General features: G+C 54.6%; 55 protein-coding genes (1 of these 55 running past the window's edge). 24 read left to right on the forward strand and 31 right to left on the reverse strand.

All coding sequences use genetic code 11. The annotated features are described in order from the left end of the window. Positions 1-393 precede the first annotated feature (393 nt). Positions 394-966 carry a D-glycero-beta-D-manno-heptose 1,7-bisphosphate 7-phosphatase gene (gene gmhB, locus FHW74_RS05025; RefSeq protein ID WP_144131565.1) on the reverse strand — a complete coding sequence of 191 codons (573 nt, stop codon included), beginning with the start codon at positions 964-966 and terminating at the stop codon, positions 394-396. A 189-nt stretch (positions 967-1,155) separates the two neighbouring features. Between gmhB and metN the strand changes: the two genes are divergently transcribed. The 6 genes from metN to proS all read left to right on the forward strand — a co-directional run bounded on the left by metN (position 1,156) and on the right by proS (position 6,730). Next, positions 1,156-2,187 (forward strand): methionine ABC transporter ATP-binding protein MetN, encoded by a 1,032-nt coding sequence (gene metN, locus FHW74_RS05030; RefSeq protein WP_183169448.1) that lies wholly within the window; start codon positions 1,156-1,158, stop codon positions 2,185-2,187. After that, positions 2,180-2,833, forward strand: a complete 654-nt coding sequence (locus FHW74_RS05035) for a methionine ABC transporter permease MetI (RefSeq protein WP_183169449.1) — start codon at positions 2,180-2,182, stop codon at positions 2,831-2,833. Before metN ends, FHW74_RS05035 begins: the two co-directional genes overlap by 8 nt. Before the next feature lie 32 nt (positions 2,834-2,865). Next, entirely contained in the window at positions 2,866-3,681 is an 816-nt protein-coding gene (gene metQ / locus FHW74_RS05040; RefSeq protein WP_183169450.1) for a methionine ABC transporter substrate-binding lipoprotein MetQ, read from the forward strand. Between the two features lie 115 nt (positions 3,682-3,796). After that, positions 3,797-4,201 carry an Rcs stress response system protein RcsF gene (gene rcsF / locus FHW74_RS05045; RefSeq protein ID WP_125293581.1) on the forward strand — a complete coding sequence of 135 codons (405 nt, stop codon included), beginning with the start codon at positions 3,797-3,799 and terminating at the stop codon, positions 4,199-4,201. Continuing rightward, the gene (tsaA, locus tag FHW74_RS05050; RefSeq protein WP_183169451.1) at positions 4,198-4,905 is read left to right on the forward strand and encodes a tRNA (N6-threonylcarbamoyladenosine(37)-N6)-methyltransferase TrmO; all 708 of its coding nucleotides are present in this window, start codon (positions 4,198-4,200) and stop codon (positions 4,903-4,905) included. The genes rcsF and tsaA overlap by 4 nt, the downstream gene beginning before the upstream one ends. Before the next feature lie 106 nt (positions 4,906-5,011). After that, positions 5,012-6,730: a proline--tRNA ligase gene (gene proS, locus FHW74_RS05055; RefSeq protein WP_183169452.1), complete on the forward strand. Its 1,719-nt coding sequence runs from the start codon at positions 5,012-5,014 to the stop codon at positions 6,728-6,730. A 41-nt stretch (positions 6,731-6,771) separates the two neighbouring features. Here proS and nlpE read toward each other — a convergent pair whose 3' ends face one another. From nlpE to FHW74_RS05070, 3 genes are read right to left on the reverse strand one after another with little or no spacing between them, the layout of a single operon-like run. Further along, on the reverse strand, positions 6,772-7,470 hold the full coding sequence (gene nlpE, locus FHW74_RS05060; RefSeq protein WP_183169938.1) for an envelope stress response activation lipoprotein NlpE: 699 nt from the start codon (positions 7,468-7,470) through the stop codon (positions 6,772-6,774). A gap of 33 nt (positions 7,471-7,503) precedes the next feature. After that, entirely contained in the window at positions 7,504-7,926 is a 423-nt protein-coding gene (gene arfB, locus FHW74_RS05065; RefSeq protein ID WP_183169453.1) for an alternative ribosome rescue aminoacyl-tRNA hydrolase ArfB, read from the reverse strand. Beyond that, on the reverse strand, positions 7,923-8,468 hold the full coding sequence (locus FHW74_RS05070; RefSeq protein WP_183169454.1) for a YaeQ family protein: 546 nt from the start codon (positions 8,466-8,468) through the stop codon (positions 7,923-7,925). The genes arfB and FHW74_RS05070 overlap by 4 nt, the downstream gene beginning before the upstream one ends. Positions 8,469-8,681: 213 nt before the next feature. Here FHW74_RS05070 and FHW74_RS05075 point away from each other — a divergent pair, with 213 nt between their 5' ends. Both FHW74_RS05075 and rof read left to right on the forward strand, forming a co-directional pair. After that, complete coding sequence (locus FHW74_RS05075) at positions 8,682-8,882, forward strand: YaeP family protein (protein ID WP_125293587.1); 201 nt, start codon at positions 8,682-8,684, stop codon at positions 8,880-8,882. Continuing rightward, positions 8,869-9,129: a Rho-binding antiterminator gene (rof, locus tag FHW74_RS05080; protein ID WP_183169455.1), complete on the forward strand. Its 261-nt coding sequence runs from the start codon at positions 8,869-8,871 to the stop codon at positions 9,127-9,129. Before FHW74_RS05075 ends, rof begins: the two co-directional genes overlap by 14 nt. Before the next feature lie 43 nt (positions 9,130-9,172). Here rof and FHW74_RS05085 read toward each other — a convergent pair whose 3' ends face one another. From FHW74_RS05085 to rpsB, 21 genes are all read right to left on the reverse strand, one after another. Then, complete coding sequence (locus FHW74_RS05085) at positions 9,173-9,487, reverse strand: cytochrome c (RefSeq protein WP_183169456.1); 315 nt, start codon at positions 9,485-9,487, stop codon at positions 9,173-9,175. Positions 9,488-9,489: 2 nt separating this feature from the next. After that, a complete protein-coding gene (tilS, locus tag FHW74_RS05090; protein WP_183169457.1) occupies positions 9,490-10,773 on the reverse strand; it encodes a tRNA lysidine(34) synthetase TilS in 1,284 nt (427 codons plus the stop codon). After that, positions 10,770-11,159, reverse strand: a complete 390-nt coding sequence (locus FHW74_RS05095; protein WP_183169458.1) for a VOC family protein — start codon at positions 11,157-11,159, stop codon at positions 10,770-10,772. The genes tilS and FHW74_RS05095 overlap by 4 nt, the downstream gene beginning before the upstream one ends. A gap of 38 nt (positions 11,160-11,197) precedes the next feature. Continuing rightward, entirely contained in the window at positions 11,198-13,333 is a 2,136-nt protein-coding gene (locus FHW74_RS05100; RefSeq protein WP_183169939.1) for a lysine decarboxylase LdcC, read from the reverse strand. A 117-nt stretch (positions 13,334-13,450) separates the two neighbouring features. Then, entirely contained in the window at positions 13,451-14,410 is a 960-nt protein-coding gene (gene accA, locus FHW74_RS05105) for an acetyl-CoA carboxylase carboxyl transferase subunit alpha (RefSeq protein WP_183169459.1), read from the reverse strand. 12 nt (positions 14,411-14,422) lie between these two features. After that, positions 14,423-17,905 (reverse strand): DNA polymerase III subunit alpha, encoded by a 3,483-nt coding sequence (dnaE, locus tag FHW74_RS05110; RefSeq protein WP_183169460.1) that lies wholly within the window; start codon positions 17,903-17,905, stop codon positions 14,423-14,425. 31 nt (positions 17,906-17,936) lie between these two features. After that, on the reverse strand, positions 17,937-18,533 hold the full coding sequence (rnhB, locus tag FHW74_RS05115) for a ribonuclease HII (protein WP_183169461.1): 597 nt from the start codon (positions 18,531-18,533) through the stop codon (positions 17,937-17,939). Next, positions 18,530-19,678 (reverse strand): lipid-A-disaccharide synthase, encoded by a 1,149-nt coding sequence (gene lpxB, locus FHW74_RS05120; protein ID WP_183169462.1) that lies wholly within the window; start codon positions 19,676-19,678, stop codon positions 18,530-18,532. Before lpxB ends, rnhB begins: the two co-directional genes overlap by 4 nt. Continuing rightward, on the reverse strand, positions 19,678-20,466 hold the full coding sequence (gene lpxA / locus FHW74_RS05125; protein ID WP_183169463.1) for an acyl-ACP--UDP-N-acetylglucosamine O-acyltransferase: 789 nt from the start codon (positions 20,464-20,466) through the stop codon (positions 19,678-19,680). Before lpxA ends, lpxB begins: the two co-directional genes overlap by 1 nt. Before the next feature lie 3 nt (positions 20,467-20,469). Beyond that, positions 20,470-20,925: a 3-hydroxyacyl-ACP dehydratase FabZ gene (gene fabZ / locus FHW74_RS05130; protein ID WP_002436969.1), complete on the reverse strand. Its 456-nt coding sequence runs from the start codon at positions 20,923-20,925 to the stop codon at positions 20,470-20,472. Positions 20,926-21,039: 114 nt separating this feature from the next. Then, positions 21,040-22,065 (reverse strand): UDP-3-O-(3-hydroxymyristoyl)glucosamine N-acyltransferase, encoded by a 1,026-nt coding sequence (gene lpxD, locus FHW74_RS05135; RefSeq protein WP_183169464.1) that lies wholly within the window; start codon positions 22,063-22,065, stop codon positions 21,040-21,042. 3 nt (positions 22,066-22,068) lie between these two features. Beyond that, a complete protein-coding gene (gene skp, locus FHW74_RS05140; protein WP_183169465.1) occupies positions 22,069-22,563 on the reverse strand; it encodes a molecular chaperone Skp in 495 nt (164 codons plus the stop codon). Positions 22,564-22,682: 119 nt separating this feature from the next. Then, the gene (gene bamA / locus FHW74_RS05145) at positions 22,683-25,079 is read right to left on the reverse strand and encodes an outer membrane protein assembly factor BamA (RefSeq protein ID WP_183169466.1); all 2,397 of its coding nucleotides are present in this window, start codon (positions 25,077-25,079) and stop codon (positions 22,683-22,685) included. 31 nt (positions 25,080-25,110) lie between these two features. Continuing rightward, complete coding sequence (gene rseP, locus FHW74_RS05150; RefSeq protein ID WP_183169467.1) at positions 25,111-26,463, reverse strand: sigma E protease regulator RseP; 1,353 nt, start codon at positions 26,461-26,463, stop codon at positions 25,111-25,113. Between the two features lie 11 nt (positions 26,464-26,474). Continuing rightward, positions 26,475-27,332 carry a phosphatidate cytidylyltransferase gene (gene cdsA, locus FHW74_RS05155; RefSeq protein WP_183169468.1) on the reverse strand — a complete coding sequence of 286 codons (858 nt, stop codon included), beginning with the start codon at positions 27,330-27,332 and terminating at the stop codon, positions 26,475-26,477. A 12-nt stretch (positions 27,333-27,344) separates the two neighbouring features. Beyond that, positions 27,345-28,103, reverse strand: a complete 759-nt coding sequence (ispU, locus tag FHW74_RS05160; RefSeq protein ID WP_183169940.1) for a (2E,6E)-farnesyl-diphosphate-specific ditrans,polycis-undecaprenyl-diphosphate synthase — start codon at positions 28,101-28,103, stop codon at positions 27,345-27,347. Positions 28,104-28,291: 188 nt separating this feature from the next. Further along, positions 28,292-29,488, reverse strand: a complete 1,197-nt coding sequence (gene ispC, locus FHW74_RS05165) for a 1-deoxy-D-xylulose-5-phosphate reductoisomerase (protein ID WP_183169469.1) — start codon at positions 29,486-29,488, stop codon at positions 28,292-28,294. Between the two features lie 125 nt (positions 29,489-29,613). Further along, positions 29,614-30,171, reverse strand: a complete 558-nt coding sequence (frr, locus tag FHW74_RS05170; protein WP_002436957.1) for a ribosome recycling factor — start codon at positions 30,169-30,171, stop codon at positions 29,614-29,616. 169 nt (positions 30,172-30,340) lie between these two features. Then, the gene (pyrH, locus tag FHW74_RS05175; RefSeq protein ID WP_183169470.1) at positions 30,341-31,066 is read right to left on the reverse strand and encodes a UMP kinase; all 726 of its coding nucleotides are present in this window, start codon (positions 31,064-31,066) and stop codon (positions 30,341-30,343) included. 138 nt (positions 31,067-31,204) lie between these two features. After that, complete coding sequence (gene tsf / locus FHW74_RS05180) at positions 31,205-32,056, reverse strand: translation elongation factor Ts (protein WP_008501911.1); 852 nt, start codon at positions 32,054-32,056, stop codon at positions 31,205-31,207. Between the two features lie 119 nt (positions 32,057-32,175). Then, positions 32,176-32,901 (reverse strand): 30S ribosomal protein S2, encoded by a 726-nt coding sequence (gene rpsB, locus FHW74_RS05185; protein WP_002436951.1) that lies wholly within the window; start codon positions 32,899-32,901, stop codon positions 32,176-32,178. Between the two features lie 319 nt (positions 32,902-33,220). Between rpsB and map the strand changes: the two genes are divergently transcribed. From map to FHW74_RS05240, 11 genes are all read left to right on the forward strand, one after another. Further along, positions 33,221-34,015 (forward strand): type I methionyl aminopeptidase, encoded by a 795-nt coding sequence (map, locus tag FHW74_RS05190; RefSeq protein ID WP_183169471.1) that lies wholly within the window; start codon positions 33,221-33,223, stop codon positions 34,013-34,015. Positions 34,016-34,345: 330 nt separating this feature from the next. Beyond that, the gene (locus FHW74_RS05195) at positions 34,346-35,893 is read left to right on the forward strand and encodes a gluconokinase (RefSeq protein WP_183169472.1); all 1,548 of its coding nucleotides are present in this window, start codon (positions 34,346-34,348) and stop codon (positions 35,891-35,893) included. A 15-nt stretch (positions 35,894-35,908) separates the two neighbouring features. Beyond that, positions 35,909-36,862, forward strand: coding sequence for a phosphoglycerate dehydrogenase (locus tag FHW74_RS05200; RefSeq protein WP_183169473.1), 954 nt, complete (start codon positions 35,909-35,911; stop codon positions 36,860-36,862). Positions 36,863-36,968: 106 nt separating this feature from the next. Continuing rightward, on the forward strand, positions 36,969-37,970 hold the full coding sequence (locus FHW74_RS05205; protein WP_183169474.1) for a zinc-binding dehydrogenase: 1,002 nt from the start codon (positions 36,969-36,971) through the stop codon (positions 37,968-37,970). Between the two features lie 40 nt (positions 37,971-38,010). Then, positions 38,011-38,769, forward strand: coding sequence for a 2-dehydro-3-deoxy-D-gluconate 5-dehydrogenase KduD (gene kduD, locus FHW74_RS05210; protein ID WP_183169475.1), 759 nt, complete (start codon positions 38,011-38,013; stop codon positions 38,767-38,769). A gap of 161 nt (positions 38,770-38,930) precedes the next feature. Continuing rightward, positions 38,931-40,250, forward strand: coding sequence for a gluconate:H+ symporter (locus FHW74_RS05215; protein ID WP_183169476.1), 1,320 nt, complete (start codon positions 38,931-38,933; stop codon positions 40,248-40,250). Between the two features lie 42 nt (positions 40,251-40,292). Continuing rightward, entirely contained in the window at positions 40,293-40,931 is a 639-nt protein-coding gene (locus FHW74_RS05220) for a bifunctional 4-hydroxy-2-oxoglutarate aldolase/2-dehydro-3-deoxy-phosphogluconate aldolase (protein WP_183169477.1), read from the forward strand. A 412-nt stretch (positions 40,932-41,343) separates the two neighbouring features. Continuing rightward, complete coding sequence (locus FHW74_RS05225; RefSeq protein WP_183169478.1) at positions 41,344-42,090, forward strand: FCD domain-containing protein; 747 nt, start codon at positions 41,344-41,346, stop codon at positions 42,088-42,090. A gap of 158 nt (positions 42,091-42,248) precedes the next feature. Beyond that, positions 42,249-44,924, forward strand: a complete 2,676-nt coding sequence (gene glnD, locus FHW74_RS05230; RefSeq protein WP_183169479.1) for a bifunctional uridylyltransferase/uridylyl-removing protein GlnD — start codon at positions 42,249-42,251, stop codon at positions 44,922-44,924. A gap of 31 nt (positions 44,925-44,955) precedes the next feature. Beyond that, positions 44,956-45,780, forward strand: a complete 825-nt coding sequence (gene dapD, locus FHW74_RS05235) for a 2,3,4,5-tetrahydropyridine-2,6-dicarboxylate N-succinyltransferase (RefSeq protein ID WP_125293606.1) — start codon at positions 44,956-44,958, stop codon at positions 45,778-45,780. A gap of 108 nt (positions 45,781-45,888) precedes the next feature. Then, on the forward strand, positions 45,889-46,275 hold the full coding sequence (locus FHW74_RS05240) for a DUF3461 family protein (RefSeq protein WP_183169480.1): 387 nt from the start codon (positions 45,889-45,891) through the stop codon (positions 46,273-46,275). Between the two features lie 39 nt (positions 46,276-46,314). Here the strand turns inward: FHW74_RS05240 and FHW74_RS05245 are convergent, their stop codons facing one another. From FHW74_RS05245 to dgt, 3 genes are all read right to left on the reverse strand, one after another. Beyond that, the gene (locus tag FHW74_RS05245) at positions 46,315-47,472 is read right to left on the reverse strand and encodes a CdaR family transcriptional regulator (RefSeq protein ID WP_183169481.1); all 1,158 of its coding nucleotides are present in this window, start codon (positions 47,470-47,472) and stop codon (positions 46,315-46,317) included. Between the two features lie 126 nt (positions 47,473-47,598). Further along, the gene (gene degP / locus FHW74_RS05250; protein WP_183169482.1) at positions 47,599-49,029 is read right to left on the reverse strand and encodes a serine endoprotease DegP; all 1,431 of its coding nucleotides are present in this window, start codon (positions 49,027-49,029) and stop codon (positions 47,599-47,601) included. Positions 49,030-49,167: 138 nt separating this feature from the next. After that, positions 49,168-50,682 carry a dGTPase gene (gene dgt / locus FHW74_RS05255; RefSeq protein ID WP_183169483.1) on the reverse strand — a complete coding sequence of 505 codons (1,515 nt, stop codon included), beginning with the start codon at positions 50,680-50,682 and terminating at the stop codon, positions 49,168-49,170. Positions 50,683-50,774: 92 nt separating this feature from the next. Here dgt and mtnN point away from each other — a divergent pair, with 92 nt between their 5' ends. The 3 genes from mtnN to FHW74_RS05270 are packed head-to-tail and all read left to right on the forward strand — an operon-like array spanning position 50,775 to position 52,899. Further along, positions 50,775-51,473 carry a 5'-methylthioadenosine/S-adenosylhomocysteine nucleosidase gene (gene mtnN, locus FHW74_RS05260; protein WP_183169484.1) on the forward strand — a complete coding sequence of 233 codons (699 nt, stop codon included), beginning with the start codon at positions 50,775-50,777 and terminating at the stop codon, positions 51,471-51,473. Beyond that, positions 51,466-52,269, forward strand: a complete 804-nt coding sequence (btuF, locus tag FHW74_RS05265; protein WP_183169485.1) for a vitamin B12 ABC transporter substrate-binding protein BtuF — start codon at positions 51,466-51,468, stop codon at positions 52,267-52,269. The genes mtnN and btuF overlap by 8 nt, the downstream gene beginning before the upstream one ends. A gap of 9 nt (positions 52,270-52,278) precedes the next feature. Further along, on the forward strand, positions 52,279-52,899 hold the full coding sequence (locus tag FHW74_RS05270) for a TRIC cation channel family protein (RefSeq protein WP_183169486.1): 621 nt from the start codon (positions 52,279-52,281) through the stop codon (positions 52,897-52,899). 50 nt (positions 52,900-52,949) lie between these two features. On the opposite strand, the gene erpA is transcribed toward FHW74_RS05270, so the two are convergent. Together erpA and clcA are read right to left on the reverse strand one after the other, a co-directional pair. After that, a complete protein-coding gene (gene erpA, locus FHW74_RS05275) occupies positions 52,950-53,294 on the reverse strand; it encodes an iron-sulfur cluster insertion protein ErpA (protein WP_125293614.1) in 345 nt (114 codons plus the stop codon). 132 nt (positions 53,295-53,426) lie between these two features. Then, entirely contained in the window at positions 53,427-54,836 is a 1,410-nt protein-coding gene (gene clcA, locus FHW74_RS05280; RefSeq protein WP_183169487.1) for a H(+)/Cl(-) exchange transporter ClcA, read from the reverse strand. A 177-nt stretch (positions 54,837-55,013) separates the two neighbouring features. Here clcA and hemL point away from each other — a divergent pair, with 177 nt between their 5' ends. Further along, entirely contained in the window at positions 55,014-56,294 is a 1,281-nt protein-coding gene (gene hemL / locus FHW74_RS05285; protein ID WP_183169488.1) for a glutamate-1-semialdehyde 2,1-aminomutase, read from the forward strand. Between the two features lie 39 nt (positions 56,295-56,333). On the opposite strand, the gene FHW74_RS05290 is transcribed toward hemL, so the two are convergent. Beyond that, a complete protein-coding gene (locus tag FHW74_RS05290) occupies positions 56,334-57,113 on the reverse strand; it encodes an NAD(P)H-dependent oxidoreductase (protein WP_183169489.1) in 780 nt (259 codons plus the stop codon). Between the two features lie 86 nt (positions 57,114-57,199). On the opposite strand from FHW74_RS05290, the gene FHW74_RS05295 reads away from it, so the two are divergent. Beyond that, positions 57,200-57,671: the 5' portion of a LysR family transcriptional regulator gene (locus FHW74_RS05295; protein WP_183169490.1), read on the forward strand. 431 nt of this gene lie beyond the right edge of the window; 472 of the gene's 903 nt are visible here — the first part of the coding sequence; its start codon is at positions 57,200-57,202; its stop codon lies off the right edge, out of view.

Below are 57,671 nucleotides of genomic sequence, written 5' to 3' on the forward strand. Positions count from 1 at the left end.
CCATGATCAAACTCTTCAATTTAAAAGTTTGATGCTCGTGAATTAAACTTCGTAATGAATTACGTGTTCACTCAGAGACTTGATAATTCTTTGTGCATCCGGAGATGCTGAGATATCAATCCTGCGAGTGCCCACACAGATTGTCTGATAAATTGTTAAAGAGCAGTGCCGCTTCGCTTTTTCTCAGCGGCGCGGGGTGCGTATATTACGACTTCCCGCTTCAGAGTCAAGCGTTAATTTTCGCTTTTCTCCGCCGAACTCCCCGGAGGGACTTCGCTGACCGGCCGGCCTGTTCGCCGTTGTTCCGTGTCAGTGGTGGCGCATTATAGGGAGTAATCAGAATCTGACAAGCCTATTTTTAAAAATAATTGCTGACCGCTCACATTTTAATCATTACGCCGTTTTTTGCCGCGTTTTGATCGCTTCAGGCAGCTTTGCAAGGCTATCCACGACCCAATCCGCTGCTTTTTCCGCCTCTTCTGTCACCGGTTTACCAGAACGCACCAGCACTTTGGTACCTACGCCTGCCGCCTGTGCCGCCTGCATATCTTCCAGCTTGTCGCCGATCATATAAGAAGCGGCCATATCAATGTGCAGATAGTCACGCGCAGAGATCAGCATACCCGGCTGCGGCTTGCGGCAATCACAGCTCTGGCGAAACTCGTCCACCGCCCCTTCAGGATGATGCGGGCAATAATAGATGCCATCCAGATCAACACCGCGATCGGCCAGCGACCAGTCCATCCATTCGGTCAGGGTTTCAAACTGCGCTTCGGTAAATTTACCGCGCGCGATGCCAGACTGGTTTGTCACCAGCACCAGTGCGAATCCCATTTCTTTTAATTCGCGCATCGCGTCGATCACGCCATCAATAAATTCGAACTGATCAATTTCATGGACGTAACCATGATCGACATTAATGGTGCCGTCACGGTCGAGAAAAATAGCGGGCATGGATTTAGCCACCGATAGAACTCCTGCATATAAAGTAATGCGCGTAGTATCGCATGTTTCCCTCTGTGAGAAACAACTCATCACGCACAGCAGATTGATTTAGACGTCTGGATGCCTTAACATCCATTTCATGTACGGTCATCCGCCGTATCTGGCAAGACAAAATGCCACGGCTCACTCTCATACGATAATAAATAGCTAATGATCAAACTTTCGAATATCACCAAAGTGTTCCAGCAGGGGAGCCGCACCATTCAGGCGTTGAATAACGTCAGTCTGGACGTTCCGGCCGGGCAAATTTATGGCGTGATTGGCGCTTCCGGCGCAGGCAAAAGTACGCTGATTCGCTGCGTGAACTTACTGGAGCGCCCCACTCAGGGCAGCGTTCTGGTTGATGGACAAGATTTAACGGCGCTTTCCGAGTCGCAGTTGACCAAAGCGCGCCGCCAGATTGGCATGATTTTCCAGCACTTTAACTTGCTCGCTTCGCGCACCGTTTTTGGCAACGTTGCGCTGCCGTTAGAACTGGATAACGTTCCGCGTGAAGAAATTAAGCGCCGCGTGACCGAGCTGTTAGATCTGGTTGGTCTGGCCGAGAAGCATGACGCCTACCCGGCTAACTTGTCTGGCGGACAAAAGCAGCGTGTCGCCATTGCCCGTGCGCTGGCCAGCAATCCGAAGGTACTGTTGTGCGATGAAGCCACCAGCGCACTGGATCCGGCGACGACCCGTTCTATCCTCGAACTGCTGAAAGACATCAACCGTCGCCTCGGTTTAACCATTCTGTTGATCACCCACGAGATGGACGTCGTAAAGCGCATCTGCGATTGCGTCGCCGTGATCAGCAACGGCGAGTTGATTGAGCAAGATACGGTGAGCGAAGTCTTCTCTCATCCGAAAACGCCGCTGGCCCAGCAGTTTATTCAGTCCACTTTGCATCTGGATATTCCGGAAGATTACGCCCAGCGCCTGCAGGCGACCGCGCAGGCGGATTCGGTGCCGCTGCTGCGTCTGGAATTTACCGGCCAGTCAGTGGATGCGCCGCTGCTTTCTGAAACCGCGCGCCGTTACAACGTGAATAACAATATTATCAGCGCTCAAATGGATTATGCCGGTGGCGTGAAGTTCGGGATCATGCTGGCTGAAATGCATGGCACTTCCGAGGAGACGCAGGCGGCTATCGCGTATTTGCAACAACATCATGTAAAAGTAGAGGTTCTGGGTTATGTCTGAAGCAATGATGTGGTTGCTGGTTCGCGGCGTATGGGAAACGCTGGCGATGACCTTCGTTTCCGGCTTCTTCGGCTTTGTGCTGGGCCTGCCGGCGGGCGTACTGCTGTATGTCACCCGTCCAGGTCAGATTAATGAAAACGCCAGCGTTTATCGCATCCTGTCCGCGTTGGTGAATATCTTCCGCTCCATCCCGTTCATTATCTTACTGGTATGGATGATTCCCTTTACCCGCGCCATTGTCGGCACGTCTATCGGCCTGCAAGCGGCGATTGTTCCGTTGACCGTCGGCGCTGCGCCATTTATCGCCCGTATGGTGGAAAACGCCCTGCTGGAAATCCCGTCGGGGCTGATCGAAGCGTCGCGCGCGATGGGCGCCACGCCGATGCAGATTGTCCGCAAAGTACTGCTGCCGGAAGCGTTGCCGGGTCTGGTTAACGCCGCCACCATTACGCTGATTACCCTGGTCGGTTACTCCGCCATGGGCGGCGCGGTCGGTGCGGGTGGCCTGGGGCAGATCGGCTATCAGTACGGTTATATCGGTTATAACGCTGCGGTAATGAATACAGTATTAGTATTGCTGGTTATCCTGGTGTATTTAATTCAAATCTCCGGCGATCGTATCGTCCGGGCTGTCACGCATAAGTAACGAACACAACATCAAAAGAGTAAGGAATCGCTATGTCTTTCAAATTAAAAACTTTCGCAGCAGTAGGCGCATTGATTGGTTCTCTGGCGCTGGTTGGCTGTGGTCAGGAAGAAAAAGATCCGAACCACATTAAAGTAGGCGTGATTGTCGGTGCGGAGCAGCAGGTTGCTGAAGTCGCCCAGAAAGTCGCAAAAGAAAAATATGGCCTGGATGTTGAGCTGGTGACCTTCAACGACTACGTTCTGCCGAACGAAGCGCTGAACAAAGGCGATATCGACGCTAACGCTTTCCAGCACAAACCGTATCTCGATCAGCAGATCAAAGACCGCGGTTATAAACTGGTTTCCGTCGGCAACACTTTCGTTTACCCGATTGCCGGCTATTCCAAAAAAATCAAATCCCTGGATGAGCTGCAGGCAGGCGCACAGATCGCGGTGCCTAACGATCCGACCAACCTGGGCCGTTCCCTGCTGCTGCTGCAAAAAGTGGGTCTGATCAAACTGAAAGACGGCGTGGGCCTGCTGCCGACCGTGCTGGACGTGACTGAGAACCCGAAAAACCTGAAGATTGTTGAGCTGGAAGCGCCGCAGCTGCCGCGCTCTCTGGATGATGCGCAGATTGCCCTGGCCGTTATCAACACCACCTATGCCAGCCAGATCAACCTGACTCCGGCCAAAGACGGTATCTTCGTGGAAGATAAAGACTCCCCGTACGTGAACCTGATCGTGACTCGCGAAGACAACAAGGACGCGGAAAACGTGAAGAAATTCGTTCAGGCTTACCAGTCTGACGAAGTGAACGAAGCCGCTAACAAAACCTTTAACGGCGGCGCTGTTAAGGGCTGGTAATTCGTTTCATCAATACTTACGACATAAATATTCAGGACGGGCGCACGCCCGTCTTGTTATTTGTGCAGGCACCTGATTCAATAACCTACGATTTAATTATGATTGAGGATAAATTATGCGTGCTTTACCGATCTGTTTGCTGGCGCTCATGGTGAGCGGCTGTTCAATGATAAGCAGATCCCCTGTTGAACCTGTTAAAAGCACGGCAGCCCCGGCAAAAGTCGAGCCCGCGAAGCCGCAGGCCCCGCGCCCTGCCCCCGTCAGAATTTATACCAACGCAGAAGATCTGGTCGGCAAGCCGTTCCGTGATTTAGGTGAAGTCAGCGGTGAATCATGCCAGGCGTCGAATCAGGACTCACCGCCCAATATCCCCACCGCACGCAAACGCATGCAAATTAATGCATCAAAAATGAAAGCCAATGCCGTATTGCTGCACAGTTGTGAAGTGACCAGCGGGACGCCGGGTTGCTATCGCCAGGCCGTTTGCGTAGGTTCAGCGTTAAAAGTCTCTGCCAAATGAGTCAGTTCTGCCTTGAGCAGATAGGCGTTATCCGTTCGCCCTATAAAGAAAAATTCGCGGTCCCCCGTCAGCCAGGCCTTGTCACCAGCGGGGGCGGCGAACTGCATCTTCTTCCCCCTTACAACAACCCTGACGCGGTGCGGGGCCTGGAAGACTTCAGCCATATCTGGATAGTTTTTATTTTCCATCAAACCATGGAAGGCGGCTGGCATCCCACCGTGCGCCCTCCCCGTCTTGGCGGCAATGCGCGGATGGGCGTATTTGCGACCCGCTCTACATTCCGCCCCAATCCGGTCGGCATGTCGCTGGTTTCGCTGGAAGGGATCCGCTGCCATAAAGATGAGGTGATACTGCAATTAGGCGGCCTGGATCTGGTTGACGGCACGCCGGTCATTGATATCAAACCCTATCTGCCGTTTGCGGAAGCGCTGCCGGATGCCCGCGCAGGCTATGCGCAGCAGGCACCCGATGCCGCGATGTCGGTCTATTTTACCGACGACGTGCAAAATCAAATGCGCCAACTTCATGGGCGCTATCCTCGTCTGGAACAGTTTATCCGTGAGGTGCTGGCCCAGGACCCGCGCCCGGCCTATCGTAAAACGGAAGATCCCGGTAAAACCTACGCCGTCTGGCTGCTGGATTTCAACGTGCGCTGGCGCGTAACCGCTACGGGTTGCGAAGTCTTTGCACTCGAAGCGCGTTAATTTCGCACCCTTCTCTTTTGGCAATCCGGCCTCGCTGGTAAACTAATTTACTTTACTTAAGTCAGGCCATTTGCCTGTATCTGAACCATCTAATGGAATCGTAATAATGCGTACTAGCCAATATATGCTCTCCACTCTGAAGGAGACACCCGCCGACGCCGAGGTTATCAGCCATCAGCTGATGCTGCGCGCCGGGATGATCCGCAAGCTCGCCTCCGGGTTGTACACCTGGCTGCCGACTGGCCTGCGCGTCCTGAAAAAAGTCGAAAACATCGTGCGTGAAGAGATGAATAACGCCGGTGCTATCGAGGTGTCGATGCCAGTGGTTCAGCCAGCGGATCTGTGGCAGGAGAGCGGGCGCTGGGAGCAGTACGGCCCGGAATTATTGCGTTTTGTCGATCGCGGCGAGCGTCCGTTCGTCCTCGGCCCGACTCATGAAGAAGTGATTACCGATCTGATCCGTAATGAACTGAGCTCGTATAAGCAGTTGCCGCTCAACTTCTTCCAGATCCAGACCAAATTCCGTGATGAGGTCCGTCCGCGTTTCGGCGTGATGCGTTCGCGCGAGTTCCTGATGAAGGACGCTTACTCTTTCCATACCTCTCAGGAATCCCTGCAGGCGACTTATGACGCCATGTACGAGGCGTACAGCAAAATCTTCACCCGTATGGGTCTGGATTTCCGTCCGGTTCAGGCGGATACCGGCTCCATTGGCGGCAGCGCCTCGCACGAGTTCCAGGTGCTGGCGCAGAGCGGCGAAGACGACATCATTTTCTCTGATACCTCCGATTACGCCGCCAATATCGAACTGGCCGAAGCCGTCGCGCCGAAAGCGCCGCGCGCGCCTGCCACCCAGGACATGCACCTGGTTGATACGCCGAACGCTAAGACCATCGCCGAGCTGGTTGAGCAACATAATCTGCCGATTGAGAAAACGGTGAAAACCCTGCTGGTGAAATCCGTTGAAGGCAGCGCTTATCCGCTGGTCGCGTTGTTAGTGCGTGGCGACCATGAGCTGAACGAAGTCAAAGCAGAGAAGCTGGCCCAGGTGGCAAGCCCGCTGACGTTCGCAACCGAAGCGGAAATCCGTGCGGTAGTCAATGCAGGTCCTGGCTCACTCGGCCCGGTGAACATGCCGATCCCGGTGGTTATCGACCGTTCCGTGGCGGCGATGAGCGATTTCGCCGCCGGTGCCAATATCGACGGCAAACACTACTTCGGCATCAACTGGGACCGCGATGTGGCGACGCCGGAAGTGGCGGATATTCGCAACGTGGTGGCAGGCGATCCGAGCCCGGACGGCCAGGGCACGCTGCTTATCAAACGCGGTATCGAAGTGGGTCATATTTTCCAGTTAGGCACTAAGTATTCCGAAGCGCTGAAAGCCGCCGTTCAGGGCGAAGATGGCCGCAACCAGACGCTGACCATGGGCTGCTACGGCATCGGGGTGACCCGCGTGGTGGCCGCGGCGATTGAACAGCATCACGACGATCGTGGTATCGTATGGCCAGACGCCATCGCGCCGTTCCAGGTCGCGATCCTGCCCATGAACATGCACAAATCTTTCCGTGTTCAGGAACTGGCTGAGAAACTCTACAGCGAACTGCGCGCGCAGGGTATTGAAGTGCTGATGGACGATCGTAAAGAGCGTCCGGGCGTGATGTTTGCCGATATGGAGCTGATCGGTATCCCGCACACTGTGGTGATTGGCGACCGCAACCTCGACAGCGACGAGATCGAATATAAGTATCGTCGTGAAGGCGAGAAGAAAATGATCAAGACCGGTGAGATTGTGAATTACCTGGTCAGCCAGATTAAGAAGTAAACCTGACGCCCTGCATCCGCAGGGCGTTTTTTTAACGGCGATTACTCATCGCAATCGGCGCCGGGCTTGAACGTGCCTGCCTTATCCGCCACCAGCGTTTTCTGCATTGCCCCACTATCCGGATTCGCCTGCAACACGAAATGCGCGTCGATATGCAGCAAGACAGGTTTCATCTCCCCGTGCTGTGCGGCAGCAAACTCCCGTTCCAATTGTACATTATTCACCACCGGGAAGCGTTTACCGGTCACACAGTCCGTGAACACGGCCGCATCGGCCATATAGAAATACATGCCTTTCATCGCCATCGGCGTGGCGGGCAGCGCGGCTGTAGACGGCGTTAATGTGTAATTCAGTGGCGATTCAATGGGGTTGCCCTCGAGGTCGAGCATCTCCAGATTGTCTCCCTTCACGCGGAAGTAGCGCTTTTCACCATTAGTATCGGTGAGCACCAGCTTGTCAGCGGTACGCGCCCATTTCCCCCACGACGCAAACTGGGCCGGCTGCGGCGCGCCCTGATAACGCTGGTTCATCACCCAGGTACCGTCTTTCTCCAGAAACAGTGACGTGTCGATGCCTTCGCAGTCGGCGCAGGGCAACAAGCCGCGAAAGCTTTGCTGCATCGCTTTGGCTTCCAGCGGTTGGACCGCCTGTAATGGCTGGCTCTCGCTGCGGTTATTACAGCCAATCAGTAAAAATACCCCGCAGGCAATGGCGGCGGAGATAAGCGGGGTTGTTGACATCATATCCCTGATTTTCATTGTTCTTTGCCTCAGTTAGTCTGACGTGCGGCGGATCTTCGCGCGTAGCGATTTGGTGGTAGATTTTTGCGCTTTTGACGTCAGGCGTCTCTCTTTTGACGCACGTGTGGGTCTTGTTGCCTTTCGATGCTTTTGTTCAGCAGTAAGTTCCCGTACCAGCGCAATAAAGCGAGCAAGCGCCGCTTCGCGATTCATTTCCTGGCTGCGGTACTCCTGCGCTTTGATGATGACGATCCCTTCCGCGGTAATTAAATGGTGGCTGGCTGCCAGCAAACGCGTCTTATAACTTTCTGGCAGACTGGAGGCGGCAATATCAAAGCGCAAATGGATCGCTGTCGAGGCCTTATTGACATGCTGCCCGCCCGCGCCCTGGGCGCGTATCGCGCTGAAGCTCACTTCATCATCGGGTATAGAAACGGTACGCGAAAAAACAATCATTCGGGCTGATGCCAGTTATCCAGCGTAATTTCCAGATTATTCTCACCTTCCGATAGCCAGATCAATCCATCCTGTAACGTGGCCTGTATCACCATGCTGCGTGACGCCAGCGCGCTCAGCTTTGCCAGCTGCGCGTCATCCAGATACCAGATGGTCAGATTATCGTAAGTGCGAAACTTACTCTGGTTCTGCTGCCGCCAGATGTCGGCCGCCCGGCTGTTGTAGGTAAACAGCGCCACCTGGCCCGCCTGGCTACAGGCTTTCTTCAGGCGTCGTTCATCCGGCAGGCCGAGCTCAATCCACAAATCGATACCCAGATAGTCGTTGCGCAACCACAGTTCGGGCTCCTCTTCCGCGCTGAGTCCACGGGTAAACTGCAGCCGTTCGTCGGCATATTTAGTCCATGCCAGCAGGCGCAGCATCAAACGCTCTTCGGTTTCCGACGGATGGCGCGCCAGCGTCAGGTTGGCGTCCAGAAACTGGTTTCTGTCCATGTCGGCAACATTCACGGTTGCTTTATAAATCGTTGCTTTTAAAGCCATAGGTCCCCCGAAAGACAATCGGCGGCTATTGTAGCGAAATTAGCGCGCCCGCGCCCGCCTCACCCACCGCCTCGAACAGAATTCCCTGCTATGACAGTTAATGCCGCCAGAGCGAGTATGGTATAGTCACCTTGCTAAACAGAGTTAATATTCGTAGGCTTAGACTTGCATCCCACGATTCAGTCTGTAGTCAGGACTCTGACAGGAGGGCATGTGGAAAAGTATTGTGAGTTAATACGCAAGCGATACGCCGAGATCGCCAGCGGCGACCTGGGATACGTCCCCGACGCGCTGGGTTGCGTATTGAAAGTATTGAATGAAATGGCCTCAGATGAAGCCCTTTCTGAGTCGGTCCGGGAAAAGGCGGCGTATGCCGCCGCGAACTTACTGGTGAGCGATTATGTCAATGAATGAAACCTATCAACCCATCAATTGTGATGACTATGACAATCTCGAACTCGCCTGCCAGCACCATCTGGTATTAACGCTGGAATTGAAGAGTGGGGAAGTACTAAAGGCACAAGCCAACGATCTGGTTTCTCGAAAAAACGTCGAATATTTGATAGTCGATGAAGCCGGCACCTCACGTGAAGTTCGTCTCGATAAAATCGCCAGCTTCAGCCATCCGGAAATTGGTACCGTGGTGGTTAGCGAAGGGTAGTGAACATCCCAAACAACGAGGGCAGCCCGATGGCTGCCCTTTTTTATGGCTTCTGGCTGGCGTAGTACGCCGCCAGGTTATCGATATCCTCGTCAGACAGGCCGCTAACATAGGCTTTCATCACTTCCGCCTGGCCGCCGCTGCGCTCGCCTTTTTTATACGCGCGCAGCGAATGCGCCAGATACTCTTCATGCTGCCCCGCCAGGTTCGGGTACAGCGGGACAGAGACATTGCCCGTCGCGCCATGGCAGGAAACGCACATCATCGCTTTTTGCTCGCCCGCTTTCGGGTCGCCTTTGGCTAAAAGCGGCAGGCTACAGGCCAGTAATCCCACTAAAGCCGCACTACGCATCGTCATTGTTATTCTCCTTTCTGCCAGTCGATATGCCAGCATGCATGATCCTGAGCCTGCCCCTGACGCGTAACGAAGATGCCTGGAGCGGCAATTAATTGCTCACCGTAAAACAGCAGCGGCGTGGTATCCCGTCGCCAGGGTGGCACGGACAGCTCCTGCCACAATTTTTTAAGGCTTCGGCTGCGCTCACGTCCAACGATATGCCAGTTGCCTGGCGCATGAAAGCGCACCGAAACCTGTTCATCCTGCTCGGGAGCCCGAACAGCATAGCCTGTCTGCGCCACGCGTAATATCCCTAATTCGAGTGGCAGCTTTAAGGGTGTATAGGGCGGTTGCCAGACAACAATCTGTTTTCCCGGCGCGGCCTGACGTTTGATCCACCACAACTGCCCCTGATAGCGCCGTACATCATACGCGCCGATTTGCAGGCGCGGCGCGGCGTCGTCCCGGCTCAGCGCGACTTCCTGCCAGACTCGCTCCAGCATGGCGCGCGACGGCGGCGGCGCATCCCGTTGAGTGAGCCAGCGGCGCAGCAGCGCATTGCGGCGGCCCTGGCTCGCTTCATGCAATGGCGCAATCGTCAGGCTGCCTTCAGGCGTTATCAGCGAGGCAATTTCGTCGGCTAACAGTTCATCAAGCAGCGCTTCCTGTTCGCCGCACAGCGCCGCGCTGCGGGCTACGCTGCGGGCAAAATGCGGCCAGCGGGCCTGAAGCAGCGGCAGAACGCGCAGGCGCAGGAAATTACGATCGTAGCGATCGTCCTGATTGCTGTCGTCATCAATCCACGTAAGTTGATGCGCATGGGCGTACTCTTCCAGCGTTTCACGAGAAATACTCAAAAGCGGGCGCAGCAGGACGTTGTCACCGAACGGCAACGTTTCCGGCATAGCCGCCAGGCCCGCTGGCCCGCTGCCACGCTTCAGGGCCAACAGCACCGTTTCGCACTGATCGTCGAGGTGCTGCGCGGTAACCAGCGCCTCATCTGGCTGGATAATCTGCGCAAAGGCGGCATAACGTGCGGAACGGGCCTGCGCCTCAATTCCCGAACCATCGTTATGCAAAGTGACGTGAACCACATCCAGCGGCACCGCCCAGCGCTCGCAAATCGTCTGGCAATGCGTCACCCACGCATCAGCAAAGTCGCTAATACCGTGGTGGATATGCACAGCCCGCAGTTGAAGAGTGAACTGCGAGCGCAACGCCGCCAGTTGGTGCAGCAACACGGTAGAGTCCAGCCCGCCGCTGAATGCCACCAGCACTTTGCTAAAGCGATTATCCCACTGAATCATTCCTCATACAGCTCCAGCGGCAACCCATCGGGATCGTTAAAAAAGGTGAAGCGCTTATCTGTGTAAGGATCGACGCGGATCGGCTCACAGGGAACGCCCTGCTTTTCCAGATGCGCCACCGCCTGGTCCAGATCCGCAACGCTGAAGGCCAAGTGGCGCAGCCCGCAGGCTTCCGGGCGGCTTGGCCGCTCAGGGGGGAACGGGAACGAAAACAGTTCGATGACGTATTGTCCGTTCAGCGCCAAATCCCCTTTCCAGGAATCCCGCGCTTCGCGATACGTTTCGAATTGCAGCGTGAAGCCCAGAGTATCGCAGTAAAATGCCTTACTGCGCGCATAGTCGGTCGCGATAATAGCGATGTGATGAACCCTGGTTAAACCCAGCATAATATCTCCTTGTCGGCTGTTCTGGCTGCGCGCCATCGTTACTGTTTTAAAACTCTGACTCGGTAAACGCCATCTTCTCCGAGCTTCGCGCCATGAATATCGGTTTCGAAGCCGGGGTAATGGCGGCCAATCGAGCACAGCATCAGCAGAAAATCGAGCACCGCCCGGCTTTCCTGGGTCACCCGCTCGCCGGGCATCACCAGCGGTACGCCGGGAGGATACGGCAGGATCATGTTGGCGGAAACCCGATTAATCAGATTATCCAGCTCCACGGTTTCGATATTGCCTTTCACCTGCTGCTGATACATCTGGTGCGGTGTAAGCTGCATTTCCGGCAGTACGTCGAACGCCTTGAGCATCAGCTGCGGCAGGTCGTGCTGTTTGATCAGCCGATGGATCCCCTGCGCCAGATCCTGAATGCGCATATTGCGGTAAAAGTCCGGATCTTCAGCATACAGATCCGGCAGCATGTTTTTCACCCGCAGATTTAAATCATAGGCGCGCTTGAATTCCATCAGCCCGCGCAGCAACCCCATGGCGCGGGTTTTGTCGATGCCGATGCTAAACAGAAACAGCAGATTGTACGGGCCGGTTTTCTCCACCACCACGCCGCGCTCATCAAGAAACTTCGCTACCAGCGCAGCAGGAATGCCCTCTTCCGCCATATTGCCGTGTTCGTCCATGCCCGGTGTCAGGATGGTGACTTTCACCGGGTCGAGGAACATGTGGTTTTCATCGGCATGGGTAAAGCCGTGCCAGTCTTCGCCGGGGGCAATCGGCCAACAGTCCGCTTCTTCAATCGCTTCAGGCTGCCAGATATCGTAAAACCAGCCGTCGGCCTCTTCACGCAGCCGTTGGACTTCTTTACGGAAATGCAGCGCGCGCTCCACGGAACGATTAATCAGCCGTTTTCCCGGATTGCCGCGCAGCATCGCCGCCGCGGTTTCAATGGAGGCCACCAGCGGATAGCTCGGCGACGTGGTGGTATGCATCATATAGGCTTCGTTGAAGGTTTCTTCGTCGTAGTCGCCTTTAATATGGATCAGCGCGGCCTGGGAAAAGGCCGCCAGCATTTTATGAGTCGACTGGGTTTCGAAGATCACTTTGCCCGGCGTGCGCTCGCCGCTCATGCCGCCCTTACCGCTATAGATGGGATGAAAATGGGTATAGGGCACCCAGGCGGAATCAAAATGAATCGACGGCACATCAAGAGTCTGTTTGATCCAGTTGGTGTTATACAGCAGGCCATCGTAGGTGGAGTTAGTGATCACTGCGTGAACCGGCCACTGGGCGTTTGGCGTCTCACGCACTTTTTGGGCGATGGATTCACTGGAAAATTCGCGCTTCGGAATGCCGCCGAGGATGCCCAGCGCGTTACGCGTCGGCTTCATCCACAGCGGAACGATGTCGCTCATCATCAACAAATGGGTCAGCGATTTATGGCAGTTGCGATCCACCAGCATGGTGCTGCCGGACGGCGCGGCGTACATGCCGACGATTTTATTCGAGGTAGAGGTCCCGTTGGTCACCATATAGCTTTGCTCCGCGCCAAAGGTGCGGGCCACGTACTCTTCCGCCTCCAGATGCGGGCCGGTATGATCGAGCAACGACCCCAGCTCGGTAACCGAAATTGACACGTCGGATTTCAGCGTGTTGCCGCCGAAAAAGTCATAAAACAGGCAGCCTACCGGGCTTTTTTGATAAGCTGTCCCGGCCATGTGCCCAGGCGTGCAGAACGTATATTTCCCCTCATGGACATACCTGAACAGCGCCCGGGTAAACGGCGGCGTGATGTTATCGATGTATTCATCGGTGTACTGGCGGATGCGCTGGCCGATATCCTCAGCGGCACCCAGCCCATATTCGAAAAACCAAATCGCCATGCGCATTTCGTGGGCGCTGACGTCCATGGTTGAGTGGGTATTGATAAAGGCGTAGAGCGGCAGGTATTCATTAAGCTGATTTATATCGCTGCACAGTTCAATACCATGCTCGTCCCAGTCAAAGATCACCCCGCAAATGCGCGGGTTATGTTCAATCAGCTTCAGGAGATCGAGATTGTTCTTTGGCCAGATAAGCTGGAAGCCCTGCCCTTGCAGCGCCTGTTCCAGTTCCTGCATCGGCTCATCTTTATAAAAGACCCCTTGCGGCCCCATGATGGCAATAATATTCAACACTCACCTCCTGGCAAAAAATTCATCCTTAAGCATAGTTTACGCATCCTGCCCGCCGTGCGGCGAATAAAAAAAGGGCCGCTTCCGCGACCCTTTTCAGAATGTGTGACCCGCAAATCAGGCGTAGCCGTAGCTCATCAGACGCTGATAACGACGATCCAGCAGTTCGTCTTTGCTCAATACGTCGAGATCCGCCAGATCCGCCAGCAATTGCGCTTTAAGAGATTCTGCCATCACTTCCGGATTACGGTGTGCGCCGCCGAGCGGCTCCGGGATCACGGTATCGATCAGCTTCAGCTCTTTCAGACGCGGCGCGATAATGCCCATCGCATCGGCGGCAATCGGCGCTTTGTCGGCGCTTTTCCACAGAATGGACGCACAGCCTTCCGGCGAAATCACCGAATAGGTGCTGTATTGCAGCATGTTGACTTTGTCGCCTACGCCAATCGCCAGCGCGCCGCCGGAACCGCCTTCACCGATCACGGTGCAGATGACCGGCACTTTCAGGCGCGACATTTCACGCAGGTTGCGCGCGATGGCTTCAGACTGGCCGCGTTCTTCCGCGCCCACGCCCGGATACGCGCCCGGGGTGTCGATGAAAGTGATAATCGGCATGTTAAACCGTTCAGCCATTTCCATCAGACGCAGCGCTTTGCGGTAACCTTCCGGCGCTGGCATACCAAAGTTCCGACGGATCTTCTCTTTGGTTTCGCGCCCTTTCTGATGGCCGATAACCATCACCGGACGATCGTCGAGACGCGCAATACCGCCGACAATGGCTTTATCGTCCGCGAATGCGCGGTCGCCAGCCAGTTCGTCGAAATCGTCAAAAGCTAAACGCAGATAATCGAGGGTATAAGGACGTTGTGGATGGCGCGCCAGCTGCGCAACCTGCCATGCCCCCAGGTCGGCGAAGATCTTACGCGTCAGTTCTACGCTTTTTTCACGCAGACGATGCACTTCTTCGTCGATGTTAATATCCAGTTTGTCATCCTGACGGCTTACCGCGGTCAGGGAATCGATTTTCGCTTCCAGCTCGGCAATCGGCTGTTCGAAATCAAGGAAATTCAGACTCATAATATTCCTGTATTAGTCAAACTCCAGTTCCACCTGCTCCGAACCTATCAGGCCACGCAGATCGTTAAGTAAACGATCGCTCGGAGAGACACGCCACGTTGCGCCAAAACGCAACCTCGCGCGCGCATCCGCCCTCTGATAGTAGAGATGTACTGGAATGGTTCCCGAACGATGGGGTTCCAGAGACTGACGGAGTCGGTTTAAAAGCTGGTCATCAATTTGCCTGTCCGTCAGCGAGATAGCAAGCCCACGCGCATACTTTTCGCGGGCGTCTGCAATGTCCATCACTTCGCGAGCGGTCATTTTAAGGCCTCCGCTAAAGTCATCAAAGCTGACCTGTCCGCTGACGATTAGGATCCGGTCTTGTTCCAGCAGATGCTGGTATTTCTCCAGCGCATCGGTGAATAACATCACCTCAAGACGCCCGGAGCGGTCATCCAGGGTACAGATGCCGATACGATTGCCGCGCTTGGTGACCATAACCCGCGAAGCAATCACAAGCCCCGCAGCCGTGATAACTTTACCACGCTCTGTCGGGTGCATATCTTTGAGACGCATGCCGCCGACATAGCGTTCGATCTCTTTCAGGTACTGGTTGATGGGGTGCCCGGTCAGGTAAAGACCCAGGGTTTCCCGCTCGCCGTCCAGTACGGTCTGCTCAGGCCACGGCTGGCAATTGGCGTAGGATTTTTCAATCTGCTCCGGCTCTTCCGCCAGTACGCCAAACATATCCGCCTGACCGATAGCTTCGGCTTTGGCGTGCTGATCTGCCGCTTTCAACGCATCGCCCAGCGAGTTCATCAGCGCGGCGCGGTGCGGGCCAAGGCGGTCGAATGCCCCGGACATGATCAGCTTTTCCAGCACCCGGCGGTTGAGCTTTTTGGTATCGGTGCGCGCGCAGAGATCAAACAGCTCGCGGAAATAACCGTCCTTGTTACGCGCTTCGATGATGGCTTCAATCGGCCCCTCGCCTACACCTTTAATCGCGCCGATGCCGTAAACAATCTCCCCGTCATCGTTGACGTGGAAATGGTACAGCCCGGAGTTGATGTCCGGCGGCAGGATTTTTAGCCCCATGCGCCAGCACTCATCCACCAGCCCCACCACTTTGTCGGTGTTATCCATATCCGCCGTCATTACCGCCGCCATAAACTCCGCCGGGTAATGCGCTTTCAGCCAAAGCGTTTGGTAGGATACCAGAGCATAGGCCGCCGAGTGCGATTTGTTAAATCCATAACCCGCGAATTTCTCCACCAGGTCGAAGATTTTCATCGCCAGTTCGCCGTCGACGCCGTTATTTTTCGCGCCTTCTTCAAACACCGAGCGCTGTTTGGCCATCTCTTCAGGCTTCTTTTTACCCATGGCGCGGCGCAGCATATCCGCGCCGCCGAGGGTATAACCGGAGAGCACCTGGGCAATCTGCATCACCTGTTCCTGATACAGGATGATGCCGTAGGTCGGCTCCAGTACCGGTTTCAGGCTCTCATGCTGCCATTCGACATCCGGATAGGAGATTGCTTCGCGGCCATGTTTACGGTCGATAAAGTTGTCTACCATGCCCGACTGCAGCGGCCCCGGACGGAACAGCGCCACCAGTGCGATCATGTCTTCAAAGCAGTCCGGCTGCAGGCGCTTGATCAGATCTTTCATGCCGCGGGATTCAAGCTGGAATACCGCGGTGGTTTCCGAGCGTTGCAGCATGTCGAAGCTTTTCTTGTCATCCAGCGGGATGGCGGCGATATCAATCGGCTCCAGCCCCTGCTTCGTCCGGCGCGGGTTGATCATCTTCAGCGCCCAGTCGATGATGGTCAGCGTGCGCAGCCCGAGGAAGTCGAACTTCACCAGGCCCGCGTATTCCACGTCGTTTTTATCGAATTGCGTAACAGGGTTATGGCCGGATTCATCGCAATACAACGGCGCGAAGTCGGTAATTTTGGTCGGCGCGATCACCACGCCGCCCGCATGCTTACCGGCGTTACGGGTGACCCCTTCCAGTTTGCGCGCCATATCGATCAGCGCTTTAACTTCTTCGTCGGCCTCGTAGATTTCCGGCAATTGTGGTTCAGCTTCAAATGCCTTCGCCAGGGTCATGCCCGGATCGGGCGGCACCAGCTTGGAAATGCGGTCAACAAAGCCGTAGGGGTGGCCCAGCACGCGGCCCACGTCGCGGATAACCGCTTTTGCGGCCATGGTTCCGAAGGTAATAATCTGCGAGACCGCCTCGCGCCCGTACATCTCCGCCACATGATCGATAACCCGGTCGCGCTTCTCCATGCAGAAGTCGACATCGAAGTCGGGCATCGAGACACGCTCCGGGTTGAGGAAGCGTTCAAACAGCAGGTCAAATTCCAGCGGATCGAGATCGGTGATTTTCAGGGCGTAAGCCACCAGTGAACCCGCACCGGAGCCACGGCCTGGGCCTACCGGCACGCCGTTGTCTTTCGACCACTGGATAAACTCCATGACGATCAGGAAGTAGCCGGGGAAGCCCATCTGGTTGATCACCTGGAGCTCAACATCCAGGCGCTCATCATATTCCGGACGACGCTTCGCGCGCTCTTCCGGGTCCGGGAACAGGAATTCCAGACGCTCTTCCAGGCCCTCTTTTGACTTCGCCACCAGGAAATCCTCGGTGGTCATGTCGCCGGTGGGGAACTGCGGCAGGAAATACTCCCCGAGGCGCACCGTCACGTTACAGCGACGGGCAATCTCAACGCTGTTTTCCAGCGCTTCCGGGATATCCGCGAACAGCTCGCACATCTCCTCTTCGCTGCGCATGTATTGCTGCGTCGAGTAGTTGCGCGGGCGTTTTGGGTCGTCAAGCGTAAAACCGTCATGAATGGCGACGCGGATTTCGTGGGCATCAAAATCGTCGGCATCGATAAAACGCACGTCGTTGGTGGCGACAACCGGCACGCCCTTTTCTTCCGCCAGTGCGACGGCAGCGTGCAGATAGCGCTCTTCATCGGTGCGCCCGGTGCGGATCAGCTCCAGATAAAACCGGTCGGCAAAATGCTGTTGATAGAAGCTCAGACACTGATCCACTAACGCCATATTGCCGCGCAGCAAACTTTTACCGACGTCGCCATTACGCGCGCCGGAGAGCAGGATCAGCCCGTTGTTGAGCTCCGCCAGCCATTCGATGTCGATAAACGGCCCGGCGGCACCGTAGCCGCGCTGATAGGCGCGGGAAATGAGTAGCGTAAGATTCTGGTAGCCGTCGTTATTCGCGGCCAGCACGGTAATCTCGTTCAGCTCGTCGCCCATAATCGGGTTACGGACGTTAAAATCCGCGCCGATAATCGGCTTCATGCCCGCGCTGTGCGCGCCCCCGTAAAACTTAACCAGACCACACAGGTTGGTAAAGTCGGTGATCGCCAGCGCAGGCATCCCCAGCGAGGCCGCCTTTTTTACCAGCGGTCCCGTCTTGGCAAGCCCATCGATCATGGAATAGTCACTGTGCACCCGCAGGTGCACAAAACGAGGTTCAGCCATCTCAGTATCCGAATAACTCTGTGCGTGGTGCTTAAGACACCAGATTGAGAGCGCGTTTCACCGGCGCGAAACTGCGGCGATGATGTTCTGTCGCGCCATGCTCAGCCAACCTTTCCAGATGAAAGGCGGTAGGGTAGCCCTTGTGTTGAGCAAAACCGTATTGCGGGAAGCGGATGTCCAGCGCCGCCATTTCCGCATCGCGGGTAACTTTGGCAAGTATTGATGCTGCGCTGATTTCTGCCACCCGGCTATCGCCCTTGACCACCGCCATTGACGGCATCGGCAACGACGGGCAACGGTTTCCGTCGATGAGCACGTATTCCGGCGTTACCGAAAGCCCGGCAACCGCGCGCTGCATCGCCAGCATGGTGGCGTGAAGAATATTCAGCTCGTCGATTTCATGCGGCTCCGCCCGGCCCAGGCTCCAGCACAGCGCTTTTTCAGTGATTTCATCGAACAGCGCCAGGCGGCGTTTTTCCGATAATTTTTTCGAGTCAGCGAGCCCGAGGATTGGGCGGCTGGGATCTAAAATGACCGCCGCCGTGACCACTGCGCCCACCAGCGGGCCGCGCCCTACTTCATCCACACCCGCCACAAGATGGGTATGCGGATAGATAAATTCGATCATTGGGCTAACTCCAGTACCGCATCCGCCGCCTGCTCGTCGGCATTGCAGCGAATTTGCTGATGCAGCTGGCGGAAGGTTTCATGCATCTGTTCGCTCTTCGCGCCACGATCTAACAGCGGCAGCAATGCGGCGTACAGGTTTTCCGGGGTGCATTCATCCTGAAGCAGTTCTTTAACCAGTTCACGTCGCGCCAGTAAATTGGGCAGCGAGACATAATCGGTTTTTACCAGCCGCTTCGCCAGCCAGAAGGTGAACGGCTTCATGCGATAGCCAACCACCATCGGGCATTTCGCCAGCATACACTCCAGCGCGGCGGTACCAGAGGCCAGCAGCGCGGCATCGCTGGCGATCATCGCTTCGCGCCCCATGCCATCCAGCAAGTGGACAGGCATATCTGGCGCGACCTCCTGCTTAATTTTTTCAAACTGCTCGCGACGCTTCGCATTCACCAGCGGGACCACCACCTGCAAATCGGGGAAGCGTTCGCGCAGCAGCTGCGCGGTTTTCAGGAAATCAGCGCTGAGCATTTCCACTTCCGCGCCACGGCTGCCCGGTAACAACGCCAGACAGTGGGCATCCTGAGGAATGCCGAGCGCGGCGCGGGCCGCCTGTTTATCCGGATCCAGCGGCATCGCGTCGGCCATGGTGTGGCCGATAAACCGACACGGGACATTGAATCGATCGTAAAACGCTTTTTCGAAAGGCAGAAACGCCAGCACCAGGTCGGTGGCTCTGCCGATTTTGAAAACCCGTTTTTGACGCCACGCCCACACTGACGGGCTGACATAATGAATGGTTTTAATGCCCTGCTTTTTCAGGTTCCCTTCGAGGGTAATGTTGAAATCCGGCGCATCAATGCCGACGAACACGTCAGGCTTAAGCTCGGTGAAACGGCGGGTAAGATCGGCGCGAATATGCAGCAGGCGGCGCAGGCGGCCCAGCACTTCCACCACCCCCATCACGGCCAGCTCTTCCATTTCGTACCAGGCTTCGCAGCCTTCTGCCTGCATACGCGGCCCGGCAACGCCCACAAAGCGCGCGTCCGGTATCCGCTCTTTTAATGCGCGGATAAGACCTGCACCAAGAATATCGCCGGAGGTTTCTCCGGCGACGAGGGCAATCGTTAATGGTCGTTTTTCAGCCATTAACGAATCAGACCGCGCGTTGAACGTTCAAAAAACTCGGTGAACGCCTGCACTTCGGGATGTTGTTCCGCCAGCGCAGCGATTTCCGGTTTTGCTTCATCCAGCGTTTTGCCGCTGCGGTACAGCAATTTGTACGCGTTGCGGATCGCGGTGATCGCTTCACGGCTAAAGCCGCGGCGCTTAAGCCCTTCGATATTGACGCCAAACGGCGTCGCATGGTTACCCTGGGCAATGACATACGGCGGGACGTCCTGCGCTACGCCAGAGCATCCGCCGACCATCACATGGGCGCCAATGATGCAGAACTGATGTACTGCGGTCATGCCGCCGATAATGGCGAAATCACCCAACGATACGTGACCGGCCAGCGTTGCGTTGTTGGCCAGGATGCAGCGGTCGCCCACTGTGCAGTCATGCGCAACGTGCGCGTTGATCATCAGCAGGTTATCGCTACCTACCTTCGTCAGGCCGCCGCCTTGCTCGGTTCCACGATGAATGGTGACGCTTTCGCGGATGCGGTTACGGTCGCCGATCTCCACACGGGTTGGTTCGCCAGCGTATTTTAAATCCTGGTTTACTTCGCCAATGGATGCGAACTGATAGATCTCATTATCACGGCCGATTTTGGTATGGCCATTAACCACGACATGAGACTTCAGAACAGTACCTTCACCGATCTCAACATGTGGACCGACGATGCAAAACGGACCAATGTGAACGTTAGCGCCGAGAACGGCACCGTCTTCCACAATGGCAGAGGGATGAACAAAGGCAGTTTTATCAATCACGTATCAGCTCTCCCGGCTGCGCGCGCACATCATCGTCGCTTCGCAGACAACTTTGCCATCGACCAGCGCAACGCCTTTAAAGCGCGTCAGGCCGCGGCGGGTTTTCTCAAAGGTGACTTCCATAATCATCTGGTCGCCCGGCACCACCGGACGTTTAAAACGTGCTTCGTCGATACCCGCAAAGTAGTAAAGCTCGCCCGGCTCCAGTTTACCCACGCTTTTGAATGCCAGGATACCGGTGGCCTGCGCCATCGCTTCCAGAATCAATACACCTGGGAAAATCGGTTTACCAGGGAAGTGGCCCTGGAAAAACGGTTCGTTTACCGTAACGTTTTTGACTGCCCGCAGGAAGCGACCTTCTTCAAAATCCAGCACGCGATCCACTAAAAGAAACGGAAAACGGTGCGGCAGAAGCTCTAAAATCTCTTCGATGTGCAGAGTATGAGTGTCAGTAGTCAAGATACTGGTCCTGTCAAAATATACTAAATGGCAATAATAACACGGCCTGCGGCAATCCAGAGAATGCCAACAGGCCGATTAACGTTGTCGCTTGCAGGCGCTAGCCAGGGAGCATTAGTCTTCTTTAATGACTTTCCGCTCAACAGCTTTCAGGCGTTTATTCATTTCATCAATGTTCATTACCAACGCTGCTGTTTTACGCCAAACCTTATTAGGCTGTAGCGGAATACCTGAAGAGTACACGCCAGGCTCGGAAATAGGACGCATCACCATACCCATACCGGTCACGGTGACTTTGTCGCAAATTTCCATATGACCGTTGATCACGCTGGCACCGCCAATCATGCAGTAACGACCAATTTTCAGGCTGCCCGCCATGATGACGCCGCCCGCAACTGCGGTATTGTCGCCAATCACGACGTTATGCGCAATCTGGCACTGGTTATCAATAATCACGCCGTTGCCGATAATCGTATCATCCAGCGCGCCACGGTCGATGGTGGTGCAGGCGCCGATTTCAACGCGATCGCCAATAATAACCCGGCCAAGCTGGGGGATCTTAATCCAGTTACCACGATCGTTAGCGTAGCCAAAACCATCCGCGCCGATCACGGTGCTGGACTGGATCAGGCACTGTTCGCCGATCTGGATCTCATGATAGATAGTGACATTCGCCCACAGACGCGAACCCGCGCCAATGCGTGAATTTTTACCCACGAAGCAACCCGCGCCGATAATGACGTTATCGCCCAGCTCTACGCCGGATTCGATTACCGCATTCGCGCCAACGGAGACGTTGTTGCCCAGCTTCGCGCTGGCGTCAATCACTGCGCTGGGTGCGATATTCTGCGCAGGCTGAGGCGTGGTATCAAGAATTTGGGCCATACGCGCATAAGTCAGGTAGGGGTTTTTCACTACCAGCGCCGCGCTTTTGGCGAAAGGAAGATCGTCTGCGGTCATGACAACGGCAGACGCCTGGCATGCAGCCAGATGTTCACGGTAACGAGGGTTTACCATGAAGGTGATTTGCCCCTCACCCGCAGACTGCATTGAAGCAACGCCGGTGATGACGATATCGCCATCACCGCGCAGCTCTGCATCCAACTGTTGGGCTAAATCAGCCAGTCGAATTGAAGGCATTACTTATTTAACCTGTTTCAGCACATCAGCGGTGATGTCTTTCACATCGCTACCGTTGTAAACAACGGTATTGGCATCCAGCACCAGATCAACATCCTGATCGGCTGCAACTTTCTTCACTGCCGCCTGAATACGGGAAACCAGCTTGCCACGTTCTTCGTTAGAACGGCGCGCGCGGTCCTGCTCGAACTGCTGGGCTTTAGTCCCGAAAGCCTGGCGCTGAGCCATGATGTCTTTTTCCAGCTTAGAACGATCGCTCGCTTTCATTGTGGAACCATCACGCTGTAAACGCTGCATTTTGGCTTGCAGATCGCTTTCCTGACTTTGCAGTTCGCTGCCACGGCTTTTGAACTCATTTTCCAGCGTTTTAGATACGCCAGTATTCTGAGCAACCTGCTGAAACAGACTTTGCATGTTCACAACCGCAACTTTATCAGCCGCCTGAGCGGATGCTGCCATTGCTAAACCGAGACCTGCAGCACATAACCACTTTTTCACAATAAACTCCTTACCATCCCATTAGTACCTGAAGGTACCGTTCTTTGCGTGGCCTGGCGGGTGTAACACCCGCCAAAAGTCATCGCTACACTGCTAATGCATTCCTTCGCGTCAAACAATTACCAGGTTTTACCGATGTTAAACTGGAACTGTTCTGCACTGTCTCCATCATACTTTTTAAACGGCTGCGCATAAGAGAACACCAACGGACCCAACGGTGACATCCATTGCAACGCGATACCCGCAGACATACGGATGTTGCCTGGATCGCTGTAGTCCGGAACGCCCGCCGCACGCATATCCGCGGTGTTGTCCCAGTTGGTATCCCACACAGTACCCGCATCAACAAACAGCGAGGTACGTACCGAGTTCGCATATTTATCGCTGAGGAACGGCGTCGGGGTGATGAATTCCAGGCTGGCGACACCCATCGCGTTCCCACCTACCGCATCGTCAGATGAACAGTATGCGCTATTTTCGCAATTATCTTCGCCCGGACCTTTATAAACAGCTTTAGGACCGATGTTGTTCGACTGGAAACCACGTACGGTGCTGGAGCCGCCCGCATAGAAGTTTTCATAGAACGGCATCTCTTTGCCGCTCAGACCATCGCCATAACCCCAACGGGTACGTCCCAGAACCACCCACTTATGGTCATCATCAATCGGCACATAGGTTGCCGTATCGAGAGTGACTTTATAGAACTCGTTATCCGAGCCAGGGATGGTGACCTTACCGTTCAGGTTAACGCGCGAACCTTCAGTCGGGAAGAAACCGCGGTCCAGCTTGTTATAGGTCCAGCCGTAGTTGAAGGTGAAATCGTCGGCGGTAAAGCCACGTTCGCTACCGTCTTTCTGACCGAGCGAATCAAGATAACGATCCATCGCAACCTGCGGCTGCATGTTAGACAGGTCGTTATGGACGTAGCCTAAGCCTGCGCGCAGCGTATTGTATTCGTTAATCGGGAAGCCCAGCGTGCCGTCTACACCATAACTTTTGTTGGTGTACGAGGACAGATCGGCGTCGTCCGCTTTAAAGTCATTATAGAAAATGCGTCCGCCAAGACTAACACCATCCACGGTGAAGTACGGGTTAGTGACGGAGAATTCAGAATAGGTCTGATAGTCGTTTTTGGTGCCGTTAATACCGACAGAATAGCCAGTACCTAACCAGTTATCCTGTTGCACACCCACCTGGAAGCTGACACCGCTTTCGGTACCGTAGCCCACACCGAAGTTGAAACTACCGGTGTTACGCTCTTTAACCTTATACACCACGTCAACCTGATCCGGCTGGCCCGGCACGCGTTGGGTGTCGGTGTCTACGGTTTCAAAGTAGCCCAGGCGATTCAAACGCTCTTTACCCTGATCAACCAGATCGCTGCCCAACCATGCGCCTTCCATCTGACGCATTTCACGGCGCAGCACTTCGTCTTTCGAGGTGTCGTTGCCTTCGAAACGGATTTTGCGCACGTAGAAGCGGTTACCCGAATCCACGTTTACATGCAGTTTGACCGTTTTGTCATTCTCGTTAATTTCAGGCTGGGTTTGCACGCGCGGGTAGGCGTAGCCGTAGCGACCAAGAAGCTTTTTAATGTCGTCTTCCATTTTGGTCACTTTGGTGCCGTTGTAGAGCTCGCCCGGCTGCATTTTGGTCAGTGTTTCAATTTCTGCGGAGTGGCCGGCCAGGTTGCCGCTCACTTCAACGCCGGAAATTTTGTACTGATCGCCTTCGGTGACGTTAACGGTCACGTAGATGCTCTTCTTATCCGGCGTCAGGCTGACCTGAGTCGAATCAATGTTGAAGCGCGCATAGCCGCGATCCAGATAGTAGCTGCGCAGAGTTTCAAGGTCGCCCTGCAATTTTTGCTTCTGGTATTTACGGTCGCCCACCACGTTCCACCACGGTACTTCATCGCGCAGTTGGAAGTTGGAGATCAGCTCTTCAGTGGTGAACGCATGGTTGCCCACGATGTTGATTTGCTGAATGGTGGCGGATACGCCTTCCTGGAAGACCAGTTTCAAATCCACGCGGTTACGCGGCAGCGGGGTCACAACGGCTTTTACGCTGGCGCTGTATTTACCCACGCTGTAGTAGAAATCTTCGAGACCTTTTTCGATATCGGAAAGGGTCGTGCGGTCGAGAGATTCGCCGACGCGAACGCCAGAAGCCTCCAGGTTTTGCTTCAGCATATCGTCTTTAACCGACTTGTTGCCGGAGAACGTGATGCTGGCAATGGTCGGCCGTTCTTTTACCTGAACAAGCAGCGTATCGCCGTCGCGCAGTACGCGGACGTCTTCAAAGTTGCCTGTGGCAAAGAGCGAACGGATCGTGTTACTGATGTCTTCATCATTAACCGTATCACCGACGCGGACCGGCATGCTGAGGAGGGCCGCACCAACGGCGACTCGCTGCAGCCCTTCGAAATGAATATCTCTCACTACGAAACCGTCTGCACCGTATACAGTAGCGCTGCTGAACAGCAGCGACGCTATGAGCAATTTTTTAATCGCCATCGTTGTAATGCGCTCTTCCTAACCTGGCTCTCTATAACCGAGAGAAATCATTGAAAAGTGCAAGCCCCATTAACAGCACCAGCAAAATCGAGCCAATGCGATAACTAAAGTCTTGAACTCGCTCGGAAACCGGCCCGCCCTTTAGCTTCTCTATCGCTAAAAAAAGCAAATGCCCACCGTCCAATACGGGTAACGGGAACAGGTTGATTATCCCTAAGTTCACGCTTATCAGCGCCAAGAACATCAGGTAATAGATCAACCCATACTCCGCTGACATCCCTGCCCCTTGAGCAATCGAAATTGGCCCACTGAGGTTGTTCAGTTTGACATCACCGGTTATCAATTTCCCCAGCATATTGACCGTCAACTTCATCAACTGCCAGGTTTTATCCGTGGCTTCGATGATAGCGGCAAACGGCCCATACTGGCGCACTGTTTTATACTCATCTGGCAGCGGGATCACTTTCGGCACCACGCCGGCAAACCCTTCCGCCTTCCCGTCACCGGCTTTTGTATCCGGAATCAGGGTTACTGACAAGGGATTCCCTTGCCGTTCAATCTCTACCGCCAACTTCCGCGCCGGGTTGTCGCGCACCAGCGTGACGAAAGCCATCCAGTTCGCCAGCGGCTGACCATCGACTTTAACGATCCTGTCGCCTGCTTGCAAACCCGCTTTGCTGGCGGCTGAATCAGCCTGGACTTCAGCCAGCACCGGTTCAATCTTCGGTCCGTAGGGTCTGATGCCTAAAGAGGCCACCGGATCTTCTTTATCAGGCTCAAAATGCCAGTTCTTGAGATCCAGCGTTTTATTGGTTTGTTGCGTACTGCCGAACGGCCCCACACCCAACGTCACGCTGTCATCGCCGATTTTCGCCACCAGCTCAAGACGAACGCTATCCCAGTCAGGCGTTTCGATACCCTCAACGGATTTAAGTTCCATGCCAGGCGCAATTTGTGCCTGCGCCGCGATGGAGTTGGGCGTTATTTCACCAATTACTGGCTTAACGCTGGGAATACCGATCATGAAAACCAGCCAATAAGCGACGATAGCAAACAGGAAGTTGGCTATCGGACCTGCGGCAATGATCGCCGCGCGCTGGCCGACGGTTTTGTTATTGAATGCCTGGTGGCGCATTTCCGGAATTACCGTTTCAACGCGCTCATCCAGCATTTTGACATATCCCCCAAGAGGGATAACGGCGATAACGTATTCTGTGCCCTGGCGGTCGGTGCGCCGCCACAGGGCTTTACCAAAACCGATGGAGAAGCGTTCAACACGAACGCCCGCCTTGCGAGCCACCCAGAAATGGCCAAACTCATGCACGGTAATAAGAACACCCAGCGCGATGATGAAAGCGGCCAAATTCCAGAGAATGCTCAGCATAAATTATTCCGTTAAATCGTTCTGAAAACTAACAGCATCAGACACGCGAACACCGGCACGGCAGCCGTCAGGCTGTCGATACGATCGAGGATACCGCCGTGGCCGGGTATAAGATTCCCACTATCCTTAATACCCGCTTCGCGTTTAAACATACTTTCGGTGAGGTCGCCCAGCACCGAAGCCAGCGCGGCAACCACAGAGCATATCAGCAAGGTTGACGGCGCGACTTCAAGATTCACCACCACGCCGTAAATCCAGGAAATCACCGCGGCGGTAAACAGGCCGCCAATAAAGCCCTGCCAGGTTTTACCGGGCGAAACCTTTGGCGCAAGCTTATGTTTACCAAATAATTTACCGAACATGTAAGCGCCGGAATCCGCGCCCCACACCAGAATCATCACATACAGCAGCCAGATGGCGCCGTAGTAATGATTGGCGTCGTAATGCCAGCCGCGCAGCGCCACCATGCCCCAGAAAAAAGGCACGATAGTCATTAAACCAAACGCCAGACGCAAGGCTTTAGAATTGCGCCAGAAAGCGGCGGAAGCCGGATAAAAAAGCACCAGCAACAAGGCGGCAAGCCACCAGAAAAGAGACAGCCACAACGCGCCCTCGACAACCGCGATATCGACGCCATAGTGATATTCGGGCAGCGTGAACAGCATCAGCGCAAGCAGCAGGCCACAAAGCACCGCCAGCCACACCCGTTGAGTACGGTTAACAAACCCGCTCAGTTGCCCCCACTCCCAGGCTGCCAGCATGCACACCACCAGAGTAGTGATGGCGAAGCCAATCAGCGGCAAGAAGAACAGTGCGGCAATGACGACCGGAATTAAAATGAAAGCAGAAATCAGGCGATACTTCAGCAAAAGCTACCCCCATCAGGCTTCATTGTCACCGGACACAGTCCCACCAAATCGACGCTCACGATTGGCAAAGGCATTCAATGCACCTTCAAAGTCTTGTTCATCAAAATCAGGCCAAAGAACATCGGTAAAATAAAGTTCTGCATAGGCGATCTGCCAAATCAGAAAGTTACTGATACGATGCTCTCCCCCTGTCCTAATCACTAAATCTACGGGAGCCAGCTCATGCATGCAGATCTGCTCGCTGAGCAAATCTTCGCTAATCTGATCCGGGCGCAATAGCCCTTCCTGCACTTGCTCAGCTAAACGCCGCACTCCCTGAATAATATCCCAACGTCCGCCATAATTCGCGGCGATGTTGAGCGTAAGGCCGGTATTTTTACTGGTTAAGGCTTCGGCTTTATGAATACGCTCTTGCAAACGGGTATTGAATCGACTGATATCGCCAATGATGCGCAGCCGGACGTTATGACGATGTAAGTTCTTGACTTCACTATCTAACGCCCAGACAAACAGCTCCATTAAGGCGCTAACTTCCTGAGCCGGTCGATTCCAGTTTTCACTGCTGAATGCATACAGAGTCAGCGCATCGATACCATGATTTGCAGCAAACGAAACGGCGCGGCGAACCGACTTCGCCCCCGCTTTATGGCCAAAGGCGCGGATTTTTCCTTGCCGTTTCGCCCAGCGCCCGTTGCCATCCATAATAATAGCGACATGGCGGGCCCCGGAAGCAGGCAGATTTTCGTTTACTGGTTGATTCGCAGACAACATAACGCGTTCTTTTTCCCCGATAAGGAGTAAACGGTACTCAGAAATACTGAAGCCTCTACACAAAAACGCCGTGTTTACCACGGCGAACCCGGCCTTGATAGCCTTTTACCCCCAGTTAGGGTGGCGCAGACTATATCACTGAAGCCAGACGCTAACAAATAACATGGCTTTTGTGGGATGAATAATCATCAGCTTGCGAAGCGCATCACTTCCTGATGCGCAACCTTGCGCGCTTCCTCATCAACGGCTAATACCTCGTCCACCGAGCGTGGTTCAGACAAGATCATCATGCCTAATACCTGGGCATTCAGCGCAGCAATGTCAGTGAAACGGATCTGCTGATCGAGGAAGGCCTGAACGGTAATTTCATTCGCAGCATTCAGGGCGGTGGTTGCCGCCTGGCCTTGTTCAAACGCGTCCATCGCCAGCTTCAGGCACGGGTAGCGCTGGTAGTCTGGCTCAATAAAGCTCAACGGGCCCGCTTTACAGAAATCCAGCGGTTTCACCCCGGAGCTCACACGCGCCGGCCAGGCCATAGTATGGGCGATAGGCGTACGCATATCCGGTTCACCCAGCTGTGCGAGTACGCTGCCATCCACATAGCGAACCATTGAATGAATCACGGACTGAGGATGAATCAACACTTCCATACGGCTGGCTGGCGCATTGAAAAGCCAGCGGGCTTCAATATATTCGAGACCTTTGTTCATCATCGTGGCGGAATCGACGGAGATTTTACGCCCCATCGACCAGTTCGGATGCCGACAGGCTTGATCCGGCGTCATACCCGCCAGTTCAGCCAGTGCGGTCTCGCGAAAAGGTCCGCCCGACCCGGTGAGGATAATCGACGAAATGCCGTTTTCCTCAAGGTCAGCGTACCCCAGCTGACGCTGGATTGTTTCCGGTAAACTCTGAAAAATAGCGTTATGCTCGCTGTCTACCGGCAGAAGGCGGGCGCCGCTTTGCTTCACGGCATCCATAAACAGACGGCCACAGGTGACGAGTGATTCTTTATTGGCCAGCAGGATCTGTTTACCGGCGCGAATAGCGGCAAGCGTGGGCAATAATCCCGCCGCGCCGACAATCGCCGCCATAACCTGGTCGACGTCATCGAGCGCCGCCATATCGCAGGCCGCCTGCCGTCCGGAAAGCACCTCGGTCGCACTCCCCTTTTCACGCAGCAACGATTTCAGCGCCGAGGCGCTGGCGTCGTCATCCATCACCGCAAAACGCGGAGTGAATTCGAGGCACTGCTCAGCCATGCGCGTTACGTTTTTGCCCGCCACCAGCGCGGTGACGACATACTGTTGTGGATTGTGGCGAACAACGTCAAGTGTGCTGCAACCGATAGATCCGGTAGAGCCAAGAATGGTCAAATGCTTCATCAGGCGCTCGGTGAGGAAAAGGGAAAAGTCATCACGCGTTTCAGGCGTGGATTAAATGCAAAACGCCGTAAGAAAACACCGCTAAGCGGCTTTCCTGTACGGCGTTCACATTCGCAAGGCGAGAATTAGAACTGCATTAACTCAGTTTCTTTCTCTGCCAGCGCGGCATCTACTTTCTTGATAGCGGCATCAGTCGCTTTCTGAACGTCGTCCTGGGAGCGGCGGTCATCATCTTCGCTGATTTCTTTATCTTTCAGCAGCGCTTTTACTTTATCGTTAGCGTCACGACGCACGTTACGCACCGCAACACGCGCCTGTTCAGCTTCGCCGCGCACTACTTTGATCAGATCTTTACGGCGTTCTTCGGTCAGCGGAGGCAGTGGAACACGGATATCAGAACCCGCAGAACTTGGGTTCAGACCGAGGTCAGACGCCATAATCGCTTTCTCAACCGCCGGGCCCATCGAACGATCAAATACGTTGATCTTCAGCGTGCGGGTGTCTTCTACCGTCACGCTCGCCAGCTGACGCAGCGGCGTTGGCGTGCCGTAGTATTCAACGATAATACCATCCAGCAGGCTTGGGGAAGCACGGCCAGTACGGATTTTGCTGATTTGGTTTTTGAATGCTTCGACGCATTTTTCCATACGCACTTCAGCATCTTTTTTGATTTCGCTAATCACGTTACGAGTCCTTGAAAACTGATAGTTGGGCAGGCCACACACGCTCGCCTGACGACGTGAAACGCAGTGTGATAAGTATAGCCCGATTAATTCATGGCACCCGGCAGATAATCCGCCAACTGAACCGACAATGAAACGGAATTTTACCCCGAATTGTCGCTTACGGAAATTATTCCGTGATTAATGTGCCTTCTTTTTCGCCCATCACAACCCGACGCAGCGCGCCCGGCTTGTTCATATTAAACACGCGGATCGGCATTTTGTGGTCACGGGCCAGGGTAAACGCCGCTAAATCCATGACTTTCAATTCTTTTTCCAGCACTTCCTGATAGCTCAATTGATCGTACAGGGTTGCTGTCGGATCTTTCATCGGATCGGCGGAGAACACGCCGTCCACTTTGGTGGCTTTCAGCACCACGTCGGCTTCGATTTCGATGCCGCGCAGGCAGGCTGCGGAATCGGTGGTGAAGAAAGGATTGCCGGTCCCCGCAGAGAGGATCACCACGCGGTTGTTGCGCAGCAGGCTGATCGCCTCCGCCCAGCTGTAGTTATCGCACACGCCGTTCAGCGGGATGGCCGACATCAGGCGCGCGTTAACATAGGCGCGGTGCAGCGCATCACGCATCGCCAGGCCATTCATCACGGTCGCCAGCATCCCCATATGGTCGCCGACCACGCGGTTCATCCCCGCTTTCGCCAGGCCTGCGCCACGGAACAGGTTACCGCCGCCAATCACCACCCCAACCTGAATACCGAGTTCAACCAGCTCTTTAATTTCCTGAGCCATGCGATCCAGTATGCTCGCATCAATACCGAAGCCTTCCGCACCTTGCAGTGCTTCGCCACTCAGTTTGAGCAGAATGCGTTTATAGACGGGTTTTGCATTGGTAGCCATGTTTCTTTCCTGGAACTGTCAACGAATGGGATGGTTTGGAGACGACATGATATGCCGCTTTTCAGTTCGCGCGCATTGGGAGCAAACTGAATGTTCAACTGATAAAACAGAGCCGCCCTCAGGCGGCTCCTTACTGCATTAAGACTGCTTGGACATTGCAGCAACTTCTGCTGCGAAGTCAGTCTCAACTTTCTCGATGCCTTCGCCCACTTCGAAGCGGATGAAGCCAGTCACGTCAGCGTTGTGCTCTTTCAGCAGCTGAGCAACGGATTTGCTCGGATCCATTACGAAAGGCTGGCCAGTCAGAGAAACTTCGCCGGTGAATTTCTTCATGCGGCCTTCAACCATTTTCTCTGCGATTTCTTTCGGCTTGCCAGACTGCATAGCGATGTCCAGCTGAACCTGGTACTCTTTTTCTACCACTTCAGCAGACACGTCTTCCGGCTTAACGAATTCCGGCTTGCTTGCAGCGATGTGCATAGCCAGCTGTTTAACCAGCTCTTCGTCAGCGCCTTTCGCAGCAACCAGAACGCCGATACGCGCGCCGTGCTGGTAAGAACCCAGAACGTCGCCTTCCAGGGAAGCCACGCGACGGATGTTGATGTTCTCGCCGATTTTCGCAACCAGAGCAACACGCTCTTCTTCGAACTGTGCTTTCAGAACTTCAACGTCAGTGATTTTGCCAGCAACCGCTGCGTCCAGAACTTTGTTCGCGAACGCCTGGAAACCACCGTCTTTAGCAACGAAGTCAGTCTGGCAGTTAACTTCCAGAATGATGCCGTAGTTGCCGTCGATCTTGGTGATGATCACGCCGTCAGCGGCAACGTTGCCTGCTTTCTTAGCGGCTTTGATCGCGCCGGATTTACGCATGTTTTCGATTGCCAGCTCGATGTCGCCGTTCGCTTCAGTCAGCGCTTTTTTGCAATCCATCATGCCTGCGCCAGTACGCTCACGCAGCTCTTTTACCAGGGATGCGGTAATTTCAGCCATTCTTAAATCCTCGGGAGATTTGATCTACCCGGCGGCTAACGCCAGGCAAATATAAAAGAGAAAAAGGGGCCATAAAAAGGCCCCTATCTATACACGGTCAAATAAGGGCTAAAACCTTATTATTCAGCTTCTACAAAGCTTTCTTCAGCCTGAGAAGCCAGGTCCTGAGAGCGTGCTTCGCGAACGGTGGTCGCTACCGCGTTCAGGTACAGGGTCACAGCACGGATTGCATCGTCGTTACCCGGGATAACGAAATCAACGCCATCCGGATCAGAGTTGGTATCAACGATAGCAAATACCGGGATACCCAGGTTGTTTGCTTCTTTAATCGCGATGTGTTCGTGGTCAGCATCGATAACAAACAGAGCGTCCGGCAGGCCACCCATGTCTTTAATACCGCCCAGGCTGTTTTCCAGTTTTTCCAGCTCACGGGTACGCATCAGCGCTTCTTTCTTGGTCAGCTTGTCGAAAGTACCGTCCTGAGACTGAGTTTCCAGATCTTTCAGGCGTTTGATGGACTGACGAACGGTTTTCCAGTTAGTCAGCATACCACCTAACCAACGGTGGTTTACGAAGAACTGGTCGCAGCTTTCGGCAGCTTCTTTCACAGCTTCGCTTGCAGCGCGTTTAGTACCAACGAACAGGATTTTGCCTTTGCGAGCAGCAATTTTGTTCAGCTCAGCCAGGGCGTCGTTGAACATCGGTACAGTTTGCTCAAGGTTGATGATGTGAACTTTGTTACGCGCACCGAAGATGAACGGCTTCATTTTCGGGTTCCAGTAACGGGTCTGGTGACCGAAGTGAACACCAGCCTTGAGCATGTCGCGCATGGAAACAGTTGCCATGTTTAAAACCTCTATATAAAAGTTGGGGTTATGCCTCCACGTATCCCATATTACCGACCCCGAAGGGCACCCCGGAATATGTGCCGATACGTGTGTGTTGTTACACATAGTGAGAATGTCGCTTCTGCGCCGCAGCGTGTAGTAAATGCGGAACAGAAGTCCGGCGCGCTTTATACCATAAAACCCGTTAAGACACCAACAGTACTTCACGCTGCGTTAGCCAGATTAAATCTCAATTTGGCTCAGCCCTGCCGCCCTGTTAACATTGTTATTACTTGCTTAAATCTTGTCGACGTAACGACATTAGCGGACGTTATTCATGGCTATTTCTATTAAAACTCCTGACGAAATCGAAAAAATGCGTGTCGCCGGCCGTCTTGCCGCCGAGGTGCTGGAGATGATCGAACCTCACGTTAAGCCAGGCATCAGCACCGGCGAACTCGACCGGATCTGCAACGATTACATCGTGAACACCCAACACGCGGTATCCGCGTGCCTTGACTACCACGGTTTTCCGAAATCGGTCTGTATCTCGATTAACGAAGTGGTGTGCCACGGCATTCCGGACGATGAAAAACTGCTGAAAGACGGCGACATCGTCAACATCGACGTCACCGTGATCAAAGACGACTATCACGGCGATACCTCGAAAATGTTTATCGTCGGCAAACCGACCATTCTGGGCGAGCGCCTGTGCCGCGTCACCCAGGAGAGCCTCTACCTGGCGCTGCGCATGGTGAAACCGGGTATTCGTCTGCGCACCCTGGGCGCGGCGATCCAGAAATTCGTCGAAGCGGAAGGCTTCTCCGTGGTGCGCGAATATTGCGGACACGGCATTGGCCGCGTATTCCACGAAGAGCCGCAGGTGCTGCACTACGATGCTGATGACGGCGGCGTAGTGTTGCAGGCCGGGATGACCTTTACTATTGAGCCGATGGTCAACGCGGGCGATTACCGCATCCGCACCATGAAAGACGGCTGGACAGTAAAAACCAAAGACCGCAGCCTGTCAGCGCAGTACGAGCACACGATTGTGGTGACCGAAACCGGCTGCGAGATCCTGACGCTGCGTAAGGATGACACTATCCCGGCTGTACTGACCGCCGAATCCTGAACAGCAATCTCAGCCCTCAATTTTTTATGGCCCTGATTCAGGGCCATTTTTATTTCTCGCTCCCTACCCTTCATTTATCTTCTGCATATCTTGCCCCGACCAAATTCCGCCTTTTAGTCGAAATTGACCCTACCAATTTTAGAAATAAGCTTGAACACATTTGGTAGAGCCAAAATAATCACTCAATCAACTCATTGATATAAATACAAAATAAAAAAATGCAATTCACAACGTGACTCGCTGCACAGTTTTCACTCAATTTATTGGTAGTATCACAACCAGATTATTGGCCAACCAATACTAAAAATAGCACAGGTGAGAAAGCAAATAATGACCATTAGAATCATAATAGGAATAGATATTGGTACTACCGGAGTAAGATCTGTTGCTTACCAACATGGCCAGTCAACTGGCGCCGCCATTGCCACCGTGGAATACCCGCTATTCACTGACCAGACCGGAATTGCGGAACAAGACGCCCATTCGATTCTGCTGTCTACGATGACGGTAATAAAAAGAACCGTCAGTGAACTGGGTGAAAAATCTAAATATATCAAAGGAATATCGATAAGTTCAGTATTGCACAGCTTTCTGGCCGTATCGGAAGAAGGAGTGCCTCTGACGCGTTTAATGACCTGGGGTGACTCTCGTAGCCAGATTTATCTTGATGAAGTTAAAGCGCTCATCAACATTGAGAGCCTGTACCATCGCACTGGCTGTCCCATCCATCCGATGTATTCACTGCTGAAAATGTACTGGCTGAAGAAAAAGCAGCCAGATGTTTTTTGCAAAGCGGCCAGATTTGGCACGATCAAAGACTTTGTCTTTCACCATTTAACCGGTGTACGCGTCGTGGATCGTTCTATCGCCAGCGGCAGCGGCTGCTACAACATTCAGACGCTGGAATGGGATAAAGAGATCCTCGCGCTGCTGGGACTGGATGAAGATCGCATGGTGAAAGTGGTTTCCACCACGCATTACGAGTATTTGACTGAAGCAGCGGCGAAGCGTTTAGGGCTGGAGCATCGGGTTCCGGTGATCATAGGCGCAGGGGACGGCATGATGGCCAATATCGGCGTCGGCGCGATCCGGCCAGGCCAGATTAATATCACCATCGGCACCAGCGGCGCGATCCGCATGGCTTCAAAAGATCCGCGCACCGATAATAAACGTCGCACCTGGTGCTACAACGTGACCGACGATCGCTGGATGCTCGGCGGAGCTATCAACAACGGCGGCGTATCGTTCCGCTGGGCCAGAGATAAATTTGCCGAAACTGAGCAGCGCGTGGCGGACAAACTCGGCCTCAATCCCTACGCCCTACTCACCTCCTATGCCGAGAAAGTTTCTGCCGGCGCAGATGGCCTGATTATTCTGCCCTTCTTTACCGGGGAACGCGCACCTTACTGGAACGCCAACGCACGAGGCACGATGCTTGGCCTGACGCTTAACCACGATAAACGCCATATTATTCGCGCCACCCTGGAAGGCATTTGTTATCGGATGCGCAGCGTACTGGAGTCACTGGAAGAACTGACCGGCGCGGTAGAGCAAATTCGCGTCAGCGGGAGTTTCACCCATTCACCCATCTGGCTGCAAATTCTCTCAGATGTGCTGGGGCGGGAAATTAATGTTCCCGACGTGGATGAAGGCGCAGCTTACGGCGCCGCGATTATGGGATTCTATGCATTGGGCGATATTGAGAGCCTTGATAACGCCAGCGATTTAATTGGTATTCGTAAAACTTATTATCCCAATGGCAATAATAAAGAAGCCTACGATCGGCTTTATGCGATTTACCTCAATACTTACTGGAATCTGCAAGAACAATTTAAAGCCATCGCCGATTTCCAACGCGAACAACATCAATCTATGTAACAGGAGTTTTGCAACATGGCTGTGGTATTAACAACCTCAAGAGCGTTCCCTGATTGCGAACAGGCACAAAAAATATTAACCGATGCGGGCCACGAATTAAAAATGGTCACCCCGCAAAAACCGCTAAAATCCAGTGAACTGGTTCCCATGGTAAAAGGAATCGGTGCCATGCTGGCGGGTCTCGATGAAATTAATGCCGATGTTATTCAGGCCGCCGCACCGACGTTAAAAATAATTGCCCGCAATGGGGTCGGTTACGATAAAGTCGATTTAAAAATGGCCCGCGAGAAAAATATTCGCGTCACCATCACCCCTGGCGCAAATAGTTTATCAGTATGCGAACTGGCATTTTCATTTATTACCGGATTATCCCGCCGTATCCATTTAATGGATAAAAGCGTACGGGAAAAATCATGGCAACGGGTATCAGGTATTGAATTGCACGGCAAAACGATAGGCATTCTGGGAACCGGTGCAATCGGACGTCATCTGGCCGTGCGCTGCCGCTCGTTTGGCATGAGGGTTATCGCTTACGATCTGCATCCCTCTCAGGAACTGATCGAGGATCATGGCGTTAAATACATCAGCAATCTGGACGAGATTTATCGTCAGGCAGATTTTATCTCACTACACCTGCCTGCCAACCCGGACACCTGGCATATGATCAATCGCGACACCATTGCGAAAATGAAGCCTGGAGCATTTATTATTAATACCGCACGTGGCGAGTTAATTGACGACGATGCCCTGTATGAAGCCTTGAATAATCATTATCTGGGTGGTGCCGGATTAGACGCCTTTGCTTCCGAGCCATTTTTAGATGAGCGTTTTTTTGAACTGGACAACGTCATTATGACGCCGCACACCGGCGCATTTACCAAAGAAGCCGCCGATAAAACATTAATTATCGCCGCAGAAGAAATCGTTCGCGCCTTATCCGGGGAAGATAATTTATACCAAATTAACTAACCATTAATTTTACTAAAAAATAGTATCACTGACGCTGCAAATTATCGCAGTCAGGGCCTGCTCATACTTATTTTAAAAGATAGACAAATCTCACTAAGGAGAGGATATGAAAGCTATTGTGTATCATGGCAGTAATAAAATATCTCTGGACGATGTTCCCGTACCTGAAATAAAAAGTAATGAAGTTTTAATTAAAGTCCATTACGCCGGTATTTGCGGCTCCGACCTGAATATTTACGTCGGCGCTCACCCACGCGCAAAAGCGCCGCTGGTGCCAGGTCACGAGTTTTCCGGCGTAATAGAAGAAGGCAACGGCCATTTTAACAAGGGTACAAAAGTCACTGTTCGGCCACTGATCTCGTGCGGGCATTGTCACGCCTGTCAAAGCGGCAACAGCCACGTTTGCGCGACCTTAAAACTGTACGGCATCGATACCGATGGCGGCATGGCCCAATACGTCAAAGTTCCTGCAGATGTGGTGCACGTGTTGCCTGAAGACATGCCGATGACCATCGGCGCGTTCGTCGAACCTTTAGCCGTAGGCGTGCACGCTATCAGCCGCGCCAACATGAAAGCGGGCGACAGCGTTGTAGTCTTCGGCGCGGGAACCATCGGTTTCTGCGTGGCGAGCGTAGCCGCTTCCTGCGGCGCGAAACAAATCATTATGGTGGAAACCAATCCCTACCGTATTGGCCTGGCAAAAGAGTGCGGCTTCACGGCGTTAAGCCCTGCTGACGGCAATGTAGTGGATAAAATCCTCGCACTGACGGGTGGAGTGGGTGCCGATGTGGTGTTCGACTGTGCAGCACATCCGTCTGTCGCCGCAGTGCTAACCAAAGTTGTTAAGGTCCAGGGCACCATCGAAATTGTCGGCTCCTATAAAAAACCTGCCGAAGTGGCGCTGCTGGATATCGAATTCAAAGAGCTAACGATTGTCGGTACTCGGGTCTACGTCAAACGCGACTTCGAAACCGCCATCAAATTAATCCGTTCCGGTTTCCCCTATCACAACCTGATCACTGTCTACCCACCAGAAAAGGCGCAGGAAGGATTTGATACCTGCCTGAACGGCGGCGATGTCATCAAAGTGATGTACCAGTTTAGCTAATTCGACTTACTCAAAGAAATGTACCTACAAGGACCCACTCATGAAGAATAACGTTTTTGATCTCTCTGGAAAAAATGCCGTCGTGACAGGCGGTTCGCGCGGCTTAGGTAAATCATTTGCCCTAAGCCTGGCGAACGCAGGCGCGAATATCATTATCGTTGATATCGATCGCAACGAGCAGACCGAAAAAGAGATCGCCGCCCTGGGCGTAAACTGTGAGACCGTGGTGTTCGATCTGGCGAATTTCGCCAATTACGACGAACTGGTCGCCAGTATTTTAAGCAAGTATCAGAAAATCGATATTCTGGTTAACAATGCCGGTATTCAGCGTCGCCACCCGTCCGCGAATTTCCCGAAAGCCGACTGGGATCTCGTCCTTGATATCAATCAGAATGCCGTGTTCTTTATGTGCCAGGCGTTTGGCCGCCATATGATTGAAAAAGGCTACGGCAAAATCATCAACATCGCCTCGCTGCTTTCTTTCCAGGGCGGACTCACCATTCCGGCCTACGCCGCCGCAAAATCGGCAGTGCTGGGCTTCTCAAAATCACTCTCCAATGAGTGGGCATCAAAGGGGGTGAATGTAAACTGCATCGCACCCGGCTATATCGCTACCGAAATGAACACCGCGCTGATGAATGACGAAGTACGCAATCGGCAAATACTTGAGCGCATCCCGGCTGGACGCTGGGGCAATCCGGAGGATTTGGGCGGCGCGGCGGTTTTCCTGGCCTCTCCGGCTTCTGATTACATTAACGGCCACGCGATTGTCGTCGATGGCGGCTGGATGGGACGCTGATCCCTTAACAGAAACTTCCCCTACCCAATGGCGTTATGTCGTGGTCGCGCTACGGCATAACGTTGGCGGAAATAAAAGATGCGCAGTCGCAAAGAATACCTTCAGGTTATCGACCCTGGCTGCGCGTTTAATTAATTAAAAATGACTCAGGATGACGGCTTATGCCTCTTATATATGTTGCCTTAGGTGTTGCTCTGCTTTTGTTCTTAATGCTTCGGTTAAAGATCCACTGTTTTGTGGCATTAATTCTGGTCGCGCTATTTGTTGGATTGATTCAGGGAATGAGCGTTTTGGGGGTACTGGACTCCATCAAGCACGGCGTCGGCGGTACGCTAAGCAATCTGGCGCTGATCATGGGCTTTGGCGCGATGCTGGGTAAATTGCTTGGCGATAGCGGCGGCGCGCAACGTATTGCTATGACGCTGGTCGACCGGTTCGGCGAGAAAAATATACAGTTAGCCGTTGCCGCTACGGGTTTTATCGTCGGCTTCGCGCTGTTCTTTGAAGTTGGGATTATTCTGCTGATGCCGCTGGTGATCACGCTGGCATTGAGACTGCGTATTTCATTGCTGTACGTCGGTATTCCAATGGCGGCGGCTATTTCGGTTACCCACTGTTTCCTGCCGCCGCATCCCGGCCCGACGGCTATCGCCAATATCTTTAACGCGGATATGGGACGGACGCTCATTTACGGTGTCATTATCGCCGTCCCCAGCATTATTATTTCCGGGATATTCTTCTCGCGTATTCCCTATATTCGCCATATGAACCCGGAAATCCATATGGGTTTCGCCAACCGCGAATTTAGCGAAAATGAAATGCCGGGCTTTGGTATTAGCGTATTTACCGCGCTGATCCCGGTCATTCTTATGGCCTTGCGCGCTATTCTCGAGATGACGCTCGTTAAAGGCCATCCGGTACTGCCATATGCGGAATTCTTCGGCGATCCGGTTATCGCCACCCTGATTGCCGCTATCGTCGCGCTGTATACATTCGGCTTCAAACGCGGCAAAAGCGTGGCTGAAATCACAGCCAGTATTGAAGCTTCTGCAAAGCTTATCGCCATGATGCTGCTGATCATTGGCGCAGGCGGCGCATTTAAACAAGTGCTCATCGACAGCGGAGTAAAAGATTACATCGCCAGCCATATGAATGCGTTCTCCTTCTCCCCGATTATTCTCGCCTGGCTTATCGCGGTGATCCTGCGCCTGGCGCTGGGTTCAGCAACCGTAACGGCGCTGACCACTGGCGGCATCGTATTCCCGCTGATTCAGGCCACCGGCGTAAGCCCGGAACTGATGGTGCTGGCGGTGGGTTCCGGTAGCGTGTTTTTCTCGCACGTCAACGATCCGGGGTTCTGGATGATTAAAGAGTATTTCAATCTGAGCGTGGTAGAAACCCTCAAATCCTGGTCGGTGCTGGAAACCATTATTTCTGTTTGCGGCCTGCTTGGCTGCCTGGCGATTAACGCGTTTATCTGACGCGCTGCGTAATACATTTATGAGTGAAAAAAGGGTATTGCTATGAAAAACTGGAAAAGATCTGCTGAAGACATTTTATCGTTAAGCCCGGTAGTCCCGGTTATCGTTATCGAAAATATTAACGATGCGGTGCCGCTGGCTAAAGCACTGGTCGCGGGTGGTGTACGCACGCTGGAAGTCACGCTGCGTACGGCTTGCGCACTGGACGCCATTAAACTGATTATGGAACACGTACCGGAAGCGGTGGTGGGCGCAGGAACCGTGACCACCCTTGAACAATTCAAAAAAGTTTCCGAACTGGGCGTGGAATTTATTATTACTCCAGGCCTCACCACCTCGTTATTGAGGGCTGCGGTTGAAGGCTCTATTCCTGTGATCCCGGGTATTGCTACTCTCGGCGAATTGATGACGGGCGCAGAAGCCGGATTAACCAGTTTTAAATTCTTCCCGGCGGAAATCAACGGCGGTGTGGCCGCGTTAAAAGCGTTCGCAGGCCCAATGCCGGATGTGAAATTCTGCCCGACCGGCGGCATCAGCCTGAAAAACTACCGTGACTATTTGCAGTTGAAAAATGTCATCTGCGTGGGCGGTTCATGGTTTGTGCCAACGGATGTGATTGCAAAAGGTGATTTCGCTGAGATAACTCGCCTGGCGCAGGAAGCCGTCGCAGGCGCACGCTAAGAGCGCGGGCGCAATCAACACCGGCGCACCCCGGCGTGATGGGGTGCGCCAAATGTTGAGCCTGGCGATTAGCAAACCAAACGGTTTAATTATTTCTATTTTTATTAAACAGAATAGTTATCATTTCACGAAAAAATATATACCCTCGAAATGTACAATATATTTCCTACCTAAATACCCCTCCCAACCAGGCGGCAGTTATTTATTAAATAAACCCGTACTGGCTTTATCCAGCCAATTAACGCCTGCTGTTTTCAAAAAAGAAACATTGCCGTTGCATATTTAAATTGTTAGCTTGTCGCCGCTGTTGCCCGATACGGCGCTACGTACCCGGCAGCGCAGCGGGTGCCGCCGCCGCTTGACGGGCCTGTAGAATGTGCTGATAATTAAGAAAAAAACAGGATTGCTCCACATGACCGATAAACGTTTATACAAAGAGATTGCAACAGCAATAAAACAACAGTTATCTGAAGGGGTTTATAAAGTAGGAGATAAATTACCTACTGAAAGAACCCTGTCAGAGACTTTTGGCGTCGGTCGTGCCGTTATCCGGGAATCAATGATTTTATTGGAAGCTGAAGGCTTCATCGATATTAGAAAAAGCTCCGGCGTCTATGTTTTAAAAACAGAATTGTTCACCAATTCTTTCCTCAATGATAAAGCGGGCCCGTTTGAACTTTTGCAGGCAAGACAGCTGATTGAAACCAATATCGCCGCCTTCGCCGCGACGCAGATCGTCAAAAGTGATTTGGCTAAACTGCATGAAATTCTTGAGCAGGAAAAAAAATTGCTTAATAGTCCACCGGATCAATCACTGGATACTCTGTTCCACTGCACCATTGCGGCATCCACTCAAAATGCGCTGCTGGCGGAAATTGTCCGCTATATCTGGGACGTACGTAATCGCGATCCGCTCTGGCAAAAGCTGACGAAAGAATCCGATCAGGAAGAGTACAGCCGTAAAGGTTATGCAGAACATGAAGAGATCGTTGCCGCCCTGCAACGTAAAGACCCGGTTGCGGCCCGGCAAAGCATGTGGCAACACCTGGAAAATATCAAACAGCGCGTTACCAGCCAGTTGGACGTTAGCGAACAACCGACTTTTGACCGTTTCCTGTTTGAATCCATTCCGCTGGATCTTCCCAGAGAAAAGTCCTGATCGGCCCTCGTCCGCTCACCTGCCAGGGTGAGCGGTTTTGTCCTTACACCGCCTATCACAAAATGATCCTTTCTATTTGCGCGTAACTTTTTTACTTTGTTGTCACAGACCCGCGTTTCCTGAATCGTTGGGCAAACTTATTTCTTTAGGGTGGCGCCATGAGTAATACCTTACCTGAACCTTTTGTCAGCACCATTATCCCCACCCTGCCAGGCCAGCCTGATAACCCTGGCGTCTGGCCGCAGGCGGATCTGCACTGCCAGGCCATCAAAGCGCATATCGACGAGTTCCAGCAGTGGCTGGCCAGTGCTTTTGACAGCGGGCTGTCCGCAGAAACGCTGATTGAAGCACGCACCGAATTTATCGACCAATTGCTACAGCGCCTGTGGATTGAATACGGCTTTGGCGATCTGAGCGAAGCGGCGCTGGTCGCAGTAGGCGGCTACGGGCGCGGCGAACTGCATCCTCTGTCCGATATCGATTTGCTGATCCTGAGCCGCAAGCGGTTGAGCGAGGCGCAGTCTCAGAAAGTCGGCGAGCTGCTGACCCTGCTGTGGGATGTGAAGCTGGAAGTGGGCCACAGCGTGCGCACCCTGGAAGAGTGCTTGCTGGAGGGGTTATCCGATCTCACCGTCGCCACCAACCTGATTGAATCCCGCTTGTTAACCGGCGACGTGGCGCTGTTCCTGGAGCTGCATAAGCATATTTTTTCAGAAGGTTTCTGGCCATCCGAGCGTTTTTTCGCCGCCAAAGTCGATGAACAGCAGGAGCGCCATAAGCGCTACCACGGCACCAGCTATAACCTTGAGCCCGACATAAAAAGCAGCCCCGGCGGCCTGCGCGACATCCACACCTTACAGTGGGTAGCGCGGCGGCACTTTGGCGCGACGTCGCTGAGCGAAATGGTCGGTTTCGGCTTTCTGACTGAAGCCGAACGCGATGAACTGGATGAATGCCAACACGTGCTGTGGCGCATTCGCTTCGCGCTGCATCTTGAGCTTAACCGCTATGACAACCGTCTGCTGTTTGATCGCCAGCTCAGCGTGGCCCAGCGCCTGCACTACCAGGGCGACGGCAATGAGCCCGTTGAACAGATGATGAAGGATTTTTACCGGGTGACGCGCCGGGTTGGCGAGCTCAACCATATGCTGCTGCAACTGTTTGATGAGGCGATTCTGGCACTGCCCGCCGATGAAAAACCGCGTCCGCTGGATGATGACTTCCAGTTGCGCGGCACGCTTATCGATCTGCGCGATGAGAACCTGTTTATCCGCGAGCCGCAGGCCATACTGCGCATGTTTTACGCCATGGTGCGCAACCGCGACATCACCGGCATTTACTCCACCACGCTGCGCCATCTGCGCCACGCGCGCCGTCATTTAACGGAGCCGCTGTGTTATATCCCTGAGGCGCGCAGCCTGTTTTTATCGATGCTGCGCCATCCGGGCGCAGTGAGCCGCGGGCTGCTGCCAATGCACCGCCACAGCGTACTGGGCGCCTATATGCCGCAGTGGTCGCATATTGTCGGCCAGATGCAGTTCGACCTGTTTCACGCCTATACGGTGGATGAACACACCATCCGGGTGATGCAGAAACTGGAGAGCTTCGCGCTGGAAGAGACGCGCCAGAAGCACCCTTTATGCGTGGAACTCTGGCCGCGCCTCACCCACCCGGAGCTGATCCTGATCGCCGCGCTGTTCCACGATATCGCTAAAGGCCGGGGCGGCGACCACTCGGTACTGGGTGCGCAGGACGTGCTGAAGTTCGCCGAACTGCATGGCCTGAATTCGCGGGAAACGCAGCTGGTGGCCTGGCTGGTGCGCCATCATTTGCTGATGTCGGTCACCGCCCAGCGCCGCGATATTCAGGATCCGGAAGTGATCAAGCAGTTTGCCGAAGAGGTGCAAACCGAAAACCGCCTGCGCTTCCTGGTATGCCTGACGGTGGCAGATATTTGCGCCACTAACGAAACCCTGTGGAACAGCTGGAAGCAGAGTCTGCTGCGTGAACTCTATTTCGCCACCGAAAAACAGCTGCGGCGCGGGATGCAGAACACGCCGGACATGCGCGAGCGGGTGCGTCATCATCAGCTTCAGGCGCTGGCGCTGCTGCGCATGGACAACATTGACGAAGAGGCGCTGCACCGCATCTGGGCCCGCTGCCGGGCCAACTATTTTGTGCGCCACAGCCCGAATCAGCTTGCCTGGCATGCGCGCCACTTGCTGCAACACGATCTCAGCAAGCCGTTGATCCTGTTGAGCCCGCAGGCCACGCGCGGCGGCACCGAAATTTTCATCTGGAGCCCGGACCGTCCTTACCTGTTCGCCGCCGTGTGCGCGGAACTCGACCGGCGCAATCTCAGCGTCCACGACGCGCAGATCTTCACCACCCGCGACGGTATGGCGATGGATACCTTTATCGTGCTGGAGCCGGACGGCAAACCGCTGGCGGCGGATCGCCACGAAGCGATTCGCTATGGCCTGGAACAGGCCATCACCCAGCGCACCTGGCATCCGCCGCAGCCGCGCCGCCAGGCCGCTAAACTGCGCCACTTTACCGTGGATACCGAGGTCAATTTTTTGCCGACCCATACCGATCGAAAATCGTTTATGGAGCTGATTGCCCTCGATCAGCCCGGGCTTTTGGCGCGCGTCGGCCAGGTGTTCGCGGACCTGGGGATTTCGCTCCATGGGGCTAGAATTACAACAATTGGTGAGCGAGTAGAAGATTTATTTATAATCGCGAATGCGGACCGGCGTGCCCTTAATAATGCGCTGCAACAAGAGGTGCAACAACGGTTGACAGCCGCCCTCAATCCAAACGATAAAGGGTAACGATTTTTTTTACGCAATATGGATAGAGACAATGCAGCAGTTACAAAACGTTATTGAAGCCGCTTTCGAGCGTCGCGCCGACATCACTCCCGCGAATGCGGATACCGTAACCCGTGAAGCGGTGAACCAGGTTATCGCGCTTCTTGATTCCGGCGCGCTGCGCGTGGCAGAGAAGATCGACGGCCAGTGGGTGACGCATCAATGGCTGAAAAAAGCGGTGCTGCTTTCTTTCCGCATCAATGACAACCAGGTGATCGATGGTGCCGAAAGCCGCTACTTCGATAAAGTGCCAATGAAATTCGCTGACTACGACCAGGCGCGTTTCCAGAAAGAAGGCTTCCGCGTGGTGCCGCCCGCTGCGGTGCGCCAGGGCGCGTTTATCGCCCGCAATACCGTGCTGATGCCGTCCTATGTGAACATCGGCGCATACGTGGATGAAGGCACAATGGTCGATACCTGGGCGACCGTGGGCTCCTGCGCGCAGATCGGTAAAAACGTTCACCTGTCCGGCGGCGTGGGCATCGGCGGCGTGCTGGAGCCATTACAGGCTAACCCGACCATCATCGAAGATAACTGCTTTATCGGCGCACGTTCTGAAGTGGTGGAAGGCGTGATCGTGGAAGAAGGTTCGGTGATTTCCATGGGCGTGTACATCGGCCAGAGCACCCGTATTTACGACCGTGAAACCGGCGAAGTGCACTATGGCCGCGTTCCGGCGGGCTCCGTGGTGGTCTCCGGCAACCTGCCTTCGAAAGACGGCAAATACAGCCTATACTGTGCGGTAATCGTCAAAAAAGTCGATGCTAAAACCCGCGGCAAAGTGGGCATTAATGAGCTGCTTCGCACTATCGACTAAAGATGAAGGAAAAAGGCGGGATAACCCGCCTTTTTTGTATCCGGTTGTGGCATTAACGGGTTATTTCATTAATTATTTCTGGGTTAACGTTTCGCTAAGGATACCGCTATGTACGATAATCTGAAGAGTCTGGGGATCACTAATCCTGAAGAGATTGACCGGTACAGCCTCCGGCAGGAAGCCAACAACGACATCCTGAAAATCTACTTCCGTAAGGATAAAGGCGAGTTTTTTGCCAAGAGCGTGAAATTTAAATATCCACGCCAGCGCAAAACCGTGGTGGCTGATGGCGTAGGGCAAGGTTACAAAGAAGTGCAGGAGATCAGCCCGAATCTGCGTTACGTGATCGACGAGCTGGATCAGATCTGCATGCGCGATCGCACGGAAGTGGATCTGAAGCGTAAAATCCTCGACGATCTGCGCCATCTGGAAAGCGTGGTCGCCAATAAGATCAACGAAATCGAAGCCGATCTGGAAAAACTCACCCGGAAATAATTCTCTCGGGGCGGGTTCTCCCCCGCCCTGCTTTACCGGTTAACGTTGCTCATCAAGCTGAAGCGCGATGTACAACAGCAGCCTGTCGTCAAAGTTCCCTAAATCCAGCCCGGTCAGTTCCGAGATCCGGTTCAGGCGATATTCCAGCGTATTGCGGTGGATAAACAGCGCCTTTGAGGTCGCCAGCGGCTGTACGTTGTGACGAAACCACGCGGTCAGGGTACGGCGCAGCAGGCCGTTGTTGTCCATCGCTTTCAGCTTCGCCAGCGGCCGCGCCAGTTCGTTGGCCTGCCAGCCGCCGCGCAAACTGTCCAGCAGCACCGGCAGCATCAGATCCTGATAGAAATAGCTGCGCACGTCCGGCATGCGCTGTTTGCCTACCATCATGGTCGTGCGCGCGGTACGCCAGGAGCGGGCAATGCTGCCGGGGCCAGTAAAATAGTTGCCGAGCGCCACGCGAAAACGCAAATGCCCGCTCTCTTTCATACGAGCGATAAGCTGCTCGACGCGGCGACGATGATCTTCCGCATCCCAGCGGCCAAAGGCATTAAGCGCGGGCTTCAGCACCACCATTTCGGTCAGCGACACAATCGCCACCAGGTTATTGCGTTCGGGGGTAGTGAGCGCGGTTTGCAGTTGTTGCAACTCCGCCATGGCGCTGTCGACGCCGAGCTGGCCGCTGTCTACTTCCACCACGGCGACCACGCGCGGCTGGTTCAGATCGATGCCTAAACGCTGCGCCCATTCCATCAGCGCCGGGGTGTGCTCTTCGGTCTGGATCAGGTTCATCACCAGCTCTTCGCGCAGACGGGTATCCTGCGCCAGCATATGCATCAGACGCGACTGCTCCAGCATCATTTCTGCCGTCATGCACACCAGCTCGCCATACTTGCGCAGATGCGCCGGATCGCCCGTCAGGCCGATCACGCCGACAATTTCCCCTTCAATACGCAGCGGCAGGTTAATCCCCTGGCGCACGCCATGCAGGCTGCGCGCCACCGCATCGTCGATATCCACTACGCGGCCCTGAGAAAGCACCAGCAGCGCGCCTTCGTGCAATTCACCAATACGCTCCTGGTCGCCGCTGCCGATGATACGCCCGCGGGCATCCATAACGTTGATATTGGTATCAATGATTCGCATCGTGCGTGACACGATATCCTGCGCCATTTTGGTATCAAGATGCCAACCCGCCATTGTGCCCCTCCGCTCTGTCGATGATTCAGAATAAGGCACAAAAAAAACCCGCGCATTGGGCAATTGCACAATGCGCGGGGTCAGACTATGGAGTTGTGGAAAGGGTCACAAAAAACCCTTCAACAATTACTGCATCAGCAGGTAAAGCGTGGTATCGCCGCGTTTCACGTTCAGCGCCAGTACTGACGGCTTGCTGTCGAGAATTTTGCGCAGTTCAGCGATGTTTTTCACCGGCTGTTGGTTAGCGCCCAGGATGATATCGCCTTTTTTCAGGCCGATACGCGCGGCCTGAGAACCGGTTTTCACGCTGTTCACCACCACGCCCGGCGTATTGCCGGTCTGGTTGCTCATCTCCGCGCCTTCAATCCCGTTGAAGATGGAAGAAGAATCCACCTGGTTCTGGCTGCTCTGCTGGAGTTCCAGGGTTACCGACGTCGGCTTGCCGTCACGCAGCAGCCCCAGGGTGAGTTTACTGCCCACCGGCATGGTGCCTACCTGAGCGCGCAGCGCCGCGAAGCTATTAATCGGCTTGTCGTTCAGCGAGACAATCACGTCGCCCGCCTTCACGCCCGCTTTAGCCGCAGAGGAGTTCGGCATCACCTGGCTGACGAACGCGCCACGCTGGGCGTCAACTTTCATGGCTTTCGCCAGTTCGGAGTTGAGCTCGGTTCCCATAATACCCAGCTCACCGCGCTTAACCTGACCGTATTCCACCATCTGGCTGGTCAGGTTTTTCACCATGTTGCTCGGAATGGCGAAACCGATACCGATGTTGCCGCCGTCCGGCGCGAGGATCGCGGTGTTAATCCCGATCAGCTCGCCGTTCAGGTTGACCAGCGCGCCGCCGGAGTTACCCCGGTTGATCGCCGCATCGGTCTGGATAAAGTTTTCGTAGTTTTCAGCGTTCAGGCCGCTACGGCCCAGCGCCGACACAATACCGGATGTCACGGTCTCACCCAGGCCGAACGGGTTACCGATCGCCACGGTGTAGTCGCCGACGCGCAGCGCGTCAGAGTCGGCCAGCTTGATCGCTGTCAGGTTTTTCGGATCCTGGATTTGGATCAGCGCGATATCGGAACGCGGATCTTTACCCACCATTTTGGCGTCCAGCTTGCGGCCATCGCTGAGCTGAACTTTGATGCTGGTGGCGTTATCCACTACGTGGTTGTTGGTGACCACATAGCCTTTGGCGGCATCAATGATCACACCGGAACCCAGCGCCATAAATTTCTGCTGCTGGCCGCCTTGCGGACCGGCACCGCCGCCCTGGCAGAACGGCGAACTCTGGAACGGCGAACCGTCCTGGCAGAACGGCGAATCGTCGCCAAAGAACTGCTGGAAGTTACGCGGAAGGCGCGGGTTGTTCACCTCCGTGGTTCCTTCCACATTAATGCTCACCACTGAAGGCATCACTTTTTCAAGCATCGGCGCCAGGCTTGGCATCGGTTGAGCAACCGGTGCCGCCGAGGCGGTTTCAGCAGCGACAGCGGAGACAGGACTTAATGCCAGGCCCATGCTCAGAGCCAGCGCACTCAATGCTAACGTGGTTTTTTTCATCTGTTTCATTCTCAATTAATTAGTCAGGCAAAATTGCTGTGAACGTGACTATCAGAGTGATTTTAGCGCGTGAAGTTCCACGCCTGAATTTCTTGAAAAGTAAAAATTTATTGGCCGTCTTTACAAAACTTTCGGATATTATTCGACTGCCATCAGCTTGCGGTATTCATCCCACGCATAAAGATCGGTCATACCGCTAATATAATCCTGGATAAGACGGCAGCGATAATAATATTCCCAAACAGGAAAACGGGCGTCATTGCGATTAACATGACTCATCACTTCAATATAGGCCAGGCGGTGTCGGCCCGACAGCTTATGAAATAACCGGGTTTCAATAGGTAACCGTCGCCCGCTGGCCTCTTCCACTAATAACCGAAAGTCGTCTGCGCCCAGCAGCAACAGCGGTTGATATATATCTAACAGTCCCTTAATCACCCGGTAACCCTGCAATTCGAGCTGTTCAACATCCGGATGGCTAAATACGTGGCGCACCGCAACGTTTTTATAAAGTTTCAGAAGACGACTATATGGGCTGTCATCTTCCAGCAGCGCGTGATTAAAACAACCAGGGAAAATAGTCGGCAAATTATCAATAAAACGCTGGGCCGCATAGGGCACCAGTTTATTCAGCGTATTCACCCGTAAATACATAAAGAACTGATCTTCCACGCTGCGCTGCATGGAATTGGTCATCGATTTATCCCAGGCGTTTTGCACCACCTGGGCAAACAGATCGCCGGCCTGATGATCGCCCCAGGCGTCGCGCAAATGCTGGTAAAGCTGCTCGGCGCTGAAGATGCGCTTCTCCACCGCATCTTCCAAATCCGCAACGCAATAGGAGATGTCATCAGCAGCTTCCATAATCCACGTCAATGGAAAGCGGCAGTATTCATCCAGTGAAAGTTCTTTACGTAACCGTACAATGTACTCTTCTTCCGAGAGGTAAAAGCCCGGTTTTTTCATCAAATAGCTGTGGCTTTCCGGCGTGGGGCCGGTAAACCAGGCGGGGCGGGTATATTTTAAAATCCCGCCGACCTGCGCCCAGGTCAGATTCATGCGCAGCAGCGTATGCACCAGCCGGATGCCCTGGGCGTTGCCTTCGAACTGGCAAATGTCATTGCGTACCTTACGCCGCAACTCATTAAGCGCGTCCTCGCCTTCATGCAGTTGCAGGACCGCCACCTGGCAGCGATCGCCGCTAAGCGGCTGGCTGGTGGCATCGGCAGGCACCAGCCGCTGGCGAAACCAGTCATTAATCGCCGCTTCGCCAAAGTGCCCAAACGGCGGATTACCGATGTCATGCATCAGGCAGGACATCTCGACAATGCTTTCGAATGGGCCGGTGAGCTCATCTAACCCGTATTCCGCCAGCAGCCTGCGCTCTTTCAGGCGGCTGAGCACCTCTTTAGCGATATAGCGGCCCACCTGTTGTACTTCCATGGAGTGCGTCAATCGGGTGCGCACCGCGGCGTTACGCTCAAGGGGAAACACCTGGGTTTTCTGCTGGAGACGACGAATGGCGGGAGAGTTAACGATGCGTCCGCGATCGCTTTCAAAAATGCGCACAATCTCATGCTCGCTTTTCACGCCCTGCGGCGAGCGGTAGCGGCGACGCCAGTTAATCTTATTGCGAAAGTCGAACTCAGCCATAAGCCCTCCAGCTCTTAATCAGAAGCGAATTATTTCCCTGCCCTTGCCATGATAGACTATGCCCCTGAATCTAACATTTAGCGAGTATCTCTATGAAAGCAGGCATCATTGGCGCAATGGAAGAAGAAGTCACCCTTCTGCGCGACAAAATCGAAAACCGTCAAACGTTGAATATTGCCGGTTGCGAAATATATACCGGAACCTTAAACGGAACCGAAGTGGCGCTGCTGAAATCGGGAATTGGTAAAGTGGCGGCGGCAATGGGCGCGACCCTGCTGCTGGAACACTGCAAACCTGACGTTATCATCAATACCGGCTCCGCGGGCGGCCTGGCGCCGACCCTGAAAGTGGGCGATATCGTGGTGTCAGAAGACGTGCGCTATCATGATGCTGACGTCACCGCATTCGGTTACGAATACGGCCAGTTGCCGGGCTGCCCGGCAGGCTTTAAAGCCGATGAAAAACTGATTGCCGCAGCCGAAGCCTGCATTCAGAAACTGGATCTCCACGCGGTGCGCGGCCTGGTGGTGAGCGGCGACGCGTTTATCAATGGCGCGGAAAACCTGGCGAAAATCCGCCAGCACTTCCCGAACGCCATCGCCGTTGAAATGGAAGCCACCGCCGTGGCCCACGTATGCCATAACTTCGGCGTGCCGTTTGTGGTGGTGCGCGCCATTTCCGACGTGGCGGACCAGCAATCCCACCTCAGCTTTGACGAGTTCCTGGCGGTGGCGGCGAAGCAGTCCAGCCTGATGGTTGAAACGCTGCTCCAACAGCTCCAGCATGGCTAAGTTCAAACGCTTCGGGGCGCTGTGCGCCCTTTTTCTGTTCCCGGCGTGGCTGTTTGCCGCGCCGCGCGTTATCACCCTTTCGCCGGGCAATACCGAACTGGCGTTTGCCGCAGGCATCACGCCCATCGCCGTGAGCAACTATTCCGACTATCCGGAAGCCGCCAAAAAGCTTGAGCAGGTGGCCAACTGGCAGGGCATGAATTTCGAACGCATCGTGGCGCTAAAGCCAGATCTGGTTGTCGCCTGGCGCGGCGGTAACCCAGAGCGCCAGGTTAACCAGCTAAAAGCGCTGGGCATCGAAGTGCTGTGGCTCGATCCGCTAACCGTGGATGATATCGTGGCCGCGCTGCGCCAGCTGGCAAAATGGAGCCCAACGCCCGATCAGGCCAACGCTGCCGCCGACCAACTGGCTGCGGAGTTTGCCGCACTGCGCAAACAGTATGCCGATAAGCCGAAAACCCGCGTTTTTATGCAGTTTGGCGATCACCCGCTGTTTACCTCCGGAAAATCATCCCTGCAAAACCAGATAGTGGAAGTTTGCGGCGGTGAAAATATCTTCGCCGACAGCCGCGTTCCCTGGCCGCAGGTAAGCCGCGAGCAGGTGCTGATGCGTAAGCCGCAGGCCATTGTGGTCGCCGGTGAACAGCGCAATATCCCAAAAACATCACAATTTTGGCATGACCAGCTCAAAGTTCCGGTTATTGCCCTTCACGACGACTGGTTTGAACGGTCGGGGCCGCGTATTATCCTCGCCGCAAAACAGCTCTGCCAGGCAATGGCGGAAACAACGAATTGAGGGTGAGCAATGCTGGTCTATTGGCTGGATATCATTGGTACTGCCGTTTTTGCTATTTCAGGGGTTTTACTGGCCGGTAAGCTGCGGATGGATCCTTTCGGCGTCCTGGTGCTGGGGGTGGTGACCGCGGTGGGCGGCGGCACAATCCGCGATATGGCCCTCGCCCACGGCCCGGTGTTCTGGGTGAAAGATCCCACCGATCTGGTGGTGGCGATGGTCACCTGTATGTTGACCATTGTGCTGGTGCGCCAGCCGCGCCGTCTGCCGAAATGGGTACTGCCGGTGCTGGATGCGGTCGGCCTGGCGGTGTTTGTCGGCATCGGGGTGAACAAAGCCTTTATGGCCGGAACCGGCCCGCTGGTGGCGGTGTGTATGGGCGTGCTGACCGGCGTGGGCGGTGGGATTATCCGTGACGTGCTGGCCCGCGAAGTGCCGATGATCCTGCGCACCGAAATCTACGCTACCGCCTGTATTATCGGCGGCATCGTTCATGCCAACGCCTTCTATCTGTTCGGCATGCCGCTGGAGCAGGCCAGTATGGTGGGCATGGTGGTGACGCTGACGATTCGGCTGGCGGCGATCCGCTGGCACTTAAAACTGCCGACCTTCGCGCTGGATGACCGCGCCTGAAAACAAAAAAGCCGTGATGCTATCACGGCTTTTTTTATCGGCGTTACGGCTCAGATGCTGAATGAAGAGCCGCAGCCGCAGGTGCTGGTGGCGTTCGGGTTAGTCACCACAAAGCGGGAACCTTCCAGGCCTTCGGTGTAATCCACCGCGCCGCCCACCAGATATTGCAGGCTCATCGGATCGACCACCAGCGCGACGCCCTGTTTCTCAATGGTCATGTCGCCTTCGTTGATCTGATCATCAAAGGTAAAACCATACTGGAAGCCGCTGCAACCGCCACCGGTGATATACACACGCAGTTTCAGGTTCGGGTTCTCTTCATCGGCAACCAGGCTTTTTACTTTATTGGCTGCTGCATCGGTAAATTGCAGAGGCAGCGCTACGTCATCACTCATTATTTGCTCCCATTGATACGGCGATTCGGGTAATTAACCGAATGCTGGAGGCGGTCCCGGAACAGAAACGGCCAGAAGTATGACGGATATCACCCAATCTTTTGGTCATTATCTAATACCCTGGTAAATCGTTCAAGTATTCTCCGGTCGGGCAGCCTGCTGGCGCTCCGCTTCCTGTTTCGCGAGCGTACGCGCGAGGATCGTGGAATAGAGCGGCTTGCCGCCCAGGAACTGCGCCAGCAGTGTGGCACCCAGGCAGGTAATAATCATTGGCAATATGAGCTGATAATTGTCGGTCATTTCCAGAACCAGCACGATACCGGTCAGCGGCGCGCGCACCGACGCGGCGAACAGCGCCCCCATTCCGGCGATGGCAAAGGTGCCCGGCTCCAGCTGCCATGTCGGGAACCAGGCGATACAGGCCATGCCAAATGCAGTGCCCAGCAGCGTACCCAGCGCCAGCATCGGCGCAAAAATCCCCCCTGGCGCGCCAGAGGAAAAGCACAGCACCGTGGTGATAATGCGGGTGATAAAGATAAACAGCAGCATCCCGACGGTAAAATTGCCCGCTGCGGCAATGGGGATCAGATTAAAACCGCCCCCCGCCGCGCTCGGGTCGATCAGCCCCAGTACGCCGCACAGCCCGCCAATTAATCCGCCGATCACTACCCACTTAGTGATGTTGCCGCCGTGGATCCGGGCGAAGATATCCTGCGCCTTCAGCACCAGCGCGTTAAACACCGGCCCGACAATGCCAAAAATCATCCCCAGTACCAGATACAGCCACAGAGTATGGATCGGCGCGTTGGAGAGTTGACCGACATCGATAATCGCCGCTTCGCCATTAAACACGCGGAACACAATGCTCGACATAATCACGCCGGTGAACACCGCTTTAATGGAGATCAGGCTGTAGCGAAACTGCGGGCGCATCTCTTCGATGATAAACAGAATGCCCGCCAGCGGCGCGTTAAAGGCTGCAGAAAGACCCGCCGCCGCACCGGTCGCCAGCAGCGTGTGGCGCGCCTCTGCGCTGCGCATGCGAAAAATATCCAGCACCATGCGCCCGATGTTGCCGCCGATCTGCACCGTTGGCCCTTCGCGCCCCAACACCATGCCCGCGCCCAGCGTCCCCATACCGCCGAAAAACTTCACCGGCAGCACGCGCCACCAGCGCACCGGGCGTAATTCTTCCATCGCGCCTTCGATTTCCGGGATCCCTGAACCGCCCGCTTCCGGCGCAAAACGGCGCACCAGCCAGTAGCCGAACATCGCCAGCAACGCCGAAACGATAAACGCCAGCGGCCAGACCAGCCATTCGCGGTCCGCAGTGCTTGCCAGCAGCATCATGCGGTTTAACTGCACCCATTCCACGGCTTTATCAAACGCCACGCCCGCAAGGCCAGTGAGCGTACCCACCACGGCGGCCATCAACAGGATCGCGACGGGAGTTTTATCGCGATTAAGCAATTGCCGGATCCGCTCACGCCGTGTCAGGCGGATAAACTGCTGTGCTTCAAACGAGGAGTTCTCAGAGTTCATACGTCATCATTTTTAGGTAGTTTTTTAACGCGCGGCATTTTACTCGCCCTGAACCCGGACGTCGCGAGGAAAATCCCTTCGAATTCTGCTGCTTTAATTGGGCAAAACTTTTATTACCTTCCGTGGATCCCTTAGAATAGCCCGTTGTTACCCATTCCACGAATCAGGAGCCGATTCATGAGTAAGTCTGAACATCTCTACGCTGCCGCACGCGAGCTTATCCCTGGCGGGGTTAATTCACCGGTCCGCGCGTTTACCGGCGTAGGGGGCACACCACTTTTCATTGAGCGCGCCGACGGAGCTTACCTGTATGACGCCGACGGAAAAGCCTATGTCGACTATGTGGGCTCCTGGGGTCCGATGGTATTGGGACATAACCACCCCGCCATCCGCAACGCGGTAATCGAAGCCGCCCAGCGCGGTTTAAGCTTTGGCGCGCCCACCGAGATGGAAGTCAAAATGGCGCAGCTGGTCACCGAACTGGTGCCGACGATGGATATGGTGCGCATGGTGAACTCCGGCACCGAAGCCACCATGAGCGCCATCCGCCTGGCGCGCGGTTACACCCATCGCGACAAAATCATCAAATTCGAAGGCTGCTATCACGGCCATGCCGATTGCCTGTTAGTGAAAGCCGGTTCCGGCGCGCTAACCCTCGGCCAGCCGAACTCGCCGGGCGTTCCGGCGGATTTCGCAAAACACACCCTGACCTGCACCTACAACGATCTCGCCTCGGTGCGCGAGGCGTTTGAGCAATATCCGCAGGACATCGCCTGTATCATCGTCGAGCCGGTTGCCGGCAATATGAACTGCATCCCGCCGCAGCCGGACTTCCTGCCGGGCCTGCGCGCACTGTGCGACGAATTCGGCGCGCTGCTGATTATCGATGAAGTGATGACCGGCTTTCGTGTGGCGCTGGCGGGTGCGCAGGCGTATTACGGCGTGGAGCCGGATCTGACCTGTCTGGGTAAAATCATCGGCGGCGGTATGCCGGTGGGCGCGTTCGGCGGCCGCCGTGAAATCATGGACGCGCTGGCCCCTACCGGCCCGGTTTACCAGGCGGGGACGCTGTCCGGCAACCCGATCGCCATGGCGGCGGGCTACGCCTGCCTGACCGAAGTGGCCCAGCCGGGCATTCACGCCACCCTGACCGACCTGACCACCCGTCTGGCGGAAGGGCTGCGCGAAGCGGCGCGGGATGCGGGTATTCCGCTGGTGGTAAACCACGTCGGCGGCATGTTTGGCCTGTTCTTTACCGATGCGCCGAGCGTGACCTGCTATCAGGACGTGCTGGGCTGCGACGTGGAGCGCTTTAAGCGCTTCTTCCACCTGATGCTGGAAGAAGGCGTTTACCTTGCGCCGTCGGCGTTTGAAGCGGGCTTTATGTCCGTGGCGCACAGCGAAGAAGATATCGATAACACCATCGACGCGGCGCGTCAGGTGTTTGCCAAACTGTAATACGCTGGCCCGCGCTATCCGGCGCGGGCCGTTTTCCTGCTAGCGGTGCAGATGCACGCTCAATCCGCTCTCTCCTTGCGCCAGTTCCGGCCTCAGGATTAACGACGGGATCTGGTAGTCGCCGAAGTTCTGCCGACGAAACGGCAGCGGCGCGGTCTGCTCCAGCGTTTTCATCCGCGCCTCCAGCTTCTCGCACTCCACCTGAAAACGCGCGTCGTCCATTTTATGGGCGCGATAAATCACATGCGGCGGCAGTACGTCAAAGCCCGGATACCACAGCATCCCGTGATGGATGGGAAACAGAATGTCGTCAATCCCGCCATTGATGCCGCGCGGGTGATAATGGCTCTCCCAGCCGCCCGCGGTGATCACCAGCATGGCGCGCTTACCGGTCATATTGCCTTCGCCGTAGCGGTCGCCCCAGTGGCTATCGGAGTGTTCGCCCACGCCATAGGCAAAACCGAAGGCGTACACGCGTTCAAACCAGCCTTTCATTAAGGCGGGCATCGAGAACCACCACAGCGGAAACTGAAAGATCACCGTGTCGGCCCAGCGCAGTTTTTCCTGCTCGCGGGTGATGTCCAAAGTCTGTAATCCCTGCTCATAGCCCCGTTTTGAATCCTCCGCCGGATCGAACGGTTTGCCCTGGCGATCGACGGTAAAATCCGCCGCATCCAGCGCGGCTTTCCAGTTCATGGCATACAGATCGGACACCTGAACCTGATGCCCCAGCGCGGTCAGTTGCGCGACCATGGCCTCTTTTAGCGCCCCGTTTAGCGAATGAGGTTCCGGATGGGCATAAACCACAAGTACGTTCATAACCAATTCTCCTGATGAAAAGTGACGTCAGCATCGCCCGCTGTCAGGTATATTGGAAATGAATAGCATTAATATCAGGTATAGCGATGAACAATCTCAGCGGTCTGGATCTGAATTTGCTGCTGACGCTGGATGCGCTGCTCACCGAGCAGAACGTCACCCGCGCGGCGGCGCGGCTGCATCTTTCCCAACCGTCGGTCAGCGTACAGTTAGCTAAACTGCGCGAATCGTTAGGCGATCCGCTCCTGCTGCCAGGACCGCGCGGCATGCGCCCCACCGCCAGAGCCGAAACGCTGCGCGAACCGTTGCGCCAGGCGCTCCGGGCGTTGAACAACGCCATCGCCGCGCCACTGCCTTTCGACCCTGCGCAGGCAGCCCTCACCTGGCGCATCGCCGCCTCGGATTACAGCGAATATTCCGTATTACTGCCCGCGCTGGACGGGTTACGCCAGGCCGCCCCGCACTGCCGTCTGGCGCTGCTGGAAATTCCATCGACCCGGCTCTCCGCTGCGATGGAGCATGACAAACTGGATCTGGCGATTTTTACCCGCACCGGCG

This window comes from Atlantibacter sp. RC6, assembly GCF_014193285.1.
Classification (GTDB): domain Bacteria; phylum Pseudomonadota; class Gammaproteobacteria; order Enterobacterales; family Enterobacteriaceae; genus Atlantibacter.

Excerpts from the sequence above, each read along its gene's own strand:
- metN (WP_183169448.1), top strand. The coding sequence starts at position 1,156 with ATGATCAAACTTTCGAATATCACCAAAGTGTTCCAGCAGGGGAGCCGC.
- FHW74_RS05035 (WP_183169449.1), top strand. The coding sequence starts at position 2,180 with ATGTCTGAAGCAATGATGTGGTTGCTGGTTCGCGGCGTATGGGAAACG.
- metQ (WP_183169450.1), top strand. The coding sequence starts at position 2,866 with ATGTCTTTCAAATTAAAAACTTTCGCAGCAGTAGGCGCATTGATTGGT.
- rcsF (WP_125293581.1), top strand. The coding sequence starts at position 3,797 with ATGCGTGCTTTACCGATCTGTTTGCTGGCGCTCATGGTGAGCGGCTGT.
- tsaA (WP_183169451.1), top strand. The coding sequence starts at position 4,198 with ATGAGTCAGTTCTGCCTTGAGCAGATAGGCGTTATCCGTTCGCCCTAT.
- proS (WP_183169452.1), top strand. The coding sequence starts at position 5,012 with ATGCGTACTAGCCAATATATGCTCTCCACTCTGAAGGAGACACCCGCC.
- nlpE (WP_183169938.1), bottom strand. The coding sequence starts at position 7,470 with ATGTCAACAACCCCGCTTATCTCCGCCGCCATTGCCTGCGGGGTATTT.
- arfB (WP_183169453.1), bottom strand. The coding sequence starts at position 7,926 with ATGATTGTTTTTTCGCGTACCGTTTCTATACCCGATGATGAAGTGAGC.
- FHW74_RS05070 (WP_183169454.1), bottom strand. The coding sequence starts at position 8,468 with ATGGCTTTAAAAGCAACGATTTATAAAGCAACCGTGAATGTTGCCGAC.
- rof (WP_183169455.1), top strand. The coding sequence starts at position 8,869 with ATGTCAATGAATGAAACCTATCAACCCATCAATTGTGATGACTATGAC.
- FHW74_RS05085 (WP_183169456.1), bottom strand. The coding sequence starts at position 9,487 with ATGACGATGCGTAGTGCGGCTTTAGTGGGATTACTGGCCTGTAGCCTG.
- tilS (WP_183169457.1), bottom strand. The coding sequence starts at position 10,773 with ATGATTCAGTGGGATAATCGCTTTAGCAAAGTGCTGGTGGCATTCAGC.
- FHW74_RS05095 (WP_183169458.1), bottom strand. The coding sequence starts at position 11,159 with ATGCTGGGTTTAACCAGGGTTCATCACATCGCTATTATCGCGACCGAC.
- accA (WP_183169459.1), bottom strand. The coding sequence starts at position 14,410 with ATGAGTCTGAATTTCCTTGATTTCGAACAGCCGATTGCCGAGCTGGAA.
- dnaE (WP_183169460.1), bottom strand. The coding sequence starts at position 17,905 with ATGGCTGAACCTCGTTTTGTGCACCTGCGGGTGCACAGTGACTATTCC.
- rnhB (WP_183169461.1), bottom strand. The coding sequence starts at position 18,533 with ATGATCGAATTTATCTATCCGCATACCCATCTTGTGGCGGGTGTGGAT.
- lpxB (WP_183169462.1), bottom strand. The coding sequence starts at position 19,678 with ATGGCTGAAAAACGACCATTAACGATTGCCCTCGTCGCCGGAGAAACC.
- lpxD (WP_183169464.1), bottom strand. The coding sequence starts at position 22,065 with ATGCCTTCAATTCGACTGGCTGATTTAGCCCAACAGTTGGATGCAGAG.
- bamA (WP_183169466.1), bottom strand. The coding sequence starts at position 25,079 with ATGGCGATTAAAAAATTGCTCATAGCGTCGCTGCTGTTCAGCAGCGCT.
- rseP (WP_183169467.1), bottom strand. The coding sequence starts at position 26,463 with ATGCTGAGCATTCTCTGGAATTTGGCCGCTTTCATCATCGCGCTGGGT.
- ispU (WP_183169940.1), bottom strand. The coding sequence starts at position 28,103 with ATGTTGTCTGCGAATCAACCAGTAAACGAAAATCTGCCTGCTTCCGGG.
- ispC (WP_183169469.1), bottom strand. The coding sequence starts at position 29,488 with ATGAAGCATTTGACCATTCTTGGCTCTACCGGATCTATCGGTTGCAGC.
- pyrH (WP_183169470.1), bottom strand. The coding sequence starts at position 31,066 with ATGGCTACCAATGCAAAACCCGTCTATAAACGCATTCTGCTCAAACTG.
- tsf (WP_008501911.1), bottom strand. The coding sequence starts at position 32,056 with ATGGCTGAAATTACCGCATCCCTGGTAAAAGAGCTGCGTGAGCGTACT.
- rpsB (WP_002436951.1), bottom strand. The coding sequence starts at position 32,901 with ATGGCAACTGTTTCCATGCGCGACATGCTCAAGGCTGGTGTTCACTTC.
- map (WP_183169471.1), top strand. The coding sequence starts at position 33,221 with ATGGCTATTTCTATTAAAACTCCTGACGAAATCGAAAAAATGCGTGTC.
- FHW74_RS05195 (WP_183169472.1), top strand. The coding sequence starts at position 34,346 with ATGACCATTAGAATCATAATAGGAATAGATATTGGTACTACCGGAGTA.
- FHW74_RS05200 (WP_183169473.1), top strand. The coding sequence starts at position 35,909 with ATGGCTGTGGTATTAACAACCTCAAGAGCGTTCCCTGATTGCGAACAG.
- FHW74_RS05205 (WP_183169474.1), top strand. The coding sequence starts at position 36,969 with ATGAAAGCTATTGTGTATCATGGCAGTAATAAAATATCTCTGGACGAT.
- kduD (WP_183169475.1), top strand. The coding sequence starts at position 38,011 with ATGAAGAATAACGTTTTTGATCTCTCTGGAAAAAATGCCGTCGTGACA.
- FHW74_RS05215 (WP_183169476.1), top strand. The coding sequence starts at position 38,931 with ATGCCTCTTATATATGTTGCCTTAGGTGTTGCTCTGCTTTTGTTCTTA.
- FHW74_RS05220 (WP_183169477.1), top strand. The coding sequence starts at position 40,293 with ATGAAAAACTGGAAAAGATCTGCTGAAGACATTTTATCGTTAAGCCCG.
- FHW74_RS05225 (WP_183169478.1), top strand. The coding sequence starts at position 41,344 with ATGACCGATAAACGTTTATACAAAGAGATTGCAACAGCAATAAAACAA.
- glnD (WP_183169479.1), top strand. The coding sequence starts at position 42,249 with ATGAGTAATACCTTACCTGAACCTTTTGTCAGCACCATTATCCCCACC.
- dapD (WP_125293606.1), top strand. The coding sequence starts at position 44,956 with ATGCAGCAGTTACAAAACGTTATTGAAGCCGCTTTCGAGCGTCGCGCC.
- FHW74_RS05240 (WP_183169480.1), top strand. The coding sequence starts at position 45,889 with ATGTACGATAATCTGAAGAGTCTGGGGATCACTAATCCTGAAGAGATT.
- FHW74_RS05245 (WP_183169481.1), bottom strand. The coding sequence starts at position 47,472 with ATGGCGGGTTGGCATCTTGATACCAAAATGGCGCAGGATATCGTGTCA.
- degP (WP_183169482.1), bottom strand. The coding sequence starts at position 49,029 with ATGAAAAAAACCACGTTAGCATTGAGTGCGCTGGCTCTGAGCATGGGC.
- dgt (WP_183169483.1), bottom strand. The coding sequence starts at position 50,682 with ATGGCTGAGTTCGACTTTCGCAATAAGATTAACTGGCGTCGCCGCTAC.
- mtnN (WP_183169484.1), top strand. The coding sequence starts at position 50,775 with ATGAAAGCAGGCATCATTGGCGCAATGGAAGAAGAAGTCACCCTTCTG.
- btuF (WP_183169485.1), top strand. The coding sequence starts at position 51,466 with ATGGCTAAGTTCAAACGCTTCGGGGCGCTGTGCGCCCTTTTTCTGTTC.
- FHW74_RS05270 (WP_183169486.1), top strand. The coding sequence starts at position 52,279 with ATGCTGGTCTATTGGCTGGATATCATTGGTACTGCCGTTTTTGCTATT.
- erpA (WP_125293614.1), bottom strand. The coding sequence starts at position 53,294 with ATGAGTGATGACGTAGCGCTGCCTCTGCAATTTACCGATGCAGCAGCC.
- clcA (WP_183169487.1), bottom strand. The coding sequence starts at position 54,836 with ATGAACTCTGAGAACTCCTCGTTTGAAGCACAGCAGTTTATCCGCCTG.
- hemL (WP_183169488.1), top strand. The coding sequence starts at position 55,014 with ATGAGTAAGTCTGAACATCTCTACGCTGCCGCACGCGAGCTTATCCCT.
- FHW74_RS05290 (WP_183169489.1), bottom strand. The coding sequence starts at position 57,113 with ATGAACGTACTTGTGGTTTATGCCCATCCGGAACCTCATTCGCTAAAC.